Annotated in this window: 36 protein-coding genes, 1 tRNA gene and 1 pseudogene; 21 read left to right on the top strand and 17 right to left on the bottom strand. The window is 45.6% G+C overall.

Features of this window, described 5'->3' with window-relative positions; all coding sequences use genetic code 11:
- The first annotated feature begins 200 nt into the window (after positions 1-200).
- On the top strand, positions 201-2,693 hold the full coding sequence (locus QT994_RS19525; RefSeq protein ID WP_333177336.1) for a hybrid sensor histidine kinase/response regulator: 2,493 nt from the start codon (positions 201-203) through the stop codon (positions 2,691-2,693).
- A gap of 265 nt (positions 2,694-2,958) precedes the next feature.
- Positions 2,959-4,044, top strand: a complete 1,086-nt coding sequence (cheB, locus tag QT994_RS19530; protein WP_333177271.1) for a chemotaxis-specific protein-glutamate methyltransferase CheB — start codon at positions 2,959-2,961, stop codon at positions 4,042-4,044.
- Positions 4,045-4,187: 143 nt separating this feature from the next.
- Here cheB and QT994_RS19535 read toward each other — a convergent pair whose 3' ends face one another.
- On the bottom strand, positions 4,188-4,574 hold the full coding sequence (locus QT994_RS19535) for a response regulator (RefSeq protein WP_333177273.1): 387 nt from the start codon (positions 4,572-4,574) through the stop codon (positions 4,188-4,190).
- 777 nt (positions 4,575-5,351) lie between these two features.
- On the opposite strand from QT994_RS19535, the gene QT994_RS19540 reads away from it, so the two are divergent.
- Together QT994_RS19540 and QT994_RS19545 are read left to right on the top strand one after the other, a co-directional pair.
- A complete protein-coding gene (locus tag QT994_RS19540) occupies positions 5,352-8,126 on the top strand; it encodes a GAF domain-containing protein (RefSeq protein WP_333177276.1) in 2,775 nt (924 codons plus the stop codon).
- A 102-nt stretch (positions 8,127-8,228) separates the two neighbouring features.
- Positions 8,229-8,300 (top strand) — tRNA-Gln (locus QT994_RS19545).
- Between the two features lie 452 nt (positions 8,301-8,752).
- Here QT994_RS19545 and QT994_RS19550 read toward each other — a convergent pair.
- Positions 8,753-9,928, bottom strand: coding sequence for a serine hydrolase (locus QT994_RS19550; RefSeq protein ID WP_333177279.1), 1,176 nt, complete (start codon positions 9,926-9,928; stop codon positions 8,753-8,755).
- A gap of 506 nt (positions 9,929-10,434) precedes the next feature.
- Between QT994_RS19550 and QT994_RS19555 the strand changes: the two genes are divergently transcribed.
- A complete protein-coding gene (locus QT994_RS19555) occupies positions 10,435-11,541 on the top strand; it encodes an N-acetylmuramoyl-L-alanine amidase-like domain-containing protein (protein ID WP_333177281.1) in 1,107 nt (368 codons plus the stop codon).
- A gap of 142 nt (positions 11,542-11,683) precedes the next feature.
- On the opposite strand, the gene QT994_RS19560 is transcribed toward QT994_RS19555, so the two are convergent.
- From QT994_RS19560 to QT994_RS19570, 3 genes are all read right to left on the bottom strand, one after another.
- Positions 11,684-13,033, bottom strand: a complete 1,350-nt coding sequence (locus QT994_RS19560) for a D-alanyl-D-alanine carboxypeptidase (protein ID WP_333177284.1) — start codon at positions 13,031-13,033, stop codon at positions 11,684-11,686.
- 415 nt (positions 13,034-13,448) lie between these two features.
- Complete coding sequence (locus tag QT994_RS19565; RefSeq protein ID WP_333177286.1) at positions 13,449-14,321, bottom strand: transposase family protein; 873 nt, start codon at positions 14,319-14,321, stop codon at positions 13,449-13,451.
- A 289-nt stretch (positions 14,322-14,610) separates the two neighbouring features.
- Positions 14,611-14,946, bottom strand: coding sequence for a ribbon-helix-helix domain-containing protein (locus tag QT994_RS19570; protein ID WP_039886507.1), 336 nt, complete (start codon positions 14,944-14,946; stop codon positions 14,611-14,613).
- A gap of 92 nt (positions 14,947-15,038) precedes the next feature.
- On the opposite strand from QT994_RS19570, the gene QT994_RS19575 reads away from it, so the two are divergent.
- From QT994_RS19575 to QT994_RS19585, 3 genes are all read left to right on the top strand, one after another.
- Positions 15,039-15,293 (top strand): hypothetical protein, encoded by a 255-nt coding sequence (locus QT994_RS19575; RefSeq protein ID WP_333177289.1) that lies wholly within the window; start codon positions 15,039-15,041, stop codon positions 15,291-15,293.
- Positions 15,294-15,513: 220 nt separating this feature from the next.
- Positions 15,514-16,029, top strand: coding sequence for an HNH endonuclease (locus tag QT994_RS19580; RefSeq protein ID WP_190660760.1), 516 nt, complete (start codon positions 15,514-15,516; stop codon positions 16,027-16,029).
- 332 nt (positions 16,030-16,361) lie between these two features.
- Positions 16,362-16,760 carry an alr0857 family protein gene (locus QT994_RS19585; RefSeq protein WP_333046821.1) on the top strand — a complete coding sequence of 133 codons (399 nt, stop codon included), beginning with the start codon at positions 16,362-16,364 and terminating at the stop codon, positions 16,758-16,760.
- Positions 16,761-16,903: 143 nt separating this feature from the next.
- Here the strand turns inward: QT994_RS19585 and QT994_RS19590 are convergent, their stop codons facing one another.
- Positions 16,904-19,024: a ShlB/FhaC/HecB family hemolysin secretion/activation protein gene (locus QT994_RS19590; protein WP_333177291.1), complete on the bottom strand. Its 2,121-nt coding sequence runs from the start codon at positions 19,022-19,024 to the stop codon at positions 16,904-16,906.
- Positions 19,025-19,452: 428 nt separating this feature from the next.
- Complete coding sequence (locus tag QT994_RS19595) at positions 19,453-20,319, bottom strand: DUF928 domain-containing protein (RefSeq protein ID WP_333177294.1); 867 nt, start codon at positions 20,317-20,319, stop codon at positions 19,453-19,455.
- 422 nt (positions 20,320-20,741) lie between these two features.
- Here QT994_RS19595 and QT994_RS19600 point away from each other — a divergent pair, with 422 nt between their 5' ends.
- Positions 20,742-22,433 (top strand): transglutaminase domain-containing protein, encoded by a 1,692-nt coding sequence (locus tag QT994_RS19600; RefSeq protein WP_333177297.1) that lies wholly within the window; start codon positions 20,742-20,744, stop codon positions 22,431-22,433.
- Positions 22,434-22,541: 108 nt separating this feature from the next.
- Positions 22,542-22,682 carry a hypothetical protein gene (locus QT994_RS19605; RefSeq protein ID WP_333029071.1) on the top strand — a complete coding sequence of 47 codons (141 nt, stop codon included), beginning with the start codon at positions 22,542-22,544 and terminating at the stop codon, positions 22,680-22,682.
- A gap of 233 nt (positions 22,683-22,915) precedes the next feature.
- Here the strand turns inward: QT994_RS19605 and QT994_RS19610 are convergent, their stop codons facing one another.
- Both QT994_RS19610 and QT994_RS19615 read right to left on the bottom strand, forming a co-directional pair.
- Complete coding sequence (locus QT994_RS19610; RefSeq protein WP_333177299.1) at positions 22,916-23,902, bottom strand: aldo/keto reductase; 987 nt, start codon at positions 23,900-23,902, stop codon at positions 22,916-22,918.
- A 139-nt stretch (positions 23,903-24,041) separates the two neighbouring features.
- On the bottom strand, positions 24,042-24,938 hold the full coding sequence (locus tag QT994_RS19615; protein ID WP_333177302.1) for an alpha/beta fold hydrolase: 897 nt from the start codon (positions 24,936-24,938) through the stop codon (positions 24,042-24,044).
- Positions 24,939-25,632: 694 nt separating this feature from the next.
- On the opposite strand from QT994_RS19615, the gene QT994_RS19620 reads away from it, so the two are divergent.
- Positions 25,633-26,121, top strand: a complete 489-nt coding sequence (locus QT994_RS19620; protein ID WP_333046827.1) for an anti-sigma regulatory factor — start codon at positions 25,633-25,635, stop codon at positions 26,119-26,121.
- 271 nt (positions 26,122-26,392) lie between these two features.
- Here QT994_RS19620 and QT994_RS19625 read toward each other — a convergent pair whose 3' ends face one another.
- The gene (locus tag QT994_RS19625; RefSeq protein ID WP_333046828.1) at positions 26,393-26,668 is read right to left on the bottom strand and encodes a DUF6439 family protein; all 276 of its coding nucleotides are present in this window, start codon (positions 26,666-26,668) and stop codon (positions 26,393-26,395) included.
- Positions 26,669-26,796: 128 nt separating this feature from the next.
- Here QT994_RS19625 and QT994_RS19630 point away from each other — a divergent pair, with 128 nt between their 5' ends.
- The 3 genes from QT994_RS19630 (at position 26,797) to QT994_RS19640 (ending at position 29,787) form a co-directional block, all read left to right on the top strand.
- Complete coding sequence (locus tag QT994_RS19630; protein ID WP_333177304.1) at positions 26,797-27,162, top strand: DUF2203 domain-containing protein; 366 nt, start codon at positions 26,797-26,799, stop codon at positions 27,160-27,162.
- Between the two features lie 134 nt (positions 27,163-27,296).
- Entirely contained in the window at positions 27,297-28,688 is a 1,392-nt protein-coding gene (gene asnS / locus QT994_RS19635) for an asparagine--tRNA ligase (RefSeq protein WP_333177306.1), read from the top strand.
- A gap of 409 nt (positions 28,689-29,097) precedes the next feature.
- Positions 29,098-29,787, top strand: coding sequence for a PEP-CTERM sorting domain-containing protein (locus QT994_RS19640; protein WP_333177308.1), 690 nt, complete (start codon positions 29,098-29,100; stop codon positions 29,785-29,787).
- 188 nt (positions 29,788-29,975) lie between these two features.
- Here QT994_RS19640 and QT994_RS19645 read toward each other — a convergent pair whose 3' ends face one another.
- Both QT994_RS19645 and QT994_RS19650 read right to left on the bottom strand, forming a co-directional pair.
- Positions 29,976-31,457 carry a pitrilysin family protein gene (locus QT994_RS19645; RefSeq protein WP_333177309.1) on the bottom strand — a complete coding sequence of 494 codons (1,482 nt, stop codon included), beginning with the start codon at positions 31,455-31,457 and terminating at the stop codon, positions 29,976-29,978.
- Between the two features lie 350 nt (positions 31,458-31,807).
- Positions 31,808-33,403, bottom strand: a complete 1,596-nt coding sequence (locus QT994_RS19650; protein ID WP_333177311.1) for a pitrilysin family protein — start codon at positions 33,401-33,403, stop codon at positions 31,808-31,810.
- 282 nt (positions 33,404-33,685) lie between these two features.
- Here QT994_RS19650 and QT994_RS19655 point away from each other — a divergent pair, with 282 nt between their 5' ends.
- A complete protein-coding gene (locus QT994_RS19655) occupies positions 33,686-34,303 on the top strand; it encodes a helix-turn-helix domain-containing protein (protein WP_333177314.1) in 618 nt (205 codons plus the stop codon).
- Positions 34,304-34,327: 24 nt separating this feature from the next.
- Entirely contained in the window at positions 34,328-34,852 is a 525-nt protein-coding gene (locus tag QT994_RS19660; protein WP_333177317.1) for a GNAT family N-acetyltransferase, read from the top strand.
- An 8-nt stretch (positions 34,853-34,860) separates the two neighbouring features.
- Here the strand turns inward: QT994_RS19660 and QT994_RS19665 are convergent, their stop codons facing one another.
- The gene (locus QT994_RS19665; protein ID WP_333046836.1) at positions 34,861-35,223 is read right to left on the bottom strand and encodes a hypothetical protein; all 363 of its coding nucleotides are present in this window, start codon (positions 35,221-35,223) and stop codon (positions 34,861-34,863) included.
- Between the two features lie 75 nt (positions 35,224-35,298).
- Between QT994_RS19665 and QT994_RS19670 the strand changes: the two are divergent.
- Positions 35,299-35,541 (top strand): annotated as a pseudogene (locus QT994_RS19670) (TetR/AcrR family transcriptional regulator); the annotation flags it as partial.
- A gap of 50 nt (positions 35,542-35,591) precedes the next feature.
- Here the strand turns inward: QT994_RS19670 and QT994_RS19675 are convergent.
- A complete protein-coding gene (locus QT994_RS19675; protein ID WP_333177320.1) occupies positions 35,592-35,954 on the bottom strand; it encodes a hypothetical protein in 363 nt (120 codons plus the stop codon).
- A gap of 119 nt (positions 35,955-36,073) precedes the next feature.
- Between QT994_RS19675 and QT994_RS19680 the strand changes: the two genes are divergently transcribed.
- Positions 36,074-36,865: a cobalamin biosynthesis protein gene (locus tag QT994_RS19680; RefSeq protein ID WP_333177322.1), complete on the top strand. Its 792-nt coding sequence runs from the start codon at positions 36,074-36,076 to the stop codon at positions 36,863-36,865.
- A gap of 4 nt (positions 36,866-36,869) precedes the next feature.
- On the opposite strand, the gene QT994_RS19685 is transcribed toward QT994_RS19680, so the two are convergent.
- Positions 36,870-37,238, bottom strand: coding sequence for a phage holin family protein (locus QT994_RS19685; RefSeq protein ID WP_333177324.1), 369 nt, complete (start codon positions 37,236-37,238; stop codon positions 36,870-36,872).
- A 109-nt stretch (positions 37,239-37,347) separates the two neighbouring features.
- Between QT994_RS19685 and QT994_RS19690 the strand changes: the two genes are divergently transcribed.
- The gene (locus QT994_RS19690; protein ID WP_333177326.1) at positions 37,348-37,845 is read left to right on the top strand and encodes a pentapeptide repeat-containing protein; all 498 of its coding nucleotides are present in this window, start codon (positions 37,348-37,350) and stop codon (positions 37,843-37,845) included.
- A 148-nt stretch (positions 37,846-37,993) separates the two neighbouring features.
- On the opposite strand, the gene QT994_RS19695 is transcribed toward QT994_RS19690, so the two are convergent.
- Positions 37,994-40,195, bottom strand: a complete 2,202-nt coding sequence (locus tag QT994_RS19695; protein ID WP_333177329.1) for a transglycosylase SLT domain-containing protein — start codon at positions 40,193-40,195, stop codon at positions 37,994-37,996.
- Positions 40,196-40,532: 337 nt separating this feature from the next.
- Between QT994_RS19695 and QT994_RS19700 the strand changes: the two genes are divergently transcribed.
- Positions 40,533-42,011: a leucyl aminopeptidase gene (locus QT994_RS19700; RefSeq protein ID WP_333046843.1), complete on the top strand. Its 1,479-nt coding sequence runs from the start codon at positions 40,533-40,535 to the stop codon at positions 42,009-42,011.
- A 412-nt stretch (positions 42,012-42,423) separates the two neighbouring features.
- A complete protein-coding gene (locus tag QT994_RS19705; RefSeq protein ID WP_333177331.1) occupies positions 42,424-44,646 on the top strand; it encodes a PAS domain S-box protein in 2,223 nt (740 codons plus the stop codon).
- Positions 44,647-44,775: 129 nt separating this feature from the next.
- Here QT994_RS19705 and QT994_RS19710 read toward each other — a convergent pair.
- Positions 44,776-48,777: trifunctional serine/threonine-protein kinase/ATP-binding protein/sensor histidine kinase (locus QT994_RS19710; protein ID WP_445243925.1), on the bottom strand; the 4,002-nt coding region annotated here is incomplete at its 5' end.

Below are 48,777 nucleotides of genomic sequence, written 5' to 3' on the forward strand. Positions count from 1 at the left end.
GGTTTAACTGCTTATCAATCCATTCAACAAGCTCTCTCTATTGATGGCTCCCTTTTTTCCCCTAGTTGAGCAATTACCTTTAATCTTAAAGAAGTAGTGTAGTCATTAGTCCTTAGTCCTTAGCAATCGACTGAGTATTCAACATAATTATCATTGCCCATGAGCCATGCTCAATTACCTATTACTCAAAAACATATATGATGATTGAAGATCAAGAACTTCGAGATGTATTTAAAGTCGCTAGTCAAGAACACTTACAGAAACTAGATGACGGACTGCTGTACTTAGAACAACATCCGAGCGACTTAGCTAAACTAGAACAATTGTTGCGGGAAACCCATTCTCTTAAAGGTGATGCTGGGATGCTAGGCGTAAAAAATGTAGCATCTTTAGCTCATCAAATGGAGCATATTTTGGAAGCTATCAAGCGGGGACAAACTCAACTGAATTCCGATATTAGCGATCGACTTTCGCAAGGTTTAGATGCCATGCGGAAACTCGTTAACGAAGCCATTACCGGCGAAGATTCCGGCGTTAATACTTTTTCCATCCTCGCTAGCATGATGGGTGCTTCTAGTCAGCCACAGCCACAGGATGCCACCTCAATAGTAGATACCTCTTCTTCACAAGTACCCGAACAACCGTTGGTAGAACCGCAATTTACTGAGCCTCCTACCCAAGAAATAGAAACAACTGTTGAAACTTCAGAAGTTCCTAAGTTAGAGAAAAATTCCTCTTTTTTACCCCTAGAATCCAAGCCCGAATTTCTACTGCAAGCTCAACACTCGCCTGCACTTTCTGGGCCCGCCGCGTCGGCTTCGCAGTTGCCAGTTACTCCATCCTCAACCTCATCTTACCGCATTGAAACCATTCGGGTTGCTACTCAAAATTTAGACGATTTAATGACTCAAGCAGGGGAACTTACTGTCACAAAAACTCGACTAGGGCACCGAGTTGCAGAGATAGAACAAATTACAACTTTGTGGGAAGAGTGGAGCCGAGAATATTTTGTAACGAGCTTGACTGTTGGTCGGATGCAAATAGATAAAAACGGTATTAAAGCCAACGCTAAATTTAGCCACTTGCAGGATTACTATCAACGTACAGAAGAACGTTTAGAACGTCTCGGAACTTTAGTCAACTGCTTGAGAAATCGAGTTTATGAAGATACTGCCAGACTCGAATTAATCGCGGAGGCATTAGAATCAGGAATTCGCACTCTGAGACTACTGCCTTTGTCTACTATTTTTAATTTATTTCCTCGAACTGTACGAGACTTAGCGAAACGGGAAGGTAAAGAAGTTGCATTAGTGATTGAAGGAGGCGAAACTACAGCAGATAAACGCATTTTAGAGGAAATGAAAGACCCTTTAATGCACATGATTAGAAATGCGATCGACCACGGTATTGAAACTGTGGAAGAACGGACAAAAATAGGTAAACATCCTGTGGCTACTCTCCGAATTAAAGGCTATAATAGGGCTAGCAATATTATTATTGAAGTTGCTGATGATGGTCGAGGACTAAATCTAGAGAGTATTAAACAAACGGCGGTAAAACGTAATATTTGTACGCTTGAACAACTCGCAGAAATGACCGAAACTCAAGTACAATCTTTAATTTTTAGTCCTGGTTTTTCGACCAAAAATTTTGTTACTGAAGTCTCGGGGCGTGGCGTGGGTTTAGATGTAGTTCGCACTAATGTTGAAGCCCTAAAAGGTAGTATTCAAGTAGAGTCTTTACCGGGAAAAGGATGCACCTTGAGGCTGCAAATAAGCACGTCTTTAGCTACAGCCAATGTATTAATTGTAGTAGTTGAAGATATTCCTTATGCTCTGCCCGTAGAGTTTGTAGACACGGCAAAACAGGTGTCTCAGTCTGAGATATTTGCTATAGAAGGTAAGGAAACTATACTTTCAAACGGTCAGCCTCTGTCAGTTGCTCATCTGACAGATTTACTAGAATTAAACCATAGACAAGGCTGGAAAAATAATCGGTACTTGAGACAGGAAACGGGGAGCGCAATTATGAAAAAAAAATCCCAAGAATTCCTAAGTTCAACTTCTTCAAAAATGCCTTGTATTGTTTTGAAAGTTGGGGAGGAAAGATTGGGATTATTTGTAGACGCTTTGATAGACGAACAGGATGTGGTGATTAAACCTCAAAGTCAATTGCTGAAACGGGTGCGAAATGTTTCGGGTGCCACAATTCTGGGTACTGGGGAAGTTTGTATGGTACTCAATCCCCACGATTTGATAAAATCTGTACGCCAGCAAGTGTCGTCCCGTGGGGTTTCTGGTGCGCGATCGCAACTTGAGACTGCCACTAGAAAACAAGTTATACTATTAGCAGAAGACTCGATCGCTACACGCACTCAAGAAAAGCGCATCCTGGAAGGTGCGGGTTACGAAGTTGTTACTGCGGTAGACGGATTGGATGCTTTCCATAAATTGAAAACTCGCGAGTTTGATGCTGTAATTTCTGACGTACAAATGCCAAATTTAGACGGTTTGGCTCTGACTATTAAAATTCGGGAGCAAAAACAATACAGTGAGTTGCCGATAATTTTAGTGACATCCTTGGCATCGGATGAAGATAGAAAAAGAGGCGCTGATGCGGGGGCTAATGCTTATATTCCTAAAGGTACTTTCAATCAAGATGTGTTGGTAGAGACACTAAAAAGGTTAGTTTAGGCATTAGTCATTACTCCTTGGTTATGAGGCATTTGTTATTTACTACCAATTAGCAAGGCCCAATGTCCAGTGCCCAGCGCACAATTACCAGTGCATCGATGCTCATCAATGCCCAATACTTTGACTACGCGGTTACTGAGCGACTCGTGCTGAGCGTAGCCACTCGCCCAGCACGAGTCGCTCAGCTTCCCCGAAGGAAAGTAAGTCGAAGGGCAGCACAAGTGCCCTATTCCCCATTCCCCATTCCCCATTTCCTAGCAAACTGATGTTATCGCCCATTAAGCTATTGTTAGTTGAAGATTCTCCAGTAGTTACGATCGTCCTCAAACGAATTTTTGATTCCTCGCCCGAAATCAAAGTTGTAGGAACCGCTTGCAATGGGTTAGAAGCACTAGAATTAATCCCGAAACTTCACCCCGAAGTAATCTGTACAGATTTGAACATGGCACCAATGAACGGATTAGAATTTACGAAAGAAGTAATGAAGAAATATCCGCTACCAATTTTAGTAATTAGTGCTTCAGTGCAAGCGAATGATACTCAGAATGTATTTCAAGTCTTAAAGGCTGGTGCATTGGATGTTTTTCCGAAACCGATTGGCGGCTTGGTATCAGATTACGCTAGTCTAGGCAATCAATTAATAGCTAAAGTGAAAATCCTCTCAGGAGTTAAAGTATTTACACGGCATCAAAAAACGATGCCCCCAGAAGATAATAATCAAATTTTAACAATCAACCAAGCACCAGTTGCTAATTACAAGTTTTCCAACGAAAATGTTAAATTTTCAACTATTAAAGTATTGGCTATAGGGGCTTCTACAGGGGGACCGCAAGCGCTGTACGCGATGATTTCTAAATTTCCCGCTAGTTTTCCAGTGCCTATAATTTGTGTTCAGCACATCAGTGAAGGTTTTTTGCAAGGATTAGTTGATTGGCTAGGGAATGAATCGAAACTGCCTGTTAAGATAGCTTCTTTTGGGGAATTGCCACAAGCGGGGACTGTTTATTTCCCGCCCGAAAAACGTCATTTAGAATTGGACTCTCAAGGGCGATTTGTTTATTCAGAAGCTGCTCATGTCGGGGGACACTGCCCTTCTGTAACGGTGACATTTAAATCGGTAGCTAATTTTTATAATCGAGGGGCAGCGGGGGTTTTGCTGACAGGAATGGGTAGAGATGGTGCTGACGGAATGTTGGCTATCGCTAAACAGGGCGGTTTGACAATCGCCCAAGACGAAGCTAGCTGCATTGTCTTCGGAATGCCCAAGGAGGCGATCGCCCTCGGTGCCGCCCAATATGTTCTACCTGTCAGTGCGATCGCTCCCTTACTCCTGGCTAAATTAAAAATTTAGGGCTTACCCCGCAAATAGTGCAGAATACCCCAATCCGCGACTTGTTAAAAACATCGGGCATAAGAGAGCGCGATCGCCACTTGGTAGTTCATTAATTACTCAAATTACTTCATTAATTACTCAAAACTGATTTTTTATTCCGATTATTTGATTTTGATAAACTTACCAATTACCTCGCGCAACTTATCAGCATCAAACGGCTTAGTTAAATACTCTGTTGCTCCCGCCAAACGCCCCTGTACCTTATCAAAGGCTCCATCTCGCGCTGTCAGCATTACGATCGGCAAATTCTGAAACTGAGGCAAGCTGCGTACCGTGCGGCAGAGTTCCAATCCGTCAATACCAGGCATCGAAACATCCAGCAACAAAACAGAAATTTGTTCGTGATAAATCGTTGACAAAGCATCCACTGCATTGTCGGTTACGAGAACTCGAAACTCTTTGCTTAAGGCCTGTTTAACAAGTCCTTGCATCACGACGCTATCATCAACTGCCAAAATAGTTGGTACTTGACTGCTAATTGCAGACATATTCTTCTCCCTGTTTATTTATAGTTTTTGAAAATACAAAACATAATTCCCACCGTCATTTTTTTAGAGTTGCCTCTGTGCAATAGTTGCCAACCCGTTGGAGCATTAGTAGAAAGTTTAGTCCTGTTTTTTTACCTCAAACTCGAAAAAAGGGATTGGGAGAGTTGTTGATCGGCGATTACAACAGTTGCAAAATGTGCATCCGGGCCCAGAAACCCTAGAAGGTCGAGTTGGAGTAACTATTGTTACAAAGTTTAACATCTTACCAATCTTTTGTAATTCATCTCGTAACTGTAGCTGAACTGTCGGCTAAGGCACAGCTCGCTAAAGGACACTGGTATTGTGGCACACACCCATGATTTAAATTTACCAGCAAGCCCGCTACCCAGGATTAGACAAGTCTGTTAAAATACAATTAAACTGATTAAAAAATTCTAGGTAAGCAATCGTCATATATTTTGGAAAGCTGCTTCCTCCCAACAGAGGCTCTTAGATTTAGAGAGCCGGAGATATTCAAAAGCATAGTCAACTGGAAGTATAATTTATATAGTCTTAGATTTGGGGTGCTCTAACTCCCATAACTCAAAAGTTTCCAGATCAGTCAAGAGGTTAGTCTGAATTCGGCGCAAGCAGCCTGCGCCGAACTTGCGCCCAGAGTCTACCAGCACAGAATTCATAGTTTCTTGTTTTTCAAGGGAAGTATTGAGAAGGGCGGTTGCCAGCAACTAGACGGGCAGTTACACACGATGAAAGCACCCTTGCCTCTTGGTAAAAAAAGTGTTCAAGCTCCATAACATAGACTTGTATCAGCTTCTCGGCTGTGCTCCAGACGCTTGCTTGGACAATTTGGTAGGTTTGGCAGCTCAAATCAGCCGAACTCCTATTGCTTTCTTGAGCTTGATTGACGGTAACCGCCACTGGTTGAAGTCCGAGTTAGGTATCGATCAAACTTTGGCCCACCGTTACCTGAATTTTTGCACTCGCGCCTTGGACAAAATTCCCGAAGAGTTCGCAGCCTGGTCCAACTCAAACTGGGAATTTGACCAGCCAATTTCCCTGCAACAACCGCCAGTTACTCCCGAATTTGCGATCGAACCCCCTGCAAATTCGTTTCAGGAACCGCCCGTCGCCATTGTCGGAGACGCTTCCACAGATGTGAGATTTGGCGAGCATCCCCTAACGGTTTTCTACCCCTTCGTGAAATTTTACGGCGGCATCCCAGTCCTGACCTCAGAGGGGCAGATGCTGGGAGTGCTATCGGTCATGGACTCAGTACCGAGAGACTTGACAAAAGAAACCATAGAAGCTCTGCAAGCTTTGAGTCGGCAAGTTGCGAGTTTGGTGGAGCTGCGCTGGCAATTACTCAAAGCTCAGAAACAGTTGCCAGTGGCAGAAGATATCAGCTCCGACAGCGAGCAAATCTCCGAGGTAGTTCGTGGCTCGAACCCATCCAGCTTGTGTGCGGTACAGACGCCACAGAGCAGCATGAGAATATACCCAACAAAAAAGCTCCCAACGCGGGGGGAAACAGACAAATCTCAATATTTGTGGCAAACTTCAGCGAGCATCGGGCGTGCAGACGATACCCAACAAATCCGAGAAATCGTTGCCGGCCCCCCAGACACCTCCGATCGCCAATTAACGGCCGCGTCCCTACAAGAGCGAGCTCGCTTGGGAACCCTGCAAGCTAAAGTCGGTGCCGCCCTCGGACAAGGTGGGAAAATATCGCCCATCCTCAACCGCTGCACCGAAGCAATGGTAGATTACCTAGACGCCAAAGAGGCGAGTATCTGGACGTTCAACCCACAGACAGAGCAGTTAGAATTGCAGGCCGATTCAGGAGTCAGCACCGAAGGGTGGGAACGGGAAATAGAAGATTGGGTGCGAGCAGAACCGGGAAAACTCCAAACGGCTCCTGTATGCCTACTGTCGAACCCGTCTCTCTGCGCCATTGCCTATCCGCTGATAGTGGAGGAGCGGCTGGTGGGAGTGCTGGCTCTGTGCAGTAGCGCTTTGGCAAGCGAGGGAGCGCTAGAGGTTCTGGGTTGCATGGCTAACGCTATCGCCGTGGCGATCGATCGCATCACGGCCCGAGAAGAATTATTGAGCCGCCGCGAAGGCCTGCTCTTCGGCCTCGCCAGCCAGATGCGGAATTCCCTCGACCTCGACAAAATTTTAGATACGGCTGTCAACGAAATTCGCAGCTTGTTGCAGGTTGACCAGTGCTACTTTTTGTGGTATTCCATCTCGCGAGACGGGCAGCCAAGCTTTGCAATCACCCACGAGGCGGCAAATCCCGAACTGAAAGAGCGGCTTACAGAATACCCGATCGAACAAGTAACCCTGCTGGCCGAGAAAATTTGCCACCGCCAAACGCTGCGGATCGGGGACGCGGCAACAGCACTCTGCATCGAACCGCCCACGCGAGATTTTTTGACCAGTCTCGGCATTGTTTCTAACCTGCTGCTGCCGGTCAAGACTCGCTCCGGTCAAATGGGTGCTGTAGTTTGTAACCATTACAGCAGCCACCGTTCCTGGGCGACGAGCGAAGTGGAGTTGCTGCAAGCGGTGGTTGATCAACTGGCGATCGCGATCGACCAAGCCGAACTCTACGCCCAAACCCGCGCGGCAGCCTTAGCCGCCCAAACTCAAGCCCGCCAACTGACGGAAACTTTGCAGCAGTTGCAGCAGAAAGAAGCTCAGCTCATCCAAAACGAAAAAATGTCCTCTCTCGGTCTAATGGTCGCTGGCGTCGCCCACGAAATCAACAATCCGGTTAATTTTATTTACGGCAACTTGACTTATTGCAAGCAGTACATGAAAAATCTGCTGGACTTGCTGCACTTGTATCAAAAGCACTACCCCGAGCCTTGCCCCGAAATTCTCGACAAAAACGCAGAAATCGATGTTGATTTCATAGCCCCGGATTTGCTGAAAATTCTGTCTTCAATAGAGATGGGAACTGAACGCATCCGCCAAATTGTCCTGTCTCTGCGGAACTTCGCGCGGCACGACGAAGCCGACATGAAGCGGGTGGACATTCACGAAGGGATTGACAGCACGCTGCTGATTTTGCAGAGCCGGTTGAAGTCAAATGGGCTAATACCGGGAATTGAGGTAATTAAAGACTACGGCAACTTGCCAAAGGTAGAGTGCTATCCCGGACAGCTCAACCAAGTATTTATGAATATTTTGGCGAATGCGATCGACTCTTTGGAAAATCAGCCCCCACCCAAGACGATCAAAATCTCGACGGCGGTGGTGGGCCCAAACTGGGAGGCTGAGGATTCAGGAAAGTCGAGCCCTCAAGTTGTGGTGATTCGGATTCAAGACAGCGGGCCCGGATTGGCCGAAAAAGCTAAATGCCACTTGTTTGACCCTTTCTTTACCACTAAACCTGTGGGCAAGGGTACGGGACTCGGCTTGTCTATCAGCTACCAGATTGTGGTGGAAAAACACGGAGGAAGCTTAAACTGTCTCTCGAAACCGGGAGAGGGAGCGGATTTCAGGATTGAAATCCCGGTAGATCGCCCCCGTGTAATCAAAGAATAAACCTGGGGGCGATCGGTATTCAAAAAGATTTTTTAAATTTTATTGTCAAAGTGCTTGACAGATTCCCGTGTCTGGGTGTTAGTATAGTAAACGTTGAGACGTTGGGGCGTCGCCAAGTGGTAAGGCAGCTGGTTTTGGTCCAGCCATTCAGAGGTTCGAATCCTTTCGCCCCAGTTAAATTGTGTCCGGTAAATCAATTATTTAACTCATCGTTTAGAGTTAGCGCTTGACAGACGATAGAAAAACGACTTCCTCACTAAAAACCTAATTAGGTCTTGCTCATAGGATATAACAAACCGGGTTTCTGGCGGCAGGTTTTACCTAAAAGCCTAGATTTGTGGTCAAGAAATGGGTTTTTTTGGTCGTCATTGCCCATTTTTGGCAGAAACCGTTGTTTGTGCGTAATATGACTTCTGAGTGCCCCGCAATTGTAAAATCGAGTCAACATTCAACACTCATATCAAATCCGGTTGCATTGGAATAATTAAACCGCTGTGGACGTAGAGAATACATAGGAAGACAACAGAGAGATGAATAATTCCGATGCAACCGGATTTGATATCAACCATCCTTCTGTTTTTCGACCCCTTTTTCTACAGTCAACAGTCAACCCGCCCTACTCCATATCACTGCAAAGTGCTGGGACCACGAGCGTTTAGCCGATCGAAAACGTATCGGGAAATGGCCGGAAATGCTGTTTCGTCCTTGGCATAAGCCGGATCATCTGCGAAAACAACTAAGATATAAATCGCGCGATCGTCTAAGGTTCTCACAAATGCCGCTTCGCTGCGGGATTTGGAAGTATAGCCCACTTTGGAACCAAAATAAATATTAGTTGGTAAAGATTCGCCGAGAAATCCTTGTATCGAATTGCTGGGGTCATTTTTCCATGCCTTGGGGTCTAAATCTCTTGTCAGCAAGTAAGCCATTTTGCGGCTGGCGACGCTAGAAACCGCTTGCCTAGTATAGATTTCATATATTAATCTGGCAGCTTGGTCGGTAGTCACTTGATTACGAATCGGCTGAGAAGGATCGCCCCGCAATTGCAAGTCGCGACCGATTGGACCTTCTTGCCTCAAATAGTGTATGGGATAATTTTTGGTGGTTATACGAATATCATTGTATCCCGCAGACTGAAAAAATGTGTTAATTTGATTGCGTTTTTTTAGCCAGGTTTGCAACTCTTCTCCGGCGAGCCGATCACCAGATTTTGTATCTGTGATTGTGTCTAAAATTCTGCTGGCAGCATCGTTGTTGGAGACGCGAATCATTTGATCGAGGTCGTTTTTAAAGGCAGATTCTCTTTGCGTAATGAGGCCTTTTTCTATTGCTGAGTAAAAGGCGGTCATCCAAAATAATTTGGCAACGCTAGCGGGAAATCGGAGAGTTTGATTTTGATATCCGGCAAAGGTGTGAGTTTTGGAATTGCTGACATCAAATAAGGTAATTGATAGCGGTTCTGCAGGCAGTCCTTTGCTGGTTGCAATCTTCACAGCTTCATCAACAATCCCTTGCAATTCTTGAGAGTAAACGGGATTGGGAGGTGTTTTGATGTTGTAGCTAAAGGTAGGCTCGCTTTGACGAGCGACTAAATTTTCCGATGGTTCAATTGTCGGAGGCGAGAGTGTTTCTTGAGGCGAGACGGCCTGTTGAGCCAAGATGACTGGCGGTTCTGGGGGACGGCGAGTTCTGAAGGGCATTGTGACGAGCCAAAAGAACGCGATCGCCCCGGCGATTAAACACAAAATGTTACGGTATTTTAGCCGAGAAAATTTCGTCCTCACTCGACGACGAGATGGCACAGGGCCTTCGCTGCTTTGGCGTCGGCGTCCGACTGGGCGCTGGCTGCTTTGGGGTCGGGATTGGATTAGACCTGTTGCATGAATCTTTGCTTGATCGGTCAACCGCAGATACCAGGCAGATGAACGCAGATTAACCCAGATAATTTCAAGAATTGAGAGCGACTTTTGCAAGAGCTCTATGGGGCGTCGGGTCTGGATTGGGCGACGAGATGGGACTCGGCGCTCGCTGCTTTGGCGTCGGGACTGGACTGGACGCTCGCTGCTTTGGCGTCGGGACTCGATTGGGCGTTGGGGCCCGATGGGGCGGCGTCGGCGTTCTACTTGCATTACAGTTTTGTGCTATCAAACTCGCACGATCAGTTTATAATAGGGCGGCATCTAAATGACAAGTGTATCGATCTAGTCCGCTGTTGCCAATTTTATCTGTCTACTAGGCTGCTTGAGACTTCTAGTAATTGTAAAATTTTCAGGATAGCACTGAGTTGAAGCAAAATCCTTTGAAAAACATGAGAAATTGTTGGAGTCTGGCTGTTTTGGGATTTGCGATAGTCGGCGTGAATAATTATTTGATACCTGATGTTTGGGCATTTCAGTCTCAATCTACTACAGGATATGTTGTTGAGCGACAAACAGCAGGACAGGGCGCGGATGTAGCGTTTTCCTTGACGGGAGAAAGCGAAAATCTAGAAGTAACAAACAAGCAAACTGTTTCCAGTTTTCCGAGTATGTTTTGGGACTTCAACAATTTAGCGAAAATTTCCTATTCCGAATTGCTGGAGGTACTGGTGAGACGACCAGAGTCCAATAATACGGAGAGAGAAACCGCTGCACAACCCGAAGACATAGCACGTTTTGAACAGGTTGTACAGTATGCAAAACAACAAAATTTGCACGATCGCTCTATGGGAGAAATCGTCCAGGCGATCGCCGATAATTTCCTAGGAAAACCATACGCCGAGGGTTTGCTGGACAAATCCGGCGAAGAAAAGTTGATCGTAACTTTGAATAAATTTGATTGCGTTTTATTTGTAGAAACCGTTTTGGCGATCGCCAGGGGCGTAGCAGTAGAAGATTACGACTATCAAAATTTTGTAAATCGCATAGAAGAACAGCGGTATTTAAACGGTAAAATCAACGGTTATTGCAGCAGATTGCACTATTTTTCCGACTGGATTAACGACAATCAAAAACGGCAAACTGTGGAAAACATCACCGCTGAATTAGGTGGAGTTCCCATGAATAAAACACTAAATTTCATGAGCCAGCACCGCAGCAGTTACCCGCAAATGGTCAAAGACGAAGCAACTTATCAGTGCATTGTAAGCCAAGAAGCAGACTTAGCCAAAACTCCTGTTAATTACATCCCGACAAATCGGGTAAAAAGTGTTTATTCTCAGTTAAAACCCGGGGATATTGTAGCGGTAGCGACGGATGTTAAAGGATTGGATGTCACCCACACCGGTTTAGTCTACCGCAATGCTGACGGCAATATGGGCTTAATTCACGCTTCGCCGGCTGGGGAGGTGACAGTTGCTTACGACTTGCAGAGATATATTAGCAGAGTCGAAAGTGCGATCGGCATTGTAGTCGCTAGGGCGAAAACACCTCATTAAATTAGTTTGTACTCGTAGGGTGCATCAGCTTGCATTATTTTAGCTGAAAATTTAAAATTTCTGTGCTGACGCACCCTACAAACTCTCTTGTAGGATGGGTACGCGAACTCGCCCGGAATATACAATTTAAATGCACAACAGTTTATTGAACAATTTCGCTGCGAGATACCTTACTATTTCTAGCAGGATTTGGCGTTAATCCGGGCGGCGAAACTTGAACACTTCCCCACTCATTCAAAAAGCTTTTCAGCAGAACCTCTTGCTGAGTGCGAAATGTCTCGACATTGGCCCCGCGATTCATAATCACAAACCACACTGTTTCTTGCTTTTGAGTTGGCAGCGCTCCGCCCAAAGCGCTAACATTATCCAACGTGCCAGATTTGACTACTGCTAATTTGGGAAGCGGCCGTTCTGATAGTATTCCTTTATCTTTCCCAACTACAGTTAAGACATCAGCAACTGTCATGCTGTAAGGTTCAAGATAGCGTTCTAAAGCTATAAACAACGCACAAGCAGCCCGGGGAGAAATGAGATTTTCTTCGCTCAATCCCGAACCGTTGACGAGTTGAATTTCAGCAGGCGGAACTCCGGCTGCTGCTGCTGCTTTTTGCGCGACTGTTTTAGCGCCACCGACAGTATCAGCTAGCATATCTGCCATAAGATTGTTGCTGTACTGATTCATTTTTTTGATCAGTTCGGCGAGGGGCAAAGAATAATGTTTGACTAAAGGCTGCACGTCATTAGGAGGTGCTGCCAAAACTTTTACAGTACCCTCAATTGCTATTTGGGGTTTCGGCGTATTTGGAGGCAGGGTTTGATACTGGGCGGCGGCTTCGCTGGGCCAGATTTGACTGTTCAATCCTTGTTTGAGCAATTCTCCCGATTTGAGGGGATCGAGTTCAAAGTTCATGTAAAACTTATCGACAATTATCAAATTGCCACTGACTCGCTTGATCCCTTTTTGATTTAAGGCGTTACCCAGGGCGATCGCCTCTTCCCAGACAAACAACGGATCTTCGCTTCCCTGAACAATTAAATCGCCTTTTAATACGCCGTTCTCTATTTTTCCCGTTGTACCAATTAAGGTAATAAATTGATGTTCCGGCCCGAATTGTTGCAGTGCTACCAGAGATGTTGCTACTTTGGTAATAGAAGCGGCTGACAGAGGAACGGTACCTTGATGATTGGCTAGCAAAGTATTGCCAGATTGCATCCAGACGCCTTGGTTTTCTTTGGCAAAACCTTGGGCGGCCAACCCGTTGAGATATTGCTGGATTTTGGTATTTGTGGGGGTTTCGGGATTGCTAGCAGAGACTATTAAGGGCTGAGGCTGACTTGGTTTAACTGGCGGCGGGGAAGATTCAGCTACAGGAGAGGGAGATGCAAGTTGAGGTGATTCAGTAGCTGCACATCCGGCAATAATTGTGAGAAGGGCGATCGAACTCCCAGCGGTCAAGTAGCGGTTTTTCAGCATTACTTTAATTTTTTTCATCAAATGTACGATCGTCTGTCAGCACGCCCGATGGAAAGTTTAGCACTAGCCCGCGCGTTTTGGAGCATCCGGAGCTGCGTTACCATAATCCGGAACCGCTGACATTACCTCTCTTCTTCTCCATCTTCCTTCGCGTTCTTTGCGTCTTCGCCGTTCGTTAAATAGACCTATCCGCAAATTACAGGTTCCTTATACAGCTTATGTTTTAGCCAATATTACTAGACGGTGAGCGATTAAAATAAGGAACGATAACATAAGGGTTTGAGAAGTTTTTGTTTAATAAAGCTAAAAGTTTTGAGAAACGTAGCCCGAATTTAATCAAGTTTGACACCCAGGTAGGCGTTGCCCAATTTTTAGTAAATCTAACCTTTTAAGCCTGAGTCTAACTAATCCACATACTGTTAAAATTACCGATTTATATCGAGAACGAGCCAGCCGGAATTTGTCGCTCGGCAACTCGGAATATCTTCAGCTTACCAATCAAATGTTCAACTACTATTCTTTGGCTTGATAACTCTTTATTACTTAACAATTGATTTTCCGTAAGTTCACCGTTTCTAGGTTTTTTAGTAGGAGTAGTAATTGCCCCTTCCCCTACATAAGCTTTATCTCCTAAAAATTTTTGGGTAAGGTCAAATTTATCTTGGTTCATTCGGAACAAATTGATATCACTTGTTTTGCCAAATTCTCCTACAGTTACATCAATAATATCCGTCCCGTCCGGTAAAACAATTAATTGGTTTTTTAGAGTGTGCATCTTCTTTTTCCCAGAGTAATAGTTTTTTTGCTCTTGATAGTCTACAGGTCTTGCTGTAGGCTGCTCTTCGCTGTCTACTATTAATTGATATTCGGTCACTTTTTGGCGGAGTTCTGCATAAGCAATTAGGTCATTTTCTACTTCTTCTATCTGAGATGCTGGTAAAATTTCTCTGAGGATTTCACTCCAGGAATGAAAAGCGTCATGAGCTTTGGTTTTAGAAACATCAAAGAGTAATCCTAAGATTTCAAATATCGGCTGTTGTCTTAAATATACTAAGCATAAACAAACCCCAGTGTCAGCCAACATTCCTGGTTTTCTGCCACCACCAGCGAGATTAATCCGTACTTTATTTAATTCCATCTCTTCTTGCTTCTGTTGATGCCGGATTTGGACCAGAGCTACTAAACTCAAAAACTGCTCATACTCAATCCCAATTAATCGTTTAGCTTCCGAGGGATGTTCTTGAATCCGTTTTAAGGGGCTAGTCATACTTATGGGGCAGTTAAACTTATTGAATGTTTCTATCATACTCCCTTATTTATATTAAGGATAGGTCTAATAGATATTGCTTAAAGACTGCGGAATTTTATACCAATAGTCCGGACTGTTTTTAGTTCGTAGTCTGAAACCCTGGATTTTCCCTTGGTATCTCGATTGCCTTGGAGCCGGGAAACCCTTATTCTACGGTTGGTAATCAAAAACTGTCCGAAGTATTGAAATCTAAAATCTAAAATCTAAAATCTAAAATAGTCTGATCTTCAGCGCCTGGGGCCTTCACCCCAGGCCGATCGCTCTCACAAATTTTCGATAAACTGGTTTATCCAGCCATACTCCCTATACTCAGCGGCACCATTTCGCCGTGCATCGTCAGACCTAATAACATCGGCCCGCCCGGTCGAATCAACTCTCCTGTAAGCGCGCAGCGTTCCTCCTGCTGTGCTGTGGCATTAATGCTGGCTCGAATATCCGATCGAGAAAACATCTGCCGATACTCTCCAGACTTCTGCTGCACGTAATTCCAGAGCAAATCTCGAATCAAAGCTTGATAGCCTTGATTGCCCGCGAGCTCTTTAAGTCTCTCTTTGAGCTCTCTTTCGAGTCGAATGCTGGTCACTTCCATTTCGGTGGTTGAGGTTCTAGGTAGGGTATGCATAATTTTTCTCCGTGACGGGTGGACATATGTGTAATATCAGTGTAGTATGTTTACAGCTAGATTGAAAGCCTCTTAACCACCTTCTGCCTGCTGTGAAATTTCTCCCCACCTACTCCAACTATCAACTGAAGTGCGATCGCCCCAGGGGTCGCTCCGAGTCGTTACAGCACGTCTTTTGGACGGGTTTTGCGACTGTCGCAGCGACCTCGTGGGCGGGCTTGGGCCTAATTAAACCCGGTTATAGTGGATTAGGACAAATTGCAGAAATTCATTACAACGAGGTAGACCACGACGGTCTGCAAGTGGCACAGCCATATCGAGATACGCGAAGCGGGAGGTACAGCTAAACGACTGTACCAAGACAGGATGAAAATTTGCATGAAAGCAGTTTTTCTAGCCCCCGCTTCTAAGTAAGAGAAGCGGGGGCATTTGATTGGATATTTGAGAAATTCGATCCGCTTGGGGAACTGGGAAAAAACCAGATGTAGCCCATGCTGACGAAGCAAGCAAAATTCAAAATTCAAAATCTAAAATCTAAAATCCAAAATTGACGAGGAGGAGCAAGCCGTGACCGTAGTAACTGATGTATTGAGGCAATCTGTAGTCGTTTTTTCTCAGAATTACCTACCAATGAGCCGTGTCAACATCAAACGGGCGATCGTACTTTTGGTAACAGGCAAGGCTGAACCTCTGGATTTTAGCATCGGCAACGGCTGGCTGGTAAGATCGCCCAGCACCAGCATCCACGTACCCGAACAAATCCGCTTGACTTTTGGTAACAGGGAACGCCTGTGGAAAGTGCCCCCGGTCAATCGCCGGGAAGTTCTGCGCCGCGACGCTCATTCTTGCCAATACTGCGGTAGCAACCGACATTTGACGCTGGATCACGTGATGCCTCGATCGAAGGGCGGGCCGCATACTTGGGACAACGTGGTGACTGCTTGCGAACGGTGCAACTCTCGTAAGGGCGATCGAACTCCCATAGAAGCTGGAATGTCTCTGCGAACTAAGCCGAAGGCCCCCATACACCCCACTGTTGCTTTTGCAGAACTGTTTTGGCACGAATACCAAATTGGGGAATAGGGCATGGGGCATGGGGCATTGGTAATTGGTAATTGGTAATTGGTAATATAGCCATCCTAAATCATTTGTGAATTTCTTACTCCCTCCCCTTGATAAGGGGAGGGCTGGGGTCGGGTCAAAAATTTACGACTCCTGCAAGGATTGCTATAGCTAATAGTTAATAGCTAATTAAGTCCTGTAATTGAAAAGGATTTTAGGTCGGAATAGCAAACTTTTCATTCCGACCTATCCAATGCCCGATGCCCGATGCCCAATTCCCAATTACCAATTTTCAATTACCAATTTTCAATTACCAATTTTCAACTTTCAATTCCAAATTTAGGGCTGTCAATATGCTGAAGTTGACTTACACTGAAACGGGCTTTAACCTGGAGCGTTTGGCTCAATCTCCCGAACAGTTAGTGGCGCTGCGAGTTGTGCTGGCTATGCGAGTTGGTCAAAGCATCAGCGTCGAACCGAGCACTGCGGCTTTTTTGCTGCCCGCGAATTTGCCGGCGCTGTCTCTGTTGGAATCTGAGGCCCGCCGAAACGACAACGAAGCGATCGACCTTTGTGTTGCTGATGCTGACTTTGTAGAAGTGACTCTGCGCGGTACGTGGATTTCTGGCGCGTCTGAGGGGGCTGATGGGGTGTTTGCGACTGTTTTGGGCGATCGGGCCGAGCTCTTGCTGCTCAAACTCTGGCTCGAAACTCAGGCTGCTGCGGAGGTTGTCGGGGAAGTCGGCGATTAATCTCGGATGTTGAACACGGAAGAGGGAAGAGGGAAGAAGGAAGAAGGAAATATTTTCTTTATTTCCCACTCCTCCACTCTTCCCATCTGCCCTCTGCCATAACAGATAATTTATAGGGGTAGCAGAGCAGCAAATCGCTCATTTTAGGGCGTATAAATTATGTTGAAGTAAATTCCCTTATCTTGCAGATTGTCGCCCCGATCGCTAATTCTCACCAAAGGGAAAGCGTAATCTACCCGCAGGTTCACCCGCTGTATCGGTTCCCAGATTACCCCCAAACCCACACCTGCTAAAAATGTCTGATTGGTTAATTTATTAGGATTGTTCGCAACGTTCCACACCTGACCCGCATCCAAAAAAGGAGCCAATTGAAGTTTAGGGTTTCCCGAAGCATCGCGCTGCAAAGTAATCCGATCTTCGAGGGAAACTCTGAAGCCGTTATCGCCAGAACGGACATTTTGGCGGTAGCCGCGCAAAGATTGGCCGCCGCCAATTACAAATTGCTGCGAAGGCAACAAACTATTAGCTGACAACTGCAAGTCTGCCTGCAAAATTAATAAATGTTTGTCATTCAATCGTTGTACTCGCTGCACTTGACCCAGCCAATTAAAAAATTGTCCGTCGGGATCGGAACCTTCGTTTTGAGTAGCATCAAACAAGCTAGTGCCGATCGTAAATTGCGATCGCAAGGCCCAAGCACCCTGCGGGTCGCGCCGAATGTAGTCCTGTCCCAGCTTAATTGCGCTCGTAGTGGTGACACCATTCGAGTCCGGGCCGATGCCAAAAGCATACGGGTCGCCAGCGAGAAAAGTTCTGCCTGTCTGATAAGTAAAACCGGCCGATAAGGCAAATTCTTCGATCGGCGTTCTCCGCAGTGGCTGGCGGTAACTAACTTCAAATAAATGCGATTTTCCCGAAATATCAAAACGGTTAAAAGGTGCTTGTACGATACTGTTGCGATTCGGTGCCGCCCTCAATTGCAAAGTGCCGTTCATCGCATTTAGTGGCACGCGATAGCTGAAATCAAACACGTCTGAATCGCCGAGCGATCGGTAATAAGCCGCCGCAAGTTCGTCACCATTTCCCGTTATATTGCGGTGCCGCAAACTAACTCCCAATCTTTCGGAACCGACACTGGGAGGCGAGTAATTGTCAATGCTGAAAGTAGGTTGAAACGGATTAGCTTCCGAGACTCGGACGATCAGAATGCTCTCGCCTTCATTATCCCCAGCCCGCAGGCTGGCTTCTACATTGTCAAATAAAGGATCGACCCGCAACAGCCGGAGTTGGTCTTCTAATGAAGCTGTGCTTAAAGGCATTCCGGCACCGAGTCGAATCCGGCTGCGGATGTAACTTGGATGCAATCTTTTAGTTCCTTCTACCTCAATTCGGGCTAGCTTGCCTTCAATCACTTGAATTTGGACTACCCCTGCGGTGATAGTTTGGGGTGGCAAGACTGCTCTCGAAGTGATGTAGCCACGATTGAGGTAAATTTCGGTAATTTTGTCGGCGATTTGTTTGAGCTGTTCTAGGGTGGTAGAACGGCCTTCTAAGGGGTTGACTAAAGCATTAATTTCATCTTGGCTTAAAATTGTGCTGCCAACTACTTGAATTTTCTGCACCTCAATTGGTGTATTCGGCAGCGTTGGGGGAACTGGCGACGGAGACTGCGGCGCTACTGTGGGCGGTACTTGGGGAGGTTCTGGGGAAGGCTGCGGGGCAGGTTGCAGAAATTGATCGCGATTTGGATCTGGCTTCGTCGGCGGCGGTGGCAGGTTTGGAGGTGGCGAGGGTTGGTTCTGGGCTAAAACATGATTGCAATGTAGCTGGTTCTGACATTGGGGATCGTTGTCAACCAGATTTGTTTTTTCGGGCAAGATGCCCGCACCACAAGCAGTTTCATCGATTGGGGAACAGGCATCTTGGCTGTTCTCGGCGGGGTTCGATTGTGTTTCTGGTTCAGGGTTGGTCTCGATCCAATCGGGAAGCTGATTTAAGTTGGTCGCTGTTTTATCCTGGTTGATTTCCAGTTTTTGCAGTGCTAATACTTGATTGCCCGTATCTGCTGAGTTGTCAGCGGCGACGGGCAACGGGAAAATATCGTTTGTTTGGGATATAGCTTTATTGGCATAAAAGCAAGCCATTGGGAGCGCAGTTAGAAGTGAAAGCCCCAACCGAAATATTGCAATATTTGCACTCGGGCGCATAATTAATAATTTCTCTAAAATAAGTTTGTCGGCTGCTTGACTATGCCAGTTTATCATTTAGTATTAGGCGAAATCTGACTATTAAAATTTCCACAGTCCAGCTTTCAAGATGCCAGGAGTCCGAACTGCTGATCAGTACAAAAATTTTAATTTATTTAGGACGATCGACCAAACAACCCGGAACAGGCAAAAATCATCTGTGGCGCTGCCAAACACCCTGCTCGAAACCGAGTTTTTTGTATGCCGTGCAAAAGTCATACCATTTGAGATTTGAGATTTGGCAATGAGTCGCCCAAAAACGGATACCGTGCCCCGAACGCTCATCAGTGTAGATCCTAAAATTTTAGACTCCTGTTCCTGCTCCCAGATTTAATGCAGCAAGTAAATCTCAAATCTCAAATCTCAAATCTCAAATCGACTGACTTATGGCTATCACCGTTTGGGGTTCGCCTACCGTTGCATTCTTTTTTAAAACAGGTGTTGAATTATTTTCTTGTGATAGGTGTTAACTCACTGGCGACTAAGGGTTCTTGGGCTATTTTGCCGAGTTGGACTGAGTTCAACACCGCTGACCACTTGATCGCTAAACTGGCATCGCTGGGAGACTCGATACGCAATTGAGCTAGAGTTGCCAGGTACTCGTACCAGAGACTTTGTTGGGCGAAGATGCTGAGCTTGGTGAGATCGGGCGATCGATCCAACTCTGTTTTGACGGTTGGGGCGAGTGCGGTGCGGTTGATCCACCCGGAAACGAGAACGTCATCAGTTGTATTTTTGGGGTTGCATTTGATAGTAAAGTACCATTGATAGTTTTTGCCAACTTCCAGGGCTGGCGAGTTGTCGTCGGAGCCGAGGCTGACGCTAACGATACCTGCACGGCTAGTTACCATGCGAAAACTTTTTTTGTATAGTGTTTTGTCTCTTTGGTCTGCTAACTCAAACTGAACTGTTTTGTCGAGGGCTACGGGAAGGTAGTAGAAAAATGTTGGCTTTGCTGATATGGTTTGCCCCATAGTTGATTGGGGAATCAAGGCAGTTAAGGCAGTTGTAGCCGTGGGGCATTCTAAGCCGCGGGTTCCTCCCCCTTCACGCCTTCCGGGTACTCCGTCCTCCGGCGGTTGAAAGCTATTCCACGTGGCTCCCGCTGGCTGAATGTTCGATCTGTTTCCGCTGGGTTCAGGGGGTTGAACTGTTTGCCAGTTGAGGGGTAGCTGGGGTCGTGAGGGGCGCTGGACAATATTTGCGCGGCTGTTGAGAGCCTCTGCTGGTATTAAAAAACTACCGGCGGCAACTGCCTCTAAAGACAGAATTAACGAAAGAGCACCGATATTTAGAGCAGACTTCAAAGCCATGACGAACCTGCCTTTTGATGAACCTAGGAACTTTATCGCACGGTTTTATTCTATCCAAGGTTTTGACGGATATAGTAATCTGTTGTACTTAATTTATATCTTCAGGCAGATACGATTATTTGGGTCGCTCTGATCAACATAGAATTCTGTGTCGCGTTTGTTAGTGGTAGCTTAGTAGTTATACTTACTTCCATTCACGGCAGCAGGTTGGGTTGAGCTTGTTAAACCCAACTTTGACAAAGACTAATATTCGGGTTCCTTTAACTCTAGCAAGAGGATACAACGCGTCTTTTCGTAAAAACACCGGGTTGATGCGTCAGTCCTGGATATCAGGAAACTCGGCAATTTTGCTGGTGGACCTCAAGCTATTGGCTACAAGTTACATATCAGGTTTTCTGTACAATACCGGCAATAAATTTAGCATGAATCTCGATTCACCTGTTCTCTCGGACAAACAGCCTTCGGGGCTGCGGATGGTAAGACCCATAGGAGTCTTGGCACTGCACGGCATTGCTTTTTTAGGAAATAGGTTGTTCGCTGTCGATCGCGCCGAAGGGCTGCTATTGGAGATCGATCGAGAAAGTGACAACACTACTGTTTTGAATCCTTATCAAACGGCTAAGTTTGCCGGCGCAACGGGGCTGGCTATTTCGGAAGATACTCTCTGGTTTGCGCGGGATGAGGATATTTGTTGCTGTCGGGGCGCAATTCGGGACGGGGCGATCGCTGAACTCAAACCGGAACATTTTGTTTCCCTTCCTTATTCTGCTGACGGGATTGCTGTTTGGAAATCTACGCTTTATGTGACTTGCCAGAGATTGGGATCTATTCTGGTTTTTGACCTGAAAACGGGTCGGGAAATTACTCGGTTTTACGCTCCCGGTATTGGGGTAGAAAATATCACAGTCCGGGATGAGGAAATTTGGGTTTGCGACAAGACTGAGCAAACTGTTTACTGTTTGGAACGGGGAACTGGGGAGATTAAATTTAGCGTTTTGACTCCCTTTGAGTCGCCTTCTGGTTTAGCTTTTCACAAGGATGCCGAAACCGGGGAGGAAGTTCTGTACGTGGCTTATGCCGGGGATGAACTTTACATCCGGGATGACCCGAATTCGGAAGATCCTTTTCAGTTGACGAAGCGCGATCGCACTTTTATTCAGCCTTTGTATTTTCACTACAATGAAGCCGAGCGCTACGCTCTGTCAAACGGTTTTTTGATAGAAATGTCTTATGTGGAGGAACTGTCTCCTCTCGATGAGGTAGAAATCGAAAATTTGGAGTGGCGGATTGCTTTGCCTTCGGAAACTCACCGGCAAAAGGTAAGGAGTGTTACGCCGATCGGAATGCCTTTTACTGAGGAAATTCAGGAAGGGGAACGGGTGGCGGTCTTTAAGTTCGATCGGCTGCACCCCGGGGAACGCCGAATTTTTGGCTGGAAGGCATTGTTAGAAGTCCGATCAATTAAGTATCAGTTGTCGCCTCGGGATGTCGAAAAGGCTCCGAAGCTGTCGCCGGAGTTTGCAGCTAAGTATTTGGTGGATAATGACAATTTGGCGATGGATACGGAGATTGTGCGATCGGCTGCTGTGGCTGCCATTGGCTCAGAAACTAATATTCTCCGGCAATTGCTGAGCATTCGCAATTTTGTTTACGACCAACTTTCTTACGGGATTAGGCCTCACATTGACACTCCCGATATTGTGCTGCGCCGCGGCATCGGTTCTTGCGGCGAGTACGTGGGCTTGTTGTTAGCTTTGGCAAGGTTGAACCGGATTGCTTGCCGCACGATCGGGCGCTACAAGTGTCCAGCTTTTGCTGACAGAAAAGGTGTGTCGCTGGAACCCGATTTCAATCACGTTTGGCTGGAGTTTTACATTCCGGGTTTTGGCTGGGTGCCGATGGAATCTAATCCTGATGATATTCAAGACAGAGGCCCTTATCCGTTGCGATTTTTTATGGGTTTGGCTTGGTATCACGTAGAAATTGGCAAGGGAATTCGGTTTCAAAGTCTCACGAGCGGGGGTCTTCCTTTAAACAAGGAGGATGTTTCCGTGGGGACTCTGGCAATTAATCATGTGAGGTTTACAATTTTGGAAGATTTGCCAGCAGTTTGAATCGAGTGTTAACAGTTAACAGTTAGCCCTCAATATTCAACTCTTAATTGTTAACATTTTTCATCTAAAATCGAAAGTAGAAAGTGTAAAATCAGAGGAAGAGGGGTTGTGGAATTTTCGATTGCTAATATTCTCGTTTTAGTCGCTTTTGTACTGCTGCTGACGGTGACTGGCGGGGTCGCTTATTTGACGGCAGTTGAATGGCGCGATCGCAGGCGGTTAGATAAGGCTAAACGGAAAAAAAAGTAGCGGTTTGCTGTTGACAAATCGCGTCTTTTATGATATAAAACAAGGCGACCCAACCAGGTCGCCTTGTTTTGTGATTTGAAATATTTTCACCGCAGATGATATCAACTTCACTAAAAATAACCGTTAGAATTTTGTAGTGACGACTTGAGTCTTCATACAAAACTATGACTCATGGGCATCCCGCGCGCGCCACAATAAACACAGAGGAAAAATGTAATTTTGGATTTGGAAGTTTAAGTCCACTGTCGGAAAAATGTATTTTCTTGCCAAGCGGCGGCGGTGCGTTTTTCAAGTGCTGCCATTTCTGTTTGGTTCAGGGGTTTGAATGCTTGGGCGACTTTAAAGTTTTCTTCTAATTGCTTTACTGAGTCGGCGGCGATGACGCAGCAGTGCACGCCGGGAAGTGAAAGCGTGTAGCCCATTGCTTGGTGCATTCCATCTAAAACACCGTTCTGAAATAATTTGCCGTAAGCTGGTATTTTCATGGCTATAACGCCGATATTTTTGGCTTTGGCGACTGGTAAAGCGCTGATAACAAAAGAGCGCGGGTGATGTTTTTCGGCAGCGTTGAGGGAGATTAATGTTGTGTCAAAAGGATAGCGTTGCAAGCCTGCGGCAATGATGGCTGGTTCGTGGTGTCCGGTGATGCCGGAAAAACGAATTATTTTTTGCTGTTTGGCTTCTTCGATCGCCTTTATTGCTCCTTTGGCACTGAAAATTTTGTCTAATTCGGCTTGGAATGAGACGTGGTGGAGTTGCCACAAGTCTAGTCGATCGGTTTTCAATCTTTTGAGCGATCGCTCTAAGTCTCTCCACGCGCCGTCTCTGTCTCTGGCGGAGGTTTTTGTGGCTAGGAATAGGCGCGATCGATATGGTGGCAAAACTTTGCCTAAGTTTTCTTCGCTGGGCCCGTACTCGGCCGCCGTGTCAAAATAGCGAATGCCTAGTTCGATCGCGCGTTCAATTTGCGCCGCCGCTTCTGCTTCTCTTCCCGGCTGCGACAGCGGTGTTTGTCCGGCCCCCCCCAAACCGAAAATCGGCACTTTCACGCCGGTGTTGCCTAACAGTCGTTCTGGCATTTTTACTGTGGCGGCCGCCTGGTTATTGGGTGCGGCTGCGATTTCCCCATCCTGCTGTTCGATCGCCTTAGCACCTGCAATGCCGCTGGCAACAGCTATACTGCTCAATATAAAATTGCGGCGAGTCTTTTTGCGGGTCATTGTTTCCGTCTCCTCAGAGTGAGAGAAATTAACCGCGTTGGTGTTGGCACAATACATAGATTTCTACCCCAAATCGGATAATTTTCCCCCTCTCCGAGGGAAGAGATAGCCGGGGGAAAATTATCTATGTGCCGATCGACTATTGGTCAATTATCCATGCGCGAATCAGTTCGTTGATCTGTTCTGGTACTTCGTCGTGGGGACAGTGACCGGCTTTGATAAAGTGTTCTGTCAACTGCGGATAGTGTTTGCGAAATTTAGCGCTTCTTTCTGTGGAATTCATCCACGGATCGCCTTCTCCCCACAGCATTAGCAACCGGCAGTTTAATTGACTTAGCAATACGTCGATTTTTTCGCCTTGGGGTGTTCGGAATACGGAGGCGAATACTTTGGGGGCACCGGGATCGCAGGAGGGAAGGTAAATTTCTTCTACTAATTGGTCTGTGACGGCGCTTTGGTCGAGATAAACTTTTTCTAGGGTTTTCCGAATTGTCGATCGCTGGCGCACGTACTGGAACAGCAGAAAACTTGCCCAATCTTGCTGAAATAAGGTTTTAGCTACCGTAGATATGGCTTTTTGCACGGGCGGGGCTTCGGGTGCGGGCTGCGGTTCGCTGAAGGGGCCGGCGCTGTTGATTAATATGAGTCCGGCTGCTGATTCGGGGCGCTGGGCGGCTACACACAAGGCGGCGTAGCCTCCGAGGGAGTTGCCGGCTAGTACGGCGGGCCGGCCGATGATGTTGGTGATAAAGTCGTGGAGTTGGTCGCGCCAGAGGTCGCCGCTGTACTGCAATTCGGGTTTTGCCGATCGCCCAAATCCGATCAGGTCGATCGCCCACACTTCAAAATCTTTGCTCAGCCCGCTGATATTTTTGCGCCAGTGGTCTGTGGAGGCTCCAAAACCGTGAATTAACAGCAGGGGAGGGCGTTCTGGATGCCGATCGCTGGATCGAACGTAGTATACTGAATGCCCCCGCCACTGCCAGTAAGTGCCGGCTATGGGGGCTGTGGTGATGGCTGGGGTTGTTTGCGTCATGTAAAGAAATAATTATTTACTTTAACTATTGTATCGCGACGCTCAGATTTATAAAGTTTGGCATCCGCGCCGGGGTTCCGCTAGCAAAGGATTCGTCAATGTGAGCGAGTTGGGATCGGCCGCTCTGCCGCACTCAGGCTTAATAAGTTCTGTAACGAATATTGATTTTGTGAGGGGTGCAGCAATGCGAGATATTTTGCTCGATTGCATTTGGCACAATAAATCGGGCTTGGGCTGCAACATACCTAGGTATGATGATTTTGCTGTGTGGCGGTAAGAGCAAGTTCTGGCCGATGGCGCTTGCCTAGCGCCTGCTAGGATCGAACCTGATTGGCGAGGGTCAAGGGATCGACTTTTTTATAGTTATTTCCGAGCTTTTCAACGTGGGGATCGTTTGTTAGGTAGCTGTTAATGGCTTGGGGGATGCAGCGAGCCTAAGCGTTGCTAGTTGGTAAAAGCCGACCTCAAAAATTTCGCTACTGGAAGAAGTTATAAGTAAAATTACTGATGGTTCTCTGCAGAAGTTTCTCAGAATCGCAGAATATTTTGTGACGTTGTTTGCTGTTCTTAATTGCTTTGATACTCTAAGATAGAAGTAGAGCTGCGCCGCTCAATTAATTAGCATTTTGAATACTAGGGAGCCAACTATGCAGGGTGTGAACTTTATCCACCTGAAAGTTAGGGAGTTTTCTGAGTGATTGCTATTTCACCTCGTCCCGTCGGACGCAATTGGATTACAATTAGCTTCGCTTCTACTCTATACCTTTGTCCTATTTTGGATCTGCTCCTAGCAGAGGTGCCAGATTACTGGCAAGCAGAATTGCGGTTGGGGCTTCAAGAAGCTTTGGTAAATGCTGCTAAGCATGGAAACAAATTAGACCCCGGTAAAACTGTAGGAGTCCGTTTTTCGATCGTCCAAAACCAATATTGGTGGGTGATATCGGATGAAGGTTCTGGCTTTAATGCCCCTTGCAGTTGTAACCTTTATACCGATGATTGCGACAGTCTCCTAGCAGAGGACGTTGCAGATAACTCTGGACTACCCCATGTGGAACAGGAATGTGGTAGGGGGTTATTTATTCTTTACCAAATATTCGATCGGGTAGAGTGGAATTCTGAAGGTACAGAGTTACGGCTGTGCAAAGAACTTGCCAGCCCCTACCGACTGCCTCGCTTGCGCTAGCACCGCTATTTGGCAGCAGTTTTCACCTCAGCTAGACCTGGAAATTTTTTCGTTCTCGGGCTCAAGCTTGCAGTGAGAATTTGAACGCTCGGGCTATTGATAGCTGATCATAATGCAAAATGTGAGTTTTGAGTTAAAAAAGTATAAATCTTTTGAACTCACAATCGCGCTGCTCGATCGAGCGGCGCGATTGTCTAAGTTTTGAGCGACTACTCAAGCCAAAACTCCCTACTCAAAACCGCGAAGCGTTACGAAGAACGAAGCAATCTAATTATTTGCCGTGGGTGGGACAGGGAGGAGCAGATATCGATCGATCCAGCCATCCTGCTGCTTGGTTTAAGCGCGGGAGAGCTTCTTCGGGCTGTTTTTTAAGCAAAAAGACCAAAGCGGCCGCAGCTTGCTCGCAGGCTCGCGCGGAACGGTTGGCTTTGAGGCGGTGCCAATCTTTTTCGTGGATGGCGAGGCGCGCGGCTAGAGCTTGGGCTAGTTCTACCGTGCTCAGCTCGTTGAGGTTGACAGTTTGGGCTGTTTGTGTAGTTTCAAGCATAAGTTTCAAGCATAGGTGGCAATTATAGGGATTTGGCTGCCGTTTCTGAATTTAAAAAATATACTGCATATAATAACAACTTAATTGGAAATCGGTTTTTTTTATTATTGTCAGGTTTGCAGATCGAAATGCCTCAACAGCCGTCAGAGTTAAATCCGGAAGAGCAAGAAAGCGACTTTGTTCAAGCGCTCGCAGCAGTGGAGCGATCGCTCGCGGCAGTCAAAGAACGGTACACTCAAATTCAGGTCGATCGACAGCGCCAAGTCGAACTCGGTCATCGGCGCGAAGAAATCCGCCAGTCCAACCGCCAAAATCCACTGCCGGAACTCAAAAAAGAATTGCGGGAAATTGAGCAAGAATTGGAAACTATCGAGTTGAATTTAGAAAGCAGCCTGTTTTCTTGGGGAAGCATAAAACAACCTTTTTGGCAAGCAGTTCGGTTTGGGGGGCTTGGCATTTTGATCGGTTGGATTTTGAAATCCTATGCAGGTTGAACTATGTTGAGATTTATGATTTTTTTAATGAACCGCAGGAATTCACAGGCGGGACGCCTGTTCCACAGAAAACGCTGAGTCAGAGAAAAAACAGAGATATGGTGCAAAATATTAAATAAACAGGAGTGGATATTATGACAAATCAACGAATAGCAGCAATTTTGCGCGCCGGTGAACCAGACGAAACTGTAACTGTTCAAGGTTGGGTTCGTACCAAACGCGAATTGAAAGAATTTGCCTTTGTCGAAGTCAACGATGGTTCGGCGATGGCTAACTTGCAAGTAGTCATAAATTCAGATTTCCCAGACTTTGAAAATGTACTCAAACAACTGAATACAGGTGCATCTCTAGAAGTGTCGGGAGTGCTGGTAGCATCTCCAGCAAAAGGACAGCGAATTGAGTTGAAAGCCTCACAAGTGCAAGTTTACGGTGATGCAGACCCACAAACTTATCCGTTGCAAAAAAAGCGCCATTCCTTTGAATTCTTGCGGACAATCGCGCATTTGCGCCCGCGCACAAACACCCACGGTGCTGTTTTTCGAGTCCGCAATGCTTGTTCGGCGGCGGTACACCAATTTTTTCAAGAACGCGGTTTTTTGTGGGTTCACACTCCCATTATTGCTGCTAGCGACTGCGAAGGTGCGGGGGAAATGTTCGCCGTTACCAACTTTGATTTAAAGAATGTGCCGCGCACTGATTCGCAAGACGTTGATTATTCTAAAGACTTTTTTGGCAAGCGCGCGTATTTAACAGTTAGTGGCCAGTTGGAGGCGGAAGTTATGGCGCTGGCTTTTGGAAATGTTTACACTTTTGGGCCGACTTTCCGAGCGGAAAATTCTAATACTTCGCGACATTTGGCTGAGTTTTGGATGATTGAACCGGAGATGGCTTTCTGCGATTTGCAGGGAAATATGGATCTGGCGGAGGCGTTTTTAAAGTACATTTTTAAATACGTTTTGGAGCAGTGCCCGGAAGATATGGAGTTTTTCAACGAGCGCATTGACAAGACGGTTTTGGCTACTGCTGAAAATATCATTAATAATCAGTTCGAGCGGATTACTTACACGGAGGCGATCGCACTTCTGGAAAAAGCAGACAAAAAGTTTGATTTTCCGGTAAGTTGGGGTTTGGATTTGCAGTCTGAACACGAGCGTTATTTGGCTGAGGACTTGTTTAAAAAGCCGACAATTGTTAGCGATTATCCAGTCGAGATTAAAGCATTTTATATGCGTTTAAACGATGACGAGAAAACGGTGCGAGCAATGGATGTTTTGGCTCCTAATATTGGGGAAATTATCGGCGGTTCGCAGCGGGAAGAAAGGCTGGATGTGTTGGAGCGACGCATGGAAGCGCAGGGTATGAATAAGGAGGAATTGTGGTGGTATTTGGATTTGCGCCGCTACGGTACTGTGCCTCACGCTGGGTTTGGTTTGGGGTTTGAGCGCTTAGTGCAGTTTATGACTGGAATGGGGAATATTCGGGATGTGATTCCGTTTCCGAGAGCGCCTTTGACTATTGATTTTTAGTTGAGTAATACCAAATGGGACTCGCCGGTTGAAACCGCGACTAGACAAACGAAGTCTGCCTCCGCAGACTAAGAAAACCCCGATTTCTTCAAGAAGTCGGGGTTCGGGGTGGGATAAAAAATCCAACTTAAATGCCCTACTACCATATAAAATCCGTTACCCCTGAACCCACTTTCACACAAAGTGTCGGATTGGGAGTAAGCTGGTGATAAAAGCGATAATACCAAATCCTTGTTATTGAGCCCCTTTATGATTCGGCGGTTTCAACCGCTTCTTGTCAAACGAAGTCTGCCCGCGCAGACTAAGATATAAAGGGGGCATTTAAGCCGGATTTGGTATAACCTCTCAAGCTCTGCAAAACAGAAATTTTTCCTATTTTATTCAAAACTAACATTTGGGAGACTAGAATATGAAACCTAGAACTTTGATGACTTTCGGAATGGCTGTGATGAGCCTTACTATTGCTAGTGGATTTAGTCCAGCATTTTCTGCAACTTTAACTCAGTTGGTTTTCGACGAAAAAACACAATTTGGATATGGTGGTGATTGTCTTTTTAATCCAAATGTCTGTGAGCTTAATGGTCAAGGCTTTCTATCGGGAACTATCATATATGACGCTTCACAAATACCAATTTATCCAGATACAAGCGGTAAGCCAATATTTTTTGAAGCCAATTGGAAAGGGCTAGTAAATTCATTACCCTGGCAACCTAATAACATTAATATTAAATTTCAAACGTCTTCTGTCACTACATTTTATTTAGATAGAGAAGGTGGTTACTCTGCTCTGATACTACTAGCCTCAATGTTCGATCCTGAACTACCAGAATTTTCAGCATTTGATCTACGGCTACAATACGATTTTCTTAAAACTGGTAGCGTGCTATCAATTTTTAGTCTGCAAACTCCTTTACCAGGATCAGGAAGTAGAGTTTTGAGTGAGGGAGTTTTAGAACTTACAGAAGTAACAGCAGTTCCTGAACCTGTTACTATTTTTGGATCAGCTACGGCATTAGGATTGGGAGTTTTTGCGAGTTTCCGCCGTCGCCAATCGAGTCGCTCATCCTCGCTGGCTGGAGTCCCAAAAACAACCGACTAAAATTTAAGTAGGTGGTAGTAGTGTCCGCCCACCAGAATTTTTCGGGACACGGGGTGATGCCGTGTCCTCATCCATAAAACTTGATGCGTCAGCGGTTGCTATACCTCTTAGTCCGCTAGGAGTGGACTAAGAGGTATAGAAGCGATTTCAATCGCCCAATGATCTTTGGCAATATTTCCAATTACCGATTAAGTCGCTGGGGGAATTGTGATATCAACAGATTGCACTTTTACCGAAGTTCCCAAACTCGATAACGGCGGTTCAATTGCCGCACTATTTCCCACTACTAATGTTACCAGATTCTCCGGTTTCAAGTAAGTCCTGGCTACGCGCTGCACGTCGGCAATTGTTGCTGCTTCGATGCTGCGGCGGTAGCGAAAAATGAAATCTTCGGGATAACCGTAGTATTCGTAGCGCATTAATCGCGACAAAGTTTGACTGGGATTTTCAAATTTGAAAATGAAAGAATTTAGGGTGGAATCTTTAGCAAAAGCTAATTCTGCCGGGGTAATTGGTTCGGTGCGGATACGATCGATCTCTGCCCGAATTGCCTGGATAAACGGTACTGTTGCGTCCGATCGCGTTTGGCCTCCAGCCACAAACATCCCCGGATAGTCAAATCTCGGACTCCAAGCCGCGTATACTGTGTAGGCTAAACCTTGGCGCGATCGCACGTTATTGAACAAACGGCCACCGAAACCGTTGAGAACCCCGTTCATTACGTCCAAAGCACCGTAATCTGGACTGCTGAGCATTCCGCCCAAATGTCCCATTTGCACGTAACTTTGACTTAATTGTGGCTGATTTACCAAAAATATGCCGCCCCCATTTGCTGGCGATACCGTCGGTAGCGCAGGCATTTCTGCACTTTGAGTCGGTTGCCAGTTGCCAAATTTTTGCTCGATGAGCGATCGCATTTTAGCTGTATCAAAATCGCCAGAAATACCCAAAATCATATTCTTGGGGTGGAAATATTTCTGGTAGAAACTCACCACATCGTCGCGGGAAATATTCGCCAGGGTTTTGTATTCTACCGTGCGCGCGTAAGGACTGCGAGATCCATAAATTAACTTTTCAAACTCGCGGCCGGTAATATCGTTAGGATCGTCATTGCGGCGGGCGATCGCACCTTGAGTTTGGTTCTTCGCTAAATCTAACTTTTCCTTAGCAAATATTGGTTCCCGAATCACTTCCGAAAATAGGTCAAACACGGGTTCCACATCTTCAGCTAAAGCACTAAAATTAGCGGTGCCAGAAGCAACATCAATCCCCGTTTCTACCGAAGCTGCCCGCTGTTCTAGCAACTGATTTAGTTCATCAGCAGTATGCCGGCTCGTGCCGCCAGTTCGCATCACTTCTCCCGTCAATCCTCCCAATCCAATTTTCTCGGCAGGTTCAAAGCGCTCGCCCGTGCGAAATAGGGCCGTTCCCCCGACTAACGGGAGTTCCCGGTCTTCCATCAGATACACGCGGATACCATTTTTTAGCTCGAATCGAGTATATTTAGGCAGTTTAATTTCTGGCACCGCCGGGAATGTTAATTCGTCGTAGTGTTTCGGTGCAGCCGCGAAGGAAGGTAACAAATTAAACGTGCCCAGTGAAACAGTAAAAAAGCAAAGTGATAGCAGAAATAACTTTACTTTTTTAAGTCTCAATTTAGTCCTTTTCATTCTTTCTCCTAAGTTTGATATTGTGACAATTCTACAGCGAGGCCTAGCCTCTGGATCTGCGTTCCCCGGCTCTACCCAAGGCGTGAAAACTTAACGTTAAACCAACCGTCTCTCTTGTTTGTCGCGAACTGCGAGATCCCCCCTAACCCCCCTATTAAGGCCGGGACAAGAGTGTTCTCAAAGTCTCCCTTCTTAAGGGGGATTTAGGGGGCTCTAGACTCGACTAAAAGGGACATTTATTAGGGGTTTTACGTTAAGTTGTCAGGAATGGGCAGAGTCTGGAAAGGAGTTTTCCTTCTTCCTTCTTCCCTCTTCCCTCTTCCTTCTTCCCTCTTCCTTCTTCCTTCTTCTTACAGCGACAAAAGCTTACCAATCGTGCGATTTTCCGGGCGGAAAGTTGCCTGAGAGACACGCTGAATGTCAGCGGGAGTAATAGCCGCGATCGCATCCAATTCCTTGAACAAATTTCGCCACGAACCAGTTTTCACTTGATAGTCCACCAGGGAAAATGCCATGCCCATATTAGAATTGAGCGATCTCAATAAATCGGCTCTCGCCTGAGTTTTCACTCGCTCCAATTCCAAAGCAGAAACCGGCTCAGTTTTTAGGCGCTCGATTTCCTTGCTCAAAGCTGCAGCTACTTCATCAACCGTGTGGTCTGGAGCAGTTTGAGCGTAAAATAACATCAAATTCGGATACTTGTCCCCTGGATAACCGCTGGAACCTTTAGCCACCAGCGCCAATTGCTGCTGTTCTACCAAAGATTTGTAAAGCCGAGAAGTGCGGCCATCGCTGAGCAAAGAACCAATCATTTCATAAATCGCATTGTCGGGATGATTCATCGCCGGCCGGTGGTATCCTTCCAAATACCAAGGTTGAGTTTTTAATTTCAGCGTAACTTCCTGAGTTTGCGTTTGGGGAGGTTCGACAATCTGCAATTCTGGAGGCGCTGATTTCGCCTTGTAACGGCCGAAATAAATTTGAGCGAGTCGCTTCACCTCCGAAGCTTTCACGTCTCCTACCACCGCAACAGTCAGTTTGCTGGGGACATAGTGAGTATCGAAAAACTTCTGCACGTCGCTGCGGCTGAGGTTTTTAATGTCTTCAGTGTAGCCAATTACAGGACGGCGGTAGGGATGAACAGAGAAAGCTTTGTCGGCAAAAACTTCAACCATTTGTCCGATCGCAGAATTCTCGGTTCGCAGCCTGCGCTCTTCTAAAATTACCTGTTTTTCTTTGTAAAATTCCCGAAATACTGGTTCTAGAAATCGCTCGGATTCCAGCGACATCCACAGTTCTAATTTGTTAGCTGGGAGGCTATAAAAATACATTGTGGCGTCGGTAGAAGTCTGAGCATTTAGTCCGACTCCGCCTGCTTGTTCGACTATTTTGCCGAGTTCGTTGCGCTTGACAAATTGCGAAGCTTCGGCTTCAACTTTGTCAAATTCTGCTTTTAATTTGGTGACTTCTTCAGTTTTGCCGCTGGCCTTGGCTGCTTGCATTTGCTCGAAGAGTTGGTCTTGTTTTTCTAGCAGCGGCTTTTCGGCTTGGTAGTCGGTAGTGCCGATTTTTGGCGTGCCTTTGAAGGCTAAATGTTCCAGATAGTGAGCGACACCTGTTTGGCCGTCGGGTTCGTTTGCGCCGCCGACATCGGCGTGAATCAAAAACGATGCTACGGGCGCTCTGGGCCTTTCGAGTACGATGAATGTCATGCCGTTGTCGAGCTTAAATTCGCTGACTTGGCTGATTACTCGATCGAGCGACGGTTGAACAGAGACTGCTTCGGAGCCGCTAGCGGGGTTGGAGCGGGCGAGGGCGATTTCGGGAGAAATTCCCCACCACAGCAGTACAGCGGCCAGCAGGGAGGCTATGAATCGAGTGTGGCTCACGGGCGATTCCCTACGGGATAGCTTTGCTTCACGGGGTTTTTGGAACTGCGGGGTCATTCGATTTTAGATTTTAGATTTTAGATTTTGGATTATCAAACAAAAAAATGTTTGTGCTCGGCGGCCAGAGATTCTTTTCTAAGGATAAAGATTTTTGGAGGCATAAGCGATCTGTTGTGCCGCAGATGTTAGGCTGATACAGCAAATCTCAAAAAGGATCTGGGGCGCGGCGAGGAGTTTTAAGTTTGGGATCAAAGCCGCGCACAACTTAAAACTTAACATTATTTAGCCATTCAGTCCCGGTCCCGTAGTTCCAAGTCGCCAATTACCGATTGCAAAGCCATGCGAATTTTTAATCAGTCTCCTCCTTCTGAAACAGAAACTAAGAAGCGGATTTTACAAGCAGCTCAGCGGTTGTTTGCCCGCAGCGGATACGACGGCACGACAACTCGCGATTTAGCAGCGGCTGCGGGGGTGGCAGAGGGTACGCTATTTCGGCATTTTGATAATAAAAAAGCGATTTTGATTCAGGTGGCAACGGAAGGATGGGTGGAGTTACTGACGGATTTGCTGACAGAATTGAGCGAGATGGGCAGTTACAAAGCAGTGGCTCAGGTGATGCGGCGACGGATGCTGAATATCCGCGAGAATAGCGACATGATGCGGGTGTGTTTTTTGGAGGCGCAATTTCACCCGGATTTGCGCGATCGAATTCAGTTGGAAGTCATTGGAAAAATGAGCGATGTTGCTGAAGCTTTTTTTGAAACAGCGATGGAAAAAGGAGTTTATCGGCAGATGAATCCGAAGATTGTCGCTCAGGTATTTTTGGGAATGTTTGCAGTCGCGGGTTTCAGTCAAAATACGATTATGGAGCCGAATGCTTCTCCGCAGGAAATGCAGGAAATGGCCGAAGGACTCGCAGATATTTTTCTGAATGGGGTTTTGCTGAAAGATGAATAATTAGGGCAACAGGAAAAAGTTGTTATGGGCCAAATTTTGCACTATTCTATTCGGCCGCTAACCCAGGAAGACGAGCCTTTTCTGTGGCAAATGCTGTACGAAGCAGCGCACATGGCCGAAGAAGGCGAATCAACGCTGCAAGAGGTTGTCAATCATCCTTTAATTGCGAAATATGTCAAGAATTGGGGACGTGCAAACGATTTGGGCTTCGCAGCAATAGAATTGAACGGGAACCAGCCAGTAGGAGCCTCCTGGCTGCGTTTGTTTACAGAGGATGATAAGGGGTTTGGCTGGGTTGATGATACTATCCCGGAATTGGCGATCGCCGTTCTTCCAGAATATACAAATCAGGGTGTAGGAACGCAGTTGCTGGATCGTTTGTTGTCAGCAGCAAAAGCATCTTATCGATCATCGGTATCCCTGAGTGTCAGAAGCTCGAATCGAGCCCTGAGTTTGTACGAGCGATCGGGATTTCAAGTAATTGACGGAAGCGAGACAATCAACCGCACAGGAGGGACATCATTCACCATGAAAGTTGATTTTGATTAAGTGAATTATTACTCTATAAAATCGTACATTTGTTGCACCCAACTCTCACGATTTTGCTGCCATTCATCCGTCATTACTTCCCAAGTTGTATTGCTTTCAAGTTCCAGCAAGAGACTTGATACTTCTTCAAGCGTCGATGCTATGTGACATTCTTCTACCCAACTTTCCCGGATCATTTTCCAGTAACTTTGTACCGCTTCCCGCTGAAAATTTGCTTCTAATTCAACTAGCAATTTGGCTAGGTGGTTTTCGTCAATTGCTGCTGATACCTCCCTCATCCAACAGTGGCGAGGTTCTTTCCATTCTTCCGTCACTGCGTCCCCGTTTAGGTGGGATTCAAATTCTAACAGTAATTGGTTTAGTTCTACCATATTAAATTTTGTCTTGTTTGCAGTTTGTGCTATTTTTGTACAAATTTTATTGATTTAGACTGTTGGTTTTTTATAATGAGCGATGTGGCTGAGGCGTTTTGGGAAACGGCGATGGAAAAACAAGTTTATCTAAAGATGAATCCGAAGATTGTCGCTCAGGTATTTTTGGGAATGTTTGCAGTCGCGCCCTTTAGTCAAAATACGATTATGGAGCCGAATGCTTGTCGGCAGCAAATGCAGGGAATGGCTGAAGGACTCGCCGATATTTTTCTGAATGGGGTTTTGCTGAAAAATGAAGAATTAGTGATTAGTTATTAGGAAATTTTAGAGCCTGGAAACGCATATCTACAGGCTCTGAATCCTCGAAACTACTCCTTAAACTTGTGCATTTGCTGTACCCATTTCTCGCGATTTTGCTGCCATTCATCAGCCATAGCTTCCGAATTGATATTGGTTTCTAGTTCCAGCAATAAACTTGATACTTCTTGAACAATCGATGCTGCCAGACATTCTTCTACCCAACGGTTCCGACGCTCTCCCCACTGAATATCCACAGATTTACCCTGCAAGTTAGATTCCCATTCAACTAGCAATTCTGATAGATATGTCAGGTTAACTGATGCTGCCACATCGCTCACCCAACTTGACCGACGCTCTTTCCATTCTTTTTTCACTCCTTCCGATTTGAGGTTGCTTTCAAGCTCTAACACTAACTGATTTAGTTCTACCATCTTAAATGTTCGATTTGTTGTAGTTTGCGCTACAATTATAACAAAATTTTCACTAAACAGAGTGTTATTTTTTTTTAAGATTGCGGTCGCACTGAAACTACAGAATAGATAACTGAATAATGAGCGATGAATTTACTTTAGATATGCTAGACATTCCCCGCGGCTGGCAGCGCGGGGAAGGTGATTGGACAGGAGTGGCGGCGGCTATGGCTAGAGGAGAAACTGTCGAATTTATTCAAGAAGTTGGTTCTACTTTGTGGCAAAACAGTCTGCCAGAAAAACATTCTTTGTATTGGGAGGGGGAAAATCTATCAACTATCAAAGCCCGAATTTGGATTAGTTTCACGCAGAGAAGATTTTCGCCGGAATCGGCTTTGCCAAAGGTTCAGTGGCATCCGAGAGTGTTGTGGATAGGGATAGGTTGTGAACGCGGAACAGGACGAGAATTAATCGAAACAGCGATTCAAAATGTATGTCGCGCTAATCATTTAGCGGAAAGTGCGATCGCAGGTATTGCTACAATAGACACTAAAGCAGGTGAAGTCGGCTTGTTAGAACTTTGTCAAAAGCGAAACTGGCCGTTAAAAACCTTTGCGGCTGAGATTTTAAGTTCCGTAGAAGTTCCCAATCCTTCAAATATTGCAGCAAAAGCAGTCGGGACGCCCAGCGTAGCAGAAGCTGCCGCACTTTGTGCAGTTAGAGAAGAAAATTCAACCGTAGATGAACGCGAATATACGCAGATATCCATCAATCATCTGCGTCCATCTGCGTTTATCTGCGGTTCAAATCCCCTCTTAGTTCCTAAAAAAATATTTCGCAGCAAAAATCCCCCCCTTTTACAAGGAGGGGTTAGGGCGGGTTCTGCCGTAACAGTAGCGGTTGCAGTTTGCCCGATCGAGTATCTGGGATAATGTATTACTGAGACAAAGTATTGGCATTCACAAATCGACCAATCAACCCAGAAACGAATGACAACACAATGGAACCCAACAAAGCCGGCCAAAAACCGCCAACCACAAAGCCGATATTGAACGCACCCGCCAACCACGAAGCCAGGGAAAGCGAAATTGCATTCACAACGAATAAAAACAAACCCAAAGTAATAATGGTCAAAGGCAGCGTCAGCAATGTAAGAATTGGTCTGACAACCGCGTTCACCAATCCGATAACAACAGCAGCCAGCATCGCTGCCGGAAAGCTAACCACCGCAATACCTGGTACAATGTTAGCGGTAATGATCAGCGAAACCGCTGCTACTATCCAAGTTAAGAAAAAACTTAGCATATCTTTTTTTCCATCTCCATCACTATTAATTAAGATTGTAACTGTTTAGTCGATCGACCAAAGTTCGGGATACACTACGAAATACCCACCTTGCGAGAATATCAGACTTATGAAACTCCGGCAACTAGCAGCATTCCTTTTGGCGCTAACTATCTTCATCCTGCCGCAGCCAGCCCAGGCTCAATCTAAATATTACGCTCCGCCCTTGTCCTTTAGCAACGCCGAACTGACAAGGCGCGATTTTTCCGGTCAAATGCTGCGCTCCGCTGAGTTTTCTAACGCTAATATGGACTTGACTAATTTTTCTAATGCCGATTTGCGGGGAGCAATTATGAGCGCTTCGGTGATGACTCAGGCGAATTTGCACGGAGCAAATTTAACTAATGCAATGATAGATCAAGTTAAATTTACTAATGCCGATTTAAGTGATGCAATTTTAGCGGAAACAATTTTGCTGCGTTCTACCTTTGACGGAGTTGATATTACCGGCGCTGACTTTACCGACGCAATTATGGACGGATCACAAGTTAAAGAATTGTGCACAAAGGCAACCGGGATTAATTCTCAAACTGGGATTTCTACTCGGGATTCTTTAGGATGCCGCTGATTTATTTTATCATCCCATAATTTAAATTTCTCGAATATTGATAGGGGCGGGCTAGAAGCCCACCCCACAAAATTAATACACAAAATAAATTTATTTGTGGAACGGGCCGGAGAGTGCGTTCCTGAAAGCTTAGCTAAAACCAAATTTACTAAGGCTTTGCTTTTTTCTGAGCAGCCGCATAATGCTCACTCATTAACTGATTAACTTCTGGATTGTAAATCCGCAGATAATTCCAGTAATTCTCAAAGACTGATTTCACGTATCCTTTCGTTTCAGGAAACGGAATCTTTTCCGCAAAAGCATCCGGGTCACTAAATTTAAACTTCTTCAACCAATCTGATACTGCATTCGGCCCGGCATTGTAACTCGCCACAGCTAACATCGAGTTATTCTTGTACTCGTCGTGAGTGTGATCCAAATACCACGTACCGAGTTTAACGTTGTCGTCCACATTCTCCAATGAATACTTTTTGAGGCTGATTTGTCCAGCAACCCAAGCTGCTGTTTCCGGCATTACTTGCATTAACCCGGTAGCGCCCACTGATGATTTTATGGCTGGCATAAACCGCGATTCTTGCCGGATTAATGCTGTTACTAATACTGGATTTATTTTGCGCTCTTGCGACCATTTGACAATGGTTTCTAAGTAAGGAAAAGGATAAAGTGCTTGCCAATAAATCGGTTGCTGTCTGAGTTCGAGGTATTGGGTTCTATCATCTGGTTTATCGCGCTGCCGCAAACTACCAACCATCCACAAACCGTCTAAATTGTCTCCGACTCCAATTCGCATTAAACCGTCGGTAAACTGTTCGGCAATACTTGGTTCTACGCGGTCGATAAATTCTACTTGCCACAGCGTCCAAGCATCTCTATCTTGACCTAATTGATAGAGTTCTTTCAACGCAGGAGAACCGGCGGTTGGTTCGGGGCGCTGAGGCGGCCGCACTACATTGGGAGACAAATTTCGGACTGTGGTAAAGTCGCCTACGGGCCAGCCGAGAACTACAGCCGATCGCCAGGCAAAATATGATTCTGGATAGCGTAAGATAGTGTAGTCAAATGCAGTCTTGGCGTCTTCTTCGCGGCCGAGTTGCTGTGCCCATTTCCCGACCCAAAATGCTGCTTCTGGAGCTTGTTCACTATCGGGATTGTGGGTGGTTAATTCTCTCGCCCACTGCCAAGCTGATTTTAAATCTCCGCCTTTGGCAAACTGCTGGGCGATCGTCCACCGCAATTCGCCAGCTTTATCAGAATTAGTGTATTTTGTCAAGAGCAACTTGCGGGTATCTGAGGCGGATTGACCACTGCGTGCTTTGTCGAGAAGTTGGGATTTATCTAACAAAGCTTCGGGGGCATAATTGGGGAATTTGCTAATAACTCGATCTAGCACAACGATCGCTTCTTTCGGTTCGCTCAGCCGCGATAGCCGAATTAAACCCAAACCAGTATCTTCGGCATCGGGAAACTCGCGCACTAATTCTTGATAGGCAATTCTCGATTCCGGGATTTTTCCGTCGAGCCACAAACCGCGAGCTTTGCGGTAAAGATTTTTGGCGTTGCGGGGAGCTTTCCCGTAAGCAATAGCTCCTTTGCCATAATCTTGTTTTTCCCAATAGCCAAAGGCAATTTCTTCCCAATCTTCAGGTTTCAAAGTGGCGCTGTTTCGCTGCACCAGTTGTTCCAAAATTGTCCCGTAATCTTTGACATAATGACCGTATTTTGCTACGAGCAGCATCAACTGCGGCTGATTGGGATTTTCTTTTAACTTGCGGAGGGCAATTTCTACGCTGCGGGGATGACCAGGAAATTCAGTAATTGCCTGTTGCCAATATTCCGGTTTTGACTTGCCTAAAACATATAAAGCTTCGGCTGCTACCGGGTCGCTCGGATAGTTTTTTAGCAGTTCCTCCCAAGCTTTTTGAGTTTTGCCTTTGTCGCCACTCAATTGGTAGGCTTCCGCTCTTTTTAGGGCAATCTGAGCAGCTAAAACCGGATATTCTTGCTCTAATTTGTCCAATAACTTTAATGCTTTGGCCGCATTTCCTTGCTGGATTAAATCGCTGGCAAGCAGGTAGCGGGCGCGGCTTTGAGGAGAGATTTCCTGCTGCGGGTTCGTACTTGCAGACTGACTGGTTGCGAGTTCAACTAATTTCGCCGATCGCTCGCTCGGTGACAGCGATACCAGCATCTTAACTTGCGATTCGGAATTCGCTGCATTCTGGGGCTGCTGAGCCTTCTGGACCGAGCCAAAACCCATCCATTTCATCGCAGCAACCAAAGAGCCGATCGCAATAACGCAAACTGAAACGCTGATTAAAACAGAAAATCGGGCCCGGCGTCGTTTTAGCATGGGAAAATTTAAGAGAATAACAATAGATAACCGATCGTTTGTCAAAAGCCATCAGAGGCAGGATGGGTGTTCCACGCCATCACAGGCAGGATACCTCTTTAACGAGAAATAAATGTTAAGAGTGGGGTGCGCCCTTTGGCCCGACCCCAAAACAGATTATTGAAATTGGCGCGAGATCCGATCGCAGGCGGACTTGGCTGATATAGTAGCAGAATTTATTTCGATGTGGAGCGAAGAATTTGTGCGCTCGATCTATTTCCCCGCACCAAGGAAAAACCACAAACCACCAAGTACAAAGTACAATCAAAAATCTAAAATCTAAAGTGTAAATCAAAACATGGAATTTCTAGTCACCGATACGCCCCGCTCTGTTTGGACCGGAGACGCCCTGGCAATTGCTTTATTTGAGGACGGCTTGGAACTCACCGGCGAGCTGGCACAATTAGATGAAAAGCTGGCAGGCACTTTGAAAGAGCTGCTACTGGAAGTAGATTTTAAGGGCAAAGTGGGTACGAGCGCCATCACCCGCGTCGGCGGCAATAATCCCATTCGCAAAATTGCGATCGTCGGTTTGGGCAAAACAGAGGACTTAAAATTAGACACCGTGCGGCAAGCAGCAGGCGTTTGCGCCAAGTTAGCCAAAAAAGAGAAATGCAAAACCCTCGGAATTAGCTTTCCGGTGTGGAAAAATGCCCCGGATGTTACAGCAAGCGCGATCGCCGAAGGCGTTGAACTCTCATTGAATCAAGACAACCGTTTCAAATCGGAACATGAAGACAAAAGCCCGCAACTCGAACAAATTCATTTGCTCGGTTTTGCCGGTACCGAAAGTGCGATCGCCCGCGCCCGCCAAATCACTGCCGGAGTCATTTTAGCACGGGAATTAGTCGCAGCACCGGCAAATTTTGTTACCCCGATTACCATGGCGGAAACTGCTCAAAGTCTAGCTGCCGAATGCGGTTTAGAATTAGAAATATTGGAGCGGGAAGACTGCGAAAAACTAGGCATGGGAGCCTTTCTCGGCGTTGCTCTAGCATCTGATTTACCGCCGAAATTTATCCATTTAACTTACAAACCCGAAGGCACACCGCGCCGCAAAATAGCAATTGTGGGCAAAGGATTGACCTTTGATTCCGGGGGTTTGAACATCAAAGGTGCGGGCAGCGGCATTGAAATGATGAAAATAGATATGGGCGGCGCTGCGGCTACTTTGGGAGCAGCAAAGGCGATCGGACACATCAAACCAGATGTGGAAGTTCACTTTATCAGCGCCGTCACTGAAAACATGATCAGCGGCCGCGCCATGCGCCCTGGAGACATCCTTACAGCTTCCAACGGCAAAACAATTGAAGTCAACAATACAGACGCAGAAGGTCGTTTAACCCTGGCTGATGCTTTGGTATTTGCTGATAAATTGGGACTTGACGCGATTGTCGATTTAGCAACTCTAACCGGGGCCTGCGTAATTGCTTTAGGCGACGATATCGCCGGTTTGTGGAGTCCTCAAGATAGCGTCGCCGCCGAAATAGTTGCCGCCTCAGAATTGGCAGGCGAAAAATTTTGGCGGATGCCGATGGAAGAGAAGTATTTTGAGGGATTGAAAGCATTGCACGCCGACATGAAAAATACTGGTCCACGTCCCGGCGGTTCGATTACGGCGGCGCTATTTTTGAAGCAGTTTGTAAAGGATACTGCATGGGCGCATTTAGATATTGCCGGCCCGGTTTGGACTGACAAAGAAAATGGCTACAATGGCCCTGGGGCTACCGGTTTTGGAGTTCGGACTTTGGTGCATTGGGCGCTCGGCGGCGCTTAATAGTGGATTTCCAGCCCAAAAATTGAGATTTTCTCTGCCTTAAAAGTCTGCTAGTCCATCTGTGAGCCAGGGGTTAAAAACCCCTGGCTCACTGCTTAAGTAATCTAAAAGAAAATTTAATAGTGCTCATTAACAATTTAAATATATCTGAAGCAATCAGTAGGCGAACCTATGTATTCCGTCACAGGGAGCAACTTAAGCGTTGCTAGCCGTGAGGCTCACCATTGCTCTTACTTGAGAAAAGCTTCGTTCCCAGGGCCCCACCTCCACAGTTGTGACATTTCCTGAAAAAATAGCTGTTTCATAAAAAATGAAAAAAGTATATAATTATGTAAATATTTCACTAGCCGAAATCAAATAATTAGATTTGATCGGATTTGCATTGGTACAGATAATTTTTTTCTTGAACTTTATGCAAGAACAATTAACAATTTTTTTTTCCACACTTGCTGTATCTTCTAGACTCGCCTGCAACGTGGTGTCGGAGTTGCGACTGTACGCTATTTTTGACTCACTGACGGCACTGGCTTATTGCTCGATCGCTCTTTCTTTAGTTTATTTTACCCGCCAAGGTTCTCACCGCAAGATTTTCCGGCTGTTTGCGGTTGTTTTTTTTGCCTGGGGCGCTGCTAAATTGACGGAAGTTTGGACGCTTTGGCATTCCATATATTGGCTGTCGGTAACTCTCAAAGCTGCAAGTGCTTTGATTTCTTGGCTTTTAGCGGCAACCGCCCTCGCCCTGATGCCGAAAGCACTTGCAGATTCGGGTTTAAATCACAAAGAAAATCTTCAACAACTGCCGTTAAAAGAGGTAGAAAAAAACCATAACCAGCATGATATCCACAAAGGAGAATTGGCAAAACCATCACTCAAATTTTCCCCTTCAGATACTATTGTCGATCGCACTTTAGCTCTCAATTCGCTTAACGAACAGTTAGAAAAAGAAATTGCCGATCGCCACCGAGTTGAGGAAAGGTTGCAACTGACTCAGTTTGCGATCGATCGATCGGCAGATGCGATATTCTGGATCGGGCCCGACGGTAAATTTTTGTACGTCAACGACGCTGCTTGCACTTCATTGGGATATTCTGAAGCAGAATTGCTCTTGATGACCGTGCACGACATCAATCCAGATTTCCCCCAAACTGCTTGGAGTTTGCACTGGAAAGTCTTAAAACGCTGCGGTTCGGTTAATATTGAAGTTCACCACCTCACTAAGTACGGTCGCATTTTTCCGGTAGAAATTACCATCAACCATTTGGAATTTAACGGCAAAGAATATCAGTGCGCGTTTGCTCGCGACATTAGCGAACGCAAGCGGATTGAGGCAGCTTTGCGAGAAAGGGAAGAAGAATTTAGGTCATTAGTTTCTAGCATTCCCGGTGCGGTTTACCGATGTAGTGATGCTGGGCGATCGAGCCTAACTTTTATCAGCAGTGGCATAGAAGCTATTTCCGGCTATCCTGCAGCTAACTTTATGCAAAAACCGGTGCAGGCTTTTCCGAGTATAGTTCATCCCGATGACGCTGAGCAGATCGAGACAATTATCGATCGGGCTATTAAGACAAAACAACCTTACATCATCGAATATCGCCTGATGCACTGCGACGGAAATGTGCGGTGGGTTGCAGAGAAAGGTCAAGCCGTTTTCAACGCAGACGGTGAAGTTTTATCCCTCAACGGTGCCATTTTTGACATGACAGAGCGCAAAGCAGCCGAGGATGCTTTGCGACTCTCCGAGGCGATCGCCAACAACAGAGCCCAGCAGCTAGAAATCGCTCTCAAAGAACTCCGAGAAACTCAAGCTCACCTAATTCATACCGAAAAAATGTCCAGTCTCGGTCAAATGGTAGCTGGAGTCGCTCACGAAATTAATAACCCTGTCAGTTTTATCTACGGCAATATTTCCTACGCCAGCCAATATATCCGAGACTTGTTGCAGCTTGTGGAACTTTACCAAAAACACTATCCTCAGCCCGTGGTAGAAGTTCAAGAATGTATTAACAATATCGATTTAGAATTTCTGAGAGAAGATTTACTAAAAATATTATCTTCGATGAAAATGGGAGCCGATCGCATTCGCGAAATAGTTCTGAGTTTGCGAAATTTCTCGCGTTTAGACGACTCGGTAAAAAAACCTACTAACCTTCACGAAGGCATAGATAATACCCTCTTAATATTGCACAACAAACTCCGAGCCAGAGGCGACTATCCAGAAATAAAAATAATCAAAGATTACGGTCAACTCCCTTTAATAGAATGTTATGCTGGTCAGCTCAATCAGGTATTTATGAATCTGCTTAGCAACAGTATTGACGCCTTGGAAGATGCTTGCAACCAAAAAAGGCGATCTGCGGCCGGCGGCGAGGATTGGAAACCAACTATTAGGATTCGCACAGAAGCCCTGAACGAAAATAGTATTTGCATCCGCATTGCCGATAATGCGATCGGCATGACAGAAGACGTGCGTAGCCGATTGTTTGATCCGTTTTTCACGACTAAACCGATGGGAAAAGGTACTGGTTTAGGGTTAGCCATCAGTTACCGAATTGTCGCTGAAAAACACGCCGGAGCCTTGAGCTGCCGTTCCACAGTAGGAGAAGGTACGGAATTTGCGATCGAGATTCCTTTATGAATGAGTGCGACGGAAGTATCCAGAATTTGGCAGAAGTTATCGATCACTATAAATTGTCAAATGGGCTGTAAAAAAAAACCAATTTTCAAGAAAAATCCAAAAATTGGCTATAAATTACCAAGGTAATAATCAACATGGCAGTGAAATTGTAAATTGTGTACCCCAACCTAAAGTTGAGTTGACTTCGAGCATACCAGAGTGTTTCTCCGCTACAATCTGCCGTGCGATCGCCAAACCCAATCCCGTGCCTTTCCCTACTCCCTTAGTGGTAAATAAGTGGTCAAAAATATGACCTTTTATCTCATCTGATATCCCTGGCCCGTTGTCAGAAATGCGAATCGTAACCCACTCCTGAGACTGTCTTTCGGTGCGAATCGTGATGCAATTGGCTGCGGCTTTAATCTTCTCTAAACTCCGTTCCCGATTTGATTCTTCCAGTGCATCAATGGCATTGGCCAATATATTCATAAACACCTGATTTAATTGTCCGGGGAAGCAATCAACTGAGGGCAAGTTGCCATACTCTTTCACAACTTCAATCGCTGGACGCTGTTCGTTCGCTTTCAATCTGTGTTTGAGAATCAAAATGGTACTGTTAATTCCGTCATGAATATTGAAAGGAACTTTGTAATCTTTGTCGGCTCGGGAGAAGGTACGAAGACTGGTGCTGATACCTTGAATGCGATCGCACCCGATTTGCATCGAATTCAACATTTTGGGTAAATCTTCTAAAAGATATTCGATATCGCTCTCTTCAGCTTTTTCTTCAATCTCCTCACCCGGACTGGGAAATTTTTCTTGATAGAGTTGCAAGTATTCTGTAATATCTTTGACAGCAGCGATCGCTTCATGAATATTGCCAGAAATAAATCCGACTGGATTATTAATTTCATGGGCAACCCCGGCCACTAAGTTCCCCAACGCCGACATTTTTTCGCTCTGCACTAATTGCAGTTGAGATTGTTCCACCTGGTGAGCGTAGTCCTGGGCTTGCTGATACAATCGCGCATTTTCTAGGGAAATGGCAGCCTGAGTGCAGAGGAAGTTGAGGACGAGGAGACGATCGCGAGTAAACACTCCTTTCGTCGATCGATGTTCGAGATAAAGTATGCCAACTAAGTTCCCGCGATCGAGAATCGGAGTACATAGCATACTCTCAGAGTGATACTGGAGCGTACAGTCATTCATTAAACCCGGAATATCGGTCTTGCCACCTTCAATAACCACAGTTTCCAAGGTATGTTTGACATAATAAACCAGTTTGAGCGGAATCACCGCCGAGCCATCTAGAGGTTGGGTTTGCAGCAGGGTTGTGGGTAACTCGTTATCTGGATTGATGTGAGTTATTGCCCTGATTTGCCATTCATCCTGATGGGGGAGTAGCAAAGCACAAGTTTCTGCCCCTGAAGTTTTCAAAATAATTTGATTGAGGGTGGCGAGCAATTCATCAATCTGAATTTTACTGGATAAAGCTTGAGCAGCTTGTACAATAGATGCGAAATCCAGGGCATCGGAAATACTTGTGCTACTGGTGGTGGAAGTGTGCGAAGAGTGGCTAATTGTTCCCAGCGTCTCTAAAGGATTAAAGCGGAGTTTTGGCTGATTCAGGATGGGTTGAAGTAATTGGGCATAGCGTTTTTCTAAGTCTTCAACTTTGGCTTTAGCTCCCCAACGAGCATAACAGTAATATGCTTCCTGCATATAGCTGGCTGCCACTTTTTCTTTGGCCCAGTCAAGGTAGAATTTGGCAGCTAATTCGTAGGCGAGCGCTTCTTCTTGGAGGAATTGATTTTCTTTAGCTAGTTGGATCGCGCGATCGTATAACTCTAAGGCTTGCCAATTAATCCCTAATACCCTAGCCTTTTCCGCTTCAATTAATTCATATCTATACCGATTTACTTCTGTTGTATTTTCGGCCCAAAACTTCATTTTTTCCTGATTAATATTAACTTCTTCCAAGTAGTTATTTTGTTCGTATCCTGTGACTTCTGTATACCGATTTAACAAAGTTAGCGAATGGTAAAAATTGAGAACTACCACTTGCATAAAACCAAAAGATGCTCCAGCTTGTTCCTGTGCTAGTCCCACATTTGTTAAGGCTTGGCTACTATCGCCCAACAAGTAAAGTAGAATAGTTTTAGCCACATAAAACATAAATAAAACTGTTCCCGATTTAGCAGCAATGATGCGGGGCAAAGTTTTCTCTTCATCAAAGCTTTTACCGATCAATAATAGGGCATCGGCAGCTTGACCCTGTAAATTCAAACCTAATTGTCGCCATATTTGCGCGAAATGACTAGAAAGTTCTTGTTTAACATTAATACAGAAATTTACATAAACTTCTTGTTGCTGGACGGCCGATTCTAAGTTATCCTCCGTAAAAAATAAGTAACTACACAAATTTCCAGCACAATATCCACCCCATTCAAAATCACCTACTTCGAGCCCTGCTTGTACTCCTTCCCGCAAAGGCTCGACACTATTTTTGGCGGGTTCTTTCCAAGTGCGAATATTGGCATTAAATAAGGTATAAACTTTGGCTTTGAGTTCTTTAGCGTTAAACTTATCTAATAACTTCAATGCAATTAAACCTGCATGATAACCTCTATCTAATTGACCTGATCCTACTAATAATAACCCGTAAAAACCATAGGCAAAAGATGAGAGTGCTGAATCTCCATATTTAAGACACAAATTAATCATGGTGATGATTAATTGCGGAAAAATCTCTGGTCTTGCTACAAATACAGGAGTACAGAGTGTTCTTAAAATTTGCATTGCTGCCAGCTTATATGGATCTGTCATAAGTGGCAAATTATCTAAATCGTCAAGATTTGGTAAATCAATTATCAAATCCTTTTGCAAGTCTATTGTTAGTAAAGAAATTGATAGCTTTTCTAACACTTCTAACCCAATCTCTACTGCGACGATAATTTCTATTTGCTGAGCAATATGAATTTGCATTTTTAATTCATAAATTTTCACTTTCTCCAGTAAATTATTTGCTTTGATCAGCGCGAATTCAGCTAAATTTAATGATTCCTCAAACTTAAGGTTTAAATATTCAGCTTCGGCAGTAGCGATGTAAATATTTAGGGTCAATTCATACTGATTTTGCCAACAGTCTGTTGTCAGTAACCCCATCGCCGTTTTTAAATAGACCGTTGCGGCAGCATAAGCGTTAGAAGTTTTGGCTTTCCGCCCTGTCACTAGGTTTAATTCAGCTAATTCTTGGCGATTGCTTGGTTGAGTGATTAAATCTTTACCCTGATTTAAGTGTCTGACAATCTCAAATATTTTTTCATCCTGTTCTATGTCTGAGGAATTTTGTAGTAACAACTGTCCGATTTGGAGATGAGTTTCTTGCTTTTTTTCATCAGGAATGAGGGAATAAGCAGCTTGCTGAACGCGATCGTGTAAGAAGCGATAGGCGACCGTTTGAGTAATCGCTTGAGAAATAGTCGGTTCTATTCCTACATAAAACTTATAAACTTCACTCTGGGGAAGAATCAACCCTTCTTGTAAAGCTTTCCACAAAGCCGTTGCGCTTTCCGTCTCAGAACTCTCTGAAACAATTGCTAATGTTGCTAAGTCAAACTGGTTGCCAATGCAAGCGGCTAATTTTAAGACTGACTGAGTGTCTATGGACAGTTTCTGCAACTGCTGCGCCATAAATAGCACCACATCATCAGTAAGCGCTGCCTCTCGAACTGTACTAATATCGCACTGCCAATGTCCCGATTGGAGATCGAAAATAAGCCATTCATCCTGATGCAAGGCTTTGAGAAACTGCGTAGCAAAAAATGGATTTCCTTGAGTTTTTTGATATACTAATTCTGTTAGGGGTTGTGCCAACTTAGGAGAACAACCTAGCGTATCCGCTACCAATTGATTCAAACTAATTTGGTCGAGCGGTGCTAATGTTAGGGTGTTGAGGGTTGTTCCGGCCTTCCTCACTTCATCTAAGGTCAACATCAGGGGATGGCTTGGTGATACTTCATTGTCCCGATAGGCTCCCAACAGCAATAGATAACCCAATTGCGACTCACTGACGAGCAATTGCATTAACTTCAGCGATGCCGAATCCGCCCATTGTAAGTCATCCAAAAATATCACCAAGGGATGCTCTTT

Source organism: Microcoleus sp. S13_B4 (genome assembly GCF_036700885.1).
Classification (GTDB): Bacteria; Cyanobacteriota; Cyanobacteriia; order Cyanobacteriales; family Microcoleaceae; genus Microcoleus.

Bases quoted from the DNA above. Each gene is read 5' to 3' on its own strand.
- QT994_RS19525 (WP_333177336.1), top strand. From the start codon at position 201: ATGATTGAAGATCAAGAACTTCGAGATGTATTTAAAGTCGCTAGTCAA.
- cheB (WP_333177271.1), top strand. From the start codon at position 2,959: ATGTTATCGCCCATTAAGCTATTGTTAGTTGAAGATTCTCCAGTAGTT.
- QT994_RS19535 (WP_333177273.1), bottom strand. From the start codon at position 4,574: ATGTCTGCAATTAGCAGTCAAGTACCAACTATTTTGGCAGTTGATGAT.
- QT994_RS19555 (WP_333177281.1), top strand. From the start codon at position 10,435: ATGAGAAATTGTTGGAGTCTGGCTGTTTTGGGATTTGCGATAGTCGGC.
- QT994_RS19560 (WP_333177284.1), bottom strand. From the start codon at position 13,033: ATGAAAAAAATTAAAGTAATGCTGAAAAACCGCTACTTGACCGCTGGG.
- QT994_RS19565 (WP_333177286.1), bottom strand. From the start codon at position 14,321: ATGATAGAAACATTCAATAAGTTTAACTGCCCCATAAGTATGACTAGC.
- QT994_RS19570 (WP_039886507.1), bottom strand. From the start codon at position 14,946: ATGCATACCCTACCTAGAACCTCAACCACCGAAATGGAAGTGACCAGC.
- QT994_RS19585 (WP_333046821.1), top strand. From the start codon at position 16,362: ATGCTGAAGTTGACTTACACTGAAACGGGCTTTAACCTGGAGCGTTTG.
- QT994_RS19590 (WP_333177291.1), bottom strand. From the start codon at position 19,024: ATGATAAACTGGCATAGTCAAGCAGCCGACAAACTTATTTTAGAGAAA.
- QT994_RS19595 (WP_333177294.1), bottom strand. From the start codon at position 20,319: ATGGCTTTGAAGTCTGCTCTAAATATCGGTGCTCTTTCGTTAATTCTG.
- QT994_RS19600 (WP_333177297.1), top strand. From the start codon at position 20,742: ATGAATCTCGATTCACCTGTTCTCTCGGACAAACAGCCTTCGGGGCTG.
- QT994_RS19610 (WP_333177299.1), bottom strand. From the start codon at position 23,902: ATGACCCGCAAAAAGACTCGCCGCAATTTTATATTGAGCAGTATAGCT.
- QT994_RS19615 (WP_333177302.1), bottom strand. From the start codon at position 24,938: ATGACGCAAACAACCCCAGCCATCACCACAGCCCCCATAGCCGGCACT.
- QT994_RS19625 (WP_333046828.1), bottom strand. From the start codon at position 26,668: ATGCTTGAAACTACACAAACAGCCCAAACTGTCAACCTCAACGAGCTG.
- QT994_RS19630 (WP_333177304.1), top strand. From the start codon at position 26,797: ATGCCTCAACAGCCGTCAGAGTTAAATCCGGAAGAGCAAGAAAGCGAC.
- asnS (WP_333177306.1), top strand. From the start codon at position 27,297: ATGACAAATCAACGAATAGCAGCAATTTTGCGCGCCGGTGAACCAGAC.
- QT994_RS19640 (WP_333177308.1), top strand. From the start codon at position 29,098: ATGAAACCTAGAACTTTGATGACTTTCGGAATGGCTGTGATGAGCCTT.
- QT994_RS19645 (WP_333177309.1), bottom strand. From the start codon at position 31,457: ATGAAAAGGACTAAATTGAGACTTAAAAAAGTAAAGTTATTTCTGCTA.
- QT994_RS19650 (WP_333177311.1), bottom strand. From the start codon at position 33,403: ATGACCCCGCAGTTCCAAAAACCCCGTGAAGCAAAGCTATCCCGTAGG.
- QT994_RS19655 (WP_333177314.1), top strand. From the start codon at position 33,686: ATGCGAATTTTTAATCAGTCTCCTCCTTCTGAAACAGAAACTAAGAAG.
- QT994_RS19660 (WP_333177317.1), top strand. From the start codon at position 34,328: ATGGGCCAAATTTTGCACTATTCTATTCGGCCGCTAACCCAGGAAGAC.
- QT994_RS19665 (WP_333046836.1), bottom strand. From the start codon at position 35,223: ATGGTAGAACTAAACCAATTACTGTTAGAATTTGAATCCCACCTAAAC.
- QT994_RS19675 (WP_333177320.1), bottom strand. From the start codon at position 35,954: ATGGTAGAACTAAATCAGTTAGTGTTAGAGCTTGAAAGCAACCTCAAA.
- QT994_RS19680 (WP_333177322.1), top strand. From the start codon at position 36,074: ATGAGCGATGAATTTACTTTAGATATGCTAGACATTCCCCGCGGCTGG.
- QT994_RS19685 (WP_333177324.1), bottom strand. From the start codon at position 37,238: ATGCTAAGTTTTTTCTTAACTTGGATAGTAGCAGCGGTTTCGCTGATC.
- QT994_RS19690 (WP_333177326.1), top strand. From the start codon at position 37,348: ATGAAACTCCGGCAACTAGCAGCATTCCTTTTGGCGCTAACTATCTTC.
- QT994_RS19695 (WP_333177329.1), bottom strand. From the start codon at position 40,195: ATGCTAAAACGACGCCGGGCCCGATTTTCTGTTTTAATCAGCGTTTCA.
- QT994_RS19700 (WP_333046843.1), top strand. From the start codon at position 40,533: ATGGAATTTCTAGTCACCGATACGCCCCGCTCTGTTTGGACCGGAGAC.
- QT994_RS19705 (WP_333177331.1), top strand. From the start codon at position 42,424: ATGCAAGAACAATTAACAATTTTTTTTTCCACACTTGCTGTATCTTCT.